We start from the raw sequence: 57,431 nt of genomic DNA on the forward strand, positions 1-57,431 counted from the left end.
ATTTAGGCCATGTTTAGCCTCGCAACCCAATGCCAGACATGGATTTTTTCGGATAGGGACATCGGAACGCTTAAAGCGAGAGCGCATACAGGCAGACCCGAGCGTCAGACTCGAGGCCGCCATAAGGACGGTAATGAAACGAATTTTGATACTGATCGCCATACTCGCCGTCGCGGGCTGCGCGGCGACATCGAAGACCCAGGTCAAACATGGCAAGAAAGGGCTGCACATCAACTGTTCGGGGTTGTCGTCCTCTTGGGACAAGTGCTACACCAGTGCCGCTAACTCTTGCGCTCCGAAAGGCTACAAGGTCATCGCAAAATCAGGCGATACCGTGGAAGAGCCCGGCGACTATCCCTTTGGCCTCAACCCCGCCGGCTATACCAGTCGCAGCATGATCGTCATCTGCAAATAAACAATCGCCGCTACTGCACCCGCGAAGCGGCGAGCTGGTGCCCAATCTCTTCGTGACAGGCGTTCAACACCCGCTGCTGAATCCTGGGCGATGCAAGCATACGCGCCACCACTAGCGCCCCGACGCACTGCGACAGAATGGCCCAGGCCAGGCTGTCGCTTTCCAGAATCTGCGCCCAACTTTCCTGAAGCTTACAAATCCACAACTCAGCCTGTTCCCGCACAACAATGTCCGACCGCGCAATCTCGGCGCCCAGAGCGGGTAATGCGCAGCCCAGTTCAGGCTGCTCGACATGGGCCATGTTCAGATACAGTTTCAGGCACCGCTCCAGCCGTTCACGATCCTGCGGACCCTGCCCGCCCAGCCGCTCCAGACTCTGGCACAACTCCCGCTCGACGATAGCCGCGAACAAAGCGTCCTTGGACGAAAAATGACTGTAGAACGCCGCCCCACTCAGGCCGATCGCCTTCATCAGGCCATCGACGCCCATCGATGAAAACCCGTTTTTTTTCGCAGACAGCGAGCTGCTTTGCAGAAGCTTTTCTTTGGTTTCCAGCTTGTGACCGACGGAGTACCGCATGTATTTGTCCTCAAAATTGAGTGCCTTGACGCTGAGCAAATCCTAGCATAACGTTCGTTCACTTAACGATCGTTTACTAAAGAGATCTACCCATGAATAACAAGAAGGTCGTATTGGTCGTCGGCGCAGGTGATGCCACGGGCGGAGCCATCGCCAAGCGGTTTGCCAAGGAAGGTTTCATCGCATGTGTCACTCGGCGCAGCACCGACAAACTGCAGCCATTGGTGGAAGCCATCCAGGCGGACGGTGGTGAAGCCCACGGCTTTGCCTGCGATGCACGCAAGGAAGAAGACGTAATAGCACTGATCGAAGATATCGAGACCCGCCTCGGGCCGATTGAAACATTCGTTTTCAACATCGGCGCCAACGTGCCCTGCAGCATCCTTGAAGAAACCGCCCGCAAATATTTCAAGATTTGGGAAATGGCCTGTTTCTCCGGTTTTCTCAATGCCCGGGAAGTAGCCAAACGGATGGTGACCCGTAGCCGCGGCACTATCCTGTTCACCGGCGCGACTGCCGGATTGCGCGGGGCCTCAGGTTTTGCCGCATTCGCCGGGGCCAAACATGGCATCCGCGCTCTGGCACAAAGCATGGCCAGAGAGCTTGGCCCGATGAACATCCATGTCGCCCACGTCGTGGTCGATGGCGCCATCGATACCGATTTCATCCGCGACAACTTCCCTGAGAAATATGCCACCAAGGACCAGGACGGTATTCTCAATCCCGACCATATCGCCGAGAACTATTGGTATCTGCATAGTCAGCCACGGGACGCCTGGACGTTCGAGCTGGATCTGCGTCCGTGGAACGAACGCTGGTAATCCCCCCAATAACAAAAACAGAGTGCAGCGAACATGAGCAAAACCGTGGAGTTCTATTTCGATCTCGGCAGCCCCGCCACCTACCTGGCGTATACCCAGCTGCCGAAAATCTGCGCCGAAACCGGCAGCCAGTTGATTTACATTCCGATGTTACTGGGCGGCGTGTTCAAGGCCACCGGCAATGCGTCGCCGGCAATGATCCCGGCCAAAGGTCGCTACATGTTTCAGGACCTGGACCGCTACGCCAAACGCTACGGCGTACCTTTGAAATTCAACCCGCATTTCCCGATCAATACCCTGATATTGATGCGAGCAGTCACCGGCATTCAACTGCGTCATCCCGATCGCTTCCAGGCGTTCATCGATTGCCTGTTCAAAGCGCTGTGGGTTGAAGGCCGTCCCCTCGATGAACCGGCAACAGTCGCCGCCGTGCTGACCGAACATGGCTTCAATCCTGAAGAGGTACTGGCATTGACCAACGATGAAACAGTCAAGGCTGCGCTCAAGGGCAACACCGAAACCGCCGTGAAGCGTGGCGTCTTCGGCGCGCCGAGCATATTCATCGACAACCAGTTGTTCTTCGGTCAGGACCGGCTCGACTTCGTGGTGGAAGCTCTTCGCTAAATCTCCACCACCAAACGCCCCTGAGCTGCTTTCGTCGCCAGCAGCTCATGGGCCTCCCCGGCGGTTTCCAGCGTGAACCGATGCGGATCCAGCAGCGGTCGCAGCTGGCCGGACTCAATCAGGGCGGCAGCCTGTCGCAAAATCTCGCCATGATGCTCGCAGCCCTTGCCGGTCAGTAACGGCAACAAGGTGAACACGCCTGAATACGTCGCCCCACGAAACGATAACGGCGCAAGCCTGTGCTGCCCCCAGCCCAGGCAACTGAGCACATGTCCGCTATAGATCCGTGCGGCTTTGAAGGAGGCATCCAGCGTCTCGCCGCCGACCGTGTCATAGACAATGTCGAACCCCTCCCCCGCCGTGAACTCGGCGACATAGTCCTCCACCGAGTTCTCTCGATAATCAATGAACGTCGCACCGTAACCCTCGATGATCGAGCGTTGTCCCGCAGAACCCGTTGCATACACTTCAGCACCGAATGCACGGGCCAGTTGTACAGCCACATGCCCGACGCCACCCGCACCGCCATGAATCAACACTTTGTGCCCCGCACCCACCCGAGCCCGATCCACCAGGCCTTCCCACGCCGTGATCAGTATCAGCGGCAGGCTCGCGGCCTCACGCTGGCTCAGGTTCAAAGGCTTACGCGCCAACAGTCGTGCGTCCACCACTGCAAACTCGGCCAGCGAACCTTGCGCTCCGCCGATGCCCGTGGCCAACGCAAACACCTCATCGCCCGGCGCCCAATCCTGCACGCCCTCACCCACCGCTTCGATCACACCCGCCAGATCCAGTCCCAACACCGCTGGCAACGGTTGCCGGGCATGGGCGGCCTGCCCTGCACGAATTTTCAGATCCAGCGGATTCACGCCGCTGGCCTTGATCCGCACCAATACCTGCCCGGCCCCAGCTACAGGCCGTTCAAGGGAAACCAAGCGTAACGGCCCATCAGCGGTGTCCACTATCAGGGCTTTCATGTTCAGTGAGTCAGTCATTTCGGTCATTCCTGTGGGAGAAAGTGAAGCCATGTTCCCGCAGCAGATCCATGCCGATAAGACATCAAATGACTATAGTGAGCATGCCAAATCGGCATGAATGAGGCGCTTCATGGACAAGCTCAATGCAATGGCCACCTTCGTCAGGGTGGTCGAACGCGGCAGTTTCTCCGCCGTTGCCCGGGAACTGCACACCACCCAGCCGACCATCAGCAAAGTCCTGCGCGCTCTTGAGAGTCAATTGGGCGGCAAGCTGATTGCCCGCAGTACACGCAAGCTGTCACTGACCGATGAAGGTCAGCGGTACTACAACGAATGTCGAAATATCCTCGCTGCCGTGGATGCCGCCGAGCACAGTTTCCAGTCCGGCAGGGAAACCGTGGCCGGCCCCTTGCGGATAGGCTCCTCCGTCAGTTTCGGCCGTTTGCAGATCGCCTCGCGATTGGCGGAATTTCTGCAGCGCTTTCCGCAGGTGCAGGTCGACCTGCAACTCAGTGATCAGAACCTGGATCTGGTCAGCGAAGGCCTGGATGTCAGCCTGCGCATCGGCGATTTGAATGACAGCGGCATGATCGCCCGACGCATCGGTACCACCCACCGACTCACAGTGGCGACGCCCGATTACCTGCAACGCCACGGACACCCGCAATCACCTCAGGATCTTGCGCAACACAACTGCCTGCAATTCAACCTGCTCAGCACTCAGAACCTGTGGACTTACGAGAAGGATGGCCAACACCACGACGTACGCATCCAGGGCAACGCCCAGAGCAACAACTCCGAAGCGATCCGCGAAATGGTCTTGGGAGGACTGGGAATTTCGCTGTCACCGGTCTGGCTGTTCAGCGAGGATTTGAAGGCCGGTCGAGTGATCGCCCTGTTGCAGGACTACCAGACCCGATCATTGCCGATTCACGCCGTGTCCCCGGCGAACCGTCGCCAGTCCGCCAGGGTCAACGCGTTTGTCGATTTCATGACCCAGGCGCTGGCAGCAGCGCCCGAGCTTCAACCGATCAGATAGCGGCAGTACGCGTGTTCAACCATTCCAGTGCCGCGCCATCAAGCAATGGGCTCAGACGCTCGCGCACCTCGGCGTGATAGGCGTTGAACCACTGCTTTTCTTCCTGTGTCAGCAACGACGGTTCCAGGCAGCGAGTGTCGATCGGGCACAGGGTCAGCGTTTCGAACTTGAGGAACTCGCCGAACTCGCTGCTTCCTGCTTCAACGTTCATGGCCAGGTTCTCGATACGCACGCCCCAACGGCCCGGACGATAAGTACCCGGTTCGATGGAGGTGATCATCCCCGGCTGCATGGCGGTCTGTGGCGCTGGCGCTGCCTGATAGGCAATCACCTGCGGGCCTTCGTGCACATTGAGGAAGTAACCCACGCCGTGACCGGTGCCGTGGCCGTAATCCACGTTCTCGGCCCAGATCGGCGCACGGGCAATCGCGTCCAACAGCGGCGACAGAATGCCTTTCGGGAATCGCGCGCGCGACAGGGCGATCACGCCTTTCAGAACGCGGGTGCAATCGCGCTTCTGCTCATCCGTCGGCGTACCAACCGGCACCATGCGCGTGATGTCGGTAGTGCCGCCTAGATATTGGCCGCCGGAGTCGATCAGGAGCAGGCCATCACCCTCGATCACCGCGTGTTCTTCCGGGGTGGCGTGGTAATGCGGCATCGCGCCGTTGGCGTTGAACGCGGCAATGGTGTTGAAACTCAGCGACACATAATCCGGGCGACGCTCGCGGGCCGCCGTGAGTTTCTCGTCAATGGTCAGCTCGGTAATGCGCTCGCGACCCCAGGCCGATTCCAGCCAGGTGAAAAACTCGCACAACGCCGCGCCGTCCTGTTCCATCGCCTGACGAATGTGACCGGCGTCCGCCAGACTCTTCTGCGATTTGGCCAGGGTGGTCGGGTTCAGACCTTCGACCAGCTTCACGCCAGTGTCGAGGTTGTCCAGTAGACCGCTGGTAACCCGCGCCGGATCCACCAGCAGGCTCGCGCCACTCGGAATCGCACGCAATGCGTCGGCGACTTCGCTGTAATCACGCAAGGTCACGCCGTCTTTTTCCAGTACGGCACGCAACTCTGCATCGACCTTGCTCAGTGCCACAAACAGCGTGGCTTGTTGCTGGCTGATCAGGGCGAAGGAAACGAATACCGGGTTGAACGACACATCGCCGCCGCGCAGGTTGAACAGCCAGGCGATGTCGTCGAGGGTGGCGATGAAATGCCAATCGGCGCCCCGCTCCTGCAAGGTCTCACGCAGCTTGGCGAGTTTCTCGCCACGGCTGACCGTCGCCTGCGGTGGCAGGTGTTGGTAGATCGGCGCATTCGGCAGCGCCGGGCGATCGCTCCAGACTTCTTTCAACAAATCGATGTCGGTACGCAGACTGGCGCCCCGCGCTTCGAGCTTGCTGCCCAGCGTACGCGCCGATGCGACGGCCATCACTGCGCCGTCGACCGCGACCACGCCACCTTCCGGTGTCTGCTCGGCCAGCCAGTCCAGCGGGCTCGGCTGACCCGGTTGCAGTTTCACCAGTTCGATGCCGCTGCCCTTGAGTTCCTTGGTCGCCTGTTCCCAGTAGCGACTGTCGGCCCAGACCCCGGCGAAATCGGTGGTCACAATCAACGTGCCGACCGAGCCATGAAAACCCGACAGCCATTGCCGGCCCTGCCAGTAACCCGGCAAGTATTCCGACAGGTGCGGGTCGGCGGACAGCACCAGCAACGCGTGGATACCTTCGCGACGCATCAGTTCACGGGTGTGCGCGAGGCGCTGGGGAACCGTTCCTTCGGTCAAAGTCTGGGTACTCATCATGTCTCCTGCCAATCACTTCATCGTTATTGTTCGGTGCCGTTCGAAGCCGGCTCGTTAAAGCCCTGTCGCCCAGAATGCCGGAGCACTGGCGCAGGCGGTCTTGATCAGATCTACAGCCTTGTCGATGTCTTCGGCGGTGGTGAAACGGCCGAGACTCAGGCGAATCGTGCGTCCCGCCAAATGGGCGTCGTGCCCCAATGCCAGCAACACGTGGGACGGTGTGTTGCTCGCGGAATTGCAGGCCGAAGTCGCGGAAAACGCGATCGAATGGCTCAGCGCCGCCGGGTTGAACTCGCCTTCGCTGAAGGTCAGGCTCAAGGTGTGCGGGATACGTTGGGTGGAACTGCCGTTGAGGCGCACGCCGGGCAGGCTCAAGAGTTGTTCGAGCAGTCGCTCGCGCAGCGCGACGATGGTTTTCTTCTCGTCATGAAACGCTTCGGCAGCCAGGGCAAACGCCGAGCCCATGGCCGCGATCTGGTGAGTGGCCAGCGTACCGGAACGCAAACCGCCCTCGTGACCGCCTCCGTGAATCTGCGCCTGCAAACGTTGTTGCGCACGCGGGCCGACGTACAACGCACCAATACCTTTGGGACCGTAGAGCTTGTGTGCCGAGAACGACATCAGGTCCACCGGCCACTGCGCCAGATCGATCGCGACCTTGCCGGCGCCCTGGGCCGCATCGACATGGAACAACGCCCCACGCCCACGCACCACTTCGCCGATGGCCGGGATGTCGTTGACGGTGCCGAGTTCATTGTTGACCAGCATCAGCGACACCAGAAAGGTGTCATCGCGCATCGCTTCGCTGACCGCTTGCGGGGTGATCAAACCTTCGGCGTCCGGCACCAGATAGGTCACGGCGACACCGGCGTCCTGCAATTGCCGGGCAGTGTCGAGGATGGCCTTGTGTTCGATCTGACTGGTGATGATGTGGCCGCCGGACACACCACGGGCCTGGGCCACGCCTTTGAGGGCGAGGTTGTTGGATTCAGTTGCGCCGGAGGTCCAGACGATCTGCTGCGCCTGGGCGCCGACCAGTTCGGCGACTTGCCGACGAGCGTTCTCGACCGTTTGCCGGGCCTGCTGGCCGAAGGCGTGGGAACTGGAGGCCGGGTTGCCGAAGTTACCGTTGAAACCCAGACACTCGATCATCACCTGGATGACCCGCTCGTCCACCGGAGTGGTGGCGGCGTAATCGAAATACAGCGGACGTGTGTTCATAAAAAGACTCGCAGAGCGTGTTCCGGGATCAGGAAGCTCGTGTCTACAAACGGCACGACGCAGCCTTGTGAGCTGCGTCCGGGTTCGAGAGCGTCATCAATACCTGATCGGATGCCGTTAAAGAAGAACAACTTCATTTAAAAGTGCGTAGGAACGCTCCTGAACGCGACTTTAACAGGCATCGGGCCGGCGGTTGTAGCACTGCGTCAGCTAAAGCTTTCAAGGAGTAACGGATACAGCGAAATCACCAGCAGCGCCGCCATGCCCCAGTTGAACACCCGCAACCAGCGGCGATCCTTGAGCACGTTGCGCAGCAAGGTCCCGCACGCCGCCCAGACGCCGACGCTCGGCAGGTTGATGATGGCGAACACCGCCGCAATCACGATCACGTTGGTGAAATAACCCTGCATCGGCGTGTATGTGCTGATGGCACCGATGGCCATGATCCACGCCTTGGGATTGACCCACTGGAAAGCCGCCGCGCCGAGATAGCTGATCGGTTTCGCCTCGCCCTGCTCGCTGTCGCCGACCGGGCCGGAATGGGCGATTTTCCACGCCAGGTACAGCAAGTACGCCGCACCGACGTAACGCAGGACCGTATAAAGAATTGGATAAGTCTGGAACACCGCGCCGAGGCCAAAACCCACCGCCACCACCAGCACGAAGAAGCCGCAGGTAATGCCAAGCATATGGGGGATGGTGCGGTTAAAGCCGAAATTCACGCCCGATGCCAGCAACATGGTGTTGTTCGGTCCCGGTGTAATCGAGGTGACAAGGGCAAACAGGGCAAAGCCCAGCAGCAGGTCGAGCGAGAGGGTCATGGCAGGCAGTCCGTCAGGGTCATTCAGGTGTTGACCCTATCCCACGGCGCCGCGCAAACCCACGGACAGTTGGGTAAAACTTCGAGCAGTACAGTTCCGGATCAGCTAGGACGACCGTGCAGCTGTACGGCACGTTCGGCGCTCATTTCACCCTTGTTGTCGAAACCGAATGCCTTCTGCGGCTGGCCGAGCAATTCGGCTTTTTTCGCATGATATTCCTCGAACGAGAGGCTACGACGGTTCAAGGTTTCGAGGGCCAGCTCGCGGGTTTCTTCCGCCGTGTAAGGGCGCAGTTCCGGGGAAACGTGGCTCGCGCAACCGGCGAGAACAGAGACAGCGAGCATCAGGGAAACAGTCAGTAAACGATTCATGGGAGCGTCCTGGCGAGCAGTGTGGGTCGATGGAGAAAGGCTACGCCCGGGCACGCTTTGGCAGAAATCAACGCTCTCAATAGTGGCTATCAGAATTCGGGCAGGATTCACCCTTAATATTCTCAAAAGACCTATCAATATCAATTAACAGTCTTTTACGGAATAAAAGTCAGCCTTTATAAATCCTTCATCGCGTTCGGCACTGTTGCTCCAGCAACTGTTTCCCAGGCAACAGCGGTTCAACAAACCCGCCTGAAAGTCACACGAGCACAGCCACCCTCAACGCTCAAAGCCCCGGAATACGGGCCTTACAGGAATTGGTACAGCGCTTGCTCTGCTCCGGTGACTACTCACTGCTCGCCGAGCAACTGTTGAAAAAGGAACTGACCATGTCGCGTCCATTGAAAGTCGTCGCCCTGTCCGGCGGAACCTGGCGTCCATCGCGCACCCTGGTGCTGACCCAGGCCCTGCTGGCCGAATTGTCCGGGCACCTGCCGGTCGAGAGTCACCTGATCGAACTGGGTGACATCGCCCGCCCGCTGGGCGGCGCACTGTCCCGTCAAGAACTGCCGGCCGAGATCGAAGCCGAGCTGCAAGCCATCGAACAGGCTGATCTGCTGATCGTCGCGGCGCCGGTGTATCGCGGCTCCTATCCGGGACTGCTCAAGCATTTGTTCGACCTGATCGACCTGAATGCGCTGATCGACACGCCTGTGCTGCTCGCCGCCACTGGTGGCAGCGAACGCCATGCGTTGGTCCTCGATCACCAGTTGCGCCCGCTGTTCAGTTTCTTCCAGGCCGTGACACTTCCAATCGGCGTATACGCCACCGAAGCCGATTTCGCCGACTACCAGATCACCAGCGAACCGCTAAAAGCGCGCATCCGTCTGGCCGCCGAACGCGCCGCGCCGCTGTTCGGTACTCACCTCAAACCGTTGCTGAAAATCGCTTAAGGAGCTGTTCATGGATGTTTTCTGGTTCCTGCCGACCCACGGCGACGGTCACTATCTGGGCACCACCCAAGGCGCGCGCCCGGTCACCCTCAATTACCTGAAACAGGTTGCGCAGGCCGCCGACAGCCTCGGCTACCACGGCGTGCTGATTCCCACCGGGCGTTCCTGCGAAGACTCGTGGGTGATCGCCTCGGCGCTGGTACCGCTGACCGAACGCCTGCGTTATCTGGTGGCGATCCGTCCGGGGATCATCTCGCCGACCGTTTCGGCGCGCATGGCCGCCACCCTTGATCGGTTGTCCAACGGTCGTCTGCTGATCAACGTCGTGACCGGCGGCGACCCGGACGAAAACCGTGGTGACGGCAGCTTCCTCAGCCACAGCGAACGCTACGAAGTCACCGACGAATTCCTCAAGATCTGGCGTCGGGTGTTGCAAGGCGAAGCGGTGGATTTCGAAGGCAAACACCTGAAGGTGCAGAACGCCAAGGCGCTGTATCCGCCGGTGCAGAAACCCTATCCGCCGCTGTACTTCGGCGGTTCCTCCGACGCCGCCCACGATCTGGCCGCCGAGCAGGTCGACGTGTACCTGACCTGGGGTGAACCACCGGCCGCCGTCGCCGAGAAACTCGCCGACGTGCGTGAACGCGCAGCCCGTCACGGGCGCAAAGTGAAGTTCGGCATTCGCCTGCACGTGATCGTGCGCGAGACCGCCGAAGAAGCCTGGAACGCCGCCGACAAACTGATCGAGCACATCAGCGACGAAACCATCGAGGCCGCGCAGAAATCCTTTTCCCGCTTCGATTCCGAAGGCCAGCGGCGCATGGCCGCCCTGCACGACGGGCGCCGCGACAATCTGGAAATCGCCCCCAACCTGTGGGCCGGCGTCGGCCTGGTGCGCGGCGGAGCCGGTACTGCGCTGGTGGGCGACCCGCAGCAAGTGGCGGCACGAATCAAGGAATACGCGGATCTGGGCATCGAGAGCTTCATCTTCTCCGGCTACCCGCACCTCGAAGAGGCCTACCGCTTTGCCGAGCTGGTGTTCCCGTTGTTGCCCGAGCCATATGCAAGTCTGGCCGGACGCGGTGTCACCAACCTCACCGGGCCGTTCGGCGAAATGATCGCCAACGATGTACTGCCCGCCAAAGCCAGCGCCTGAGGAAGACCGAGTGACTGCCAAACCGCAAAGCACCCTGCTCTCCCCGTTGCAGACCGCCCGCCAATTGGCCGCCGAATTTGCCCTGACCGCCGTCGAGCGCGACGAACGCGGCGGCACGCCGAAAGCCGAACGTGACGCCCTGCGCGACAGCGGTCTGCTGGCCTTGAGCATTCCCACCCGCTACGGCGGCCTCGGCGCACGCTGGAGTGAAACCCTGAAAGTCGTGCGCGAATTCGCCAAGGTCGACAGCTCGATCGCCCACGTCTTCGGTTTTCATCATTTGATGCTCGCCACCGTCCGGTTGTTTTCCCGCCCGGAACAATGGCAACCGTGGTTCGAACAGACTGCGCGGCAGAACTGGTTCTGGGGCAACGCGCTCAACCCGCTGGACACCCGCACCGTGGTCAAGGATCTCGGCGGCTGGCGCGAGTTTTCCGGCAAGAAGAGCTTCTGCTCCGGCGCCAGCGATTCACAGATGCTGATCGCCTCGGCGGTGGACGAAAGCAACGGCGGCAAACTGCTGATCGCGGCGATCCCCAGCGGCCGCAGCGGCATCACCCTGCACAACGACTGGAACAACATCGGCCAGCGCCAGACCGACAGCGGCAGCGCCACGTTCGAACGGGTGCGGGTCGAAGAATCGGAACTGCTGCTGGATCCGGGCCCGTTGAGCACACCGTTCGCCTGTTTGCGCCCGTTGATCGCACAGCTGACGTTCACCCATATGTTTCTCGGCATCGCCGAAGGGGCCTTTGAAGAAGCGCGGCAATACACCCTGAGTGAAACCCGTGTCTGGCACAAATCTTCGGTGCGCGAGGTGCGTGAAGATCCTTATGTGCTGGCCCATTACGGCGAATTCTGGGTTGCCCTCGAAGGCATCCGCCTGCTGGTGGAACGCGCAGCCACGTTGCTCGACGAGGCGTGGAACAAAGGCCCGAACCTCAGCGCCGAAGAGCGCGGCCATCTGGCCACGGCGATTGCCACGGCCAAGGTCGCCGCCAGTCGCCAGGGCCTGGAGATTTGTAGCCGACTGTTCGAAGTCACCGGCGCCCGTTCGACCCACGCATCGCTGCGCCTCGACCGGCACTGGCGAAACCTGCGCACGCAAACCCTGCACGACCCGCTGGATTACAAACTCCACGAGCTGGGCGACTGGGCGCTGAACCAGTCCCTGCCGGTGCCGACGTTCTATTCCTGATTTCCTTTCGTGGAGCGAGACCCATGCAACTGCTGACCCTGCCGCCCTCACCCGCCCTGGCCACATCAATTCGCGCCACTGCCCAAGTGTTCGAAGACCCGAAATCCCAGGCCCTGCTCGCGCATTTGCAACAGGTCGCGCCGAGCGAAGCCAGTGTGCTGATCATCGGCGAAACCGGCACCGGCAAAGAGTTGGTAGCGCGGCATATCCATAACCTGAGCAACCGGCGCAACCGGCCGTTCATTGCGGTCAACTGCGGGGCGTTTTCCGAATCGCTGGTGGAAGCCGAACTGTTCGGCCACGAAAAAGGCGCCTTCACCGGCGCCCTCAGCGCCAAGGCCGGATGGTTTGAAGAGGCGGATGGCGGCACCTTGTTCCTCGATGAAATCGGCGATCTGCCGATGGCGATCCAGGTCAAATTGCTGCGGGTCTTGCAGGAGCGTGAAGTGGTGCGCCTGGGTTCGCGCAAGAGCATTCCCATCGATGTGCGAGTGCTGGCGGCAACCAACGTGCAACTGGAGAAAGCCATCAACGCCGGGCATTTTCGTGAGGATCTGTATTACCGGCTGAACGTGGTCAATCTGGAACTGAGCCCGTTGCGTGATCGGCCCGGCGACATCCTGCCGCTGACCCGGCACTTCATCGAAGCCTACAGTCAGCGCCTGGGTTACGGACGCATCACCATCAGCCCCGGCGCCGAACACAAACTGCGCGGCTACAGCTGGCCGGGCAACATCCGCGAACTGGAAAACGTCATCCATCACACGCTGTTGATCTGCCGTAACGGCGTGATCGAACGCGATGATCTGCGCCTGTCGAACCTGCGCATTGATCGTCCCGACGATCAGCACGCGACCGCCGACGACTCACCGGAAGCGCTGCTGGAACGCGCCTTCCAGAAACTCTTCGAGCAACAGGCCGGCGCCCTGCATGAGAAGGTCGAAGACGCATTACTGCGCGCGGCCTATCGCTTCTGCCATTACAACCAGGTGCACACCGCGTCTTTGCTCGGCCTGAGCCGCAACGTCACCCGCACGCGGCTGATCAAGATCGGCGAACTGGCGGTGAACAAGCGCCGGCCCACGGAGAACCTGCAGGGCGAGCGCTTGATCCAGCTGTCGATCTAGCCGACCAGTTGGCAGTGCAAGCCGTCGTCATGACTGCGGGCAATGCTGCTCAGCACCTGAAATGAACCGAAGGTCACGGTGCGCGCCTGATGGGTGCGGATCAGTTGCCAGAAATCCTGCTCGCCGGTTTCGAAACTCTGAAACGCCGCCTCCCCCGCCTCGCGGGACTGCCATTGCAGAAAGCTCAACACTCGCCGACCGTCGTCGCTGGCCTGGACGCTGGCGCTGACGAAGCCTGAGTAACGCTGGGCCAGACGTTCGGTCTGCACCGCCAGCGCCGAGACCAGCGCCGGTTGCTGGCCGGGTTCGATTTCAAATTCGATCAATTGGGTAAAGCTGCGGTTTTTCGCTGGTGCTTGCATGACATCCCCACTCTGTCAGACGAATCTTGCGATTCGAAGGCCTGCAGGGTAAAACCTCGACTTAACTAGAGGTCAAGGGGCAATTTGCAAATGATCACTGCGGAAAATGTGCACAAGCAACTGACCGTCGGCGAAGTCGCGGCCCGCAGCGGTGTGGCAGTCACCGCCCTGCACTTTTACGAGTCCAAGGGGTTGATCAAGAGTCAGCGCAATGCCGGCAATCAGCGCCGTTATCCACGGGAAGTGCTGCGGCGGGTGGCGCTGATCAAAGTAGCGCAACGGCTGGGGATTCCGCTGGCGGAGATCGGCGAGGCACTTAAACAGTTGCCGGACAACCGCGCGCCAACGGCGGCGGACTGGAAAGTGTTGTCGGAGCAGTGGCGGCGGGAGCTGGACGAGCGGATCAATCAGTTGATGCTGCTGCGGGACCGGCTGACCGGTTGCATCGGTTGCGGCTGCCTGTCGATGGAAGCCTGCCCGCTGCGCAATCAGGGTGATGTGCTGGGCGAACAAGGGCCGGGGGCGCACTTTCTCGACGTTCCCAAGTGAGGGCTCCCATGCCATGGGAACCCTCAATTCGCTCCATCAGAAGCCCGGCGCAATCTGCCCTTTGTAGCGGGTCAGAATGAACTGACGCACTTCATCGGAATTCAACGCCTTGGCCAGTTTCTGCAGGCCCGGGTCGTTGATGTTGTCGGGACGCGCGACCAGAAACTCGATGTACAGGCTCTTGCCCTTCTCGACGATCAGCGCGCTGTTGGTGTCGATCCCGGCTTCCAGCGCGTAGTTGGCGAACACGAACGCCAGGTCGACCTGACTCACCGAACGCGCCAGCAACGCGCCTTCCAGTTCACGGATTTTCAGGTGCTTGGGGTTTTCGACGATGTCGCGCTGGGTGGCCAGCGTGTTGCTCGGATCCTTGAGCTTGATCAGCCCCGCCTCGTGCAGCAGCACCAGGGCGCGACCGGTGTTTACCGGGTCGTTGGGGATCGAAACGCTGGCGCCGTCCTTCAGCTGCGAGATGTTCTTGATCTTGGTCGAGTAAGCGCCGAAAGGTTCGATGTGCACGCCGACCACCGGCACCAGATCGGTGTGGCGAGTCTTGTTGAAATCATCGAGAAACGGCCGGTACTGGTAGTAATTGGCGTCGAGGTTTTTCAGCGCCAGTTGCTGGTTGGGCTGGATGAAGTCGGTGAAGACCTTGATGTCCAGATCCACCCCTTCCTTGGCCAGGGTCGGTTTGACGAACTCGAGGATTTCCGCGTGCGGCACCGGGGTGGCACCGACGATCAGTTTTTCGTTGGCATGGGCGCCGAACGACAGAACGGCAGCCAGTACGGCCAGGGTCTTTTTCATGCTGTGCTCCAAGGCAGATGTGAGTGGCCGTCGTGGGGTGAACGTGGGGCCTTTTTGGGTTGAATTTTTTTTGTTCAGCGTCGGCTGTAATGCGCCACCAGGCGGTCGCCGGTCATTTGCAGGGCCTGCACCAGAATCAGTAGCAACACCACGGTGACCACCATCACGTCGGTCTGAAAGCGCTGATAGCCGTAGCGGATTGCCAGGTCGCCGAGCCCGCCGCCACCGATCACGCCGGCCATCGCCGTGTAATCCACCAGCACGATGGCGGTGACCGTCACCGCCGCCAGCAACCCGCCACGGGCCTCCGGCAACAGGGTGTGGCGGATGATCTGCCAGGTGTTGGCGCCCATCGCCGGGGTCGCCTCGACCACGCCGCGATCGACTTCGCGCAACGCGGTTTCCACCAGCCGTGCAAAGAACGGAGTGCAACCGACCACCAGCGGCGGAATGGTCCCGGGCACGCCCAGCGAGGTGCCCACCAGCAACGTGGTCAACGGAATCAGCACGATCAGCAAGATGATGAACGGCAGCGAACGCAGCATGTTCACGATCACCGACAGCACCCGGTACAGGCCGACCGTTTCATGCAACTGGCGCTTGCCGGTGAGAAACAGCAGCAGCCCCAGCGGCAGGCCCAGCAACACCGTGAACAGCAGCGCCGCGCCGAGCATGCTCAGGGTGTCGAGACAGGCCTGGGCGATGTCGGCCCAGTAAATATGTTTGAACCACTCGGCCATGATCAGGACCAGTCGTGGCGCGGTGGTTTGACGCCGTTGAGCAGCCAGTTGCCGACCACGTGGTACTTCCAGCGCACCGGATCATGCAGGGTATGGACCCGAGCGTTGCGCCAGTGGCGATCGAAGTTGTGCTTCTTCAGGGTCGAACGGGTGCCACCGAGTTCGAACAGTTTGTTGCTGGCTTCGATAGCGATTTCGGTGGTCAGCACTTTGGCCTTGGCCACGGCCAGGGAGGCCAGCGCGACGTTGTCTTCATCAGGTGTCGGGCGAGCGGCGTCGAGTGCCCAACCGGCGCGTTCGAGCAAGGCTTCGGCGGCTTCCAGACGGATTTCCAGCGCGCCGATCTGAATGATCGTCAGCGGATCTTCGCTGGCCTTTTCCACACCCGCATCGATCCATGGCCGGGCGAACTGGCGGACAAATTCCACGGTATCGCGCAAGGCTGCCCGGGCGATGCCGGCGTCGATGGCAGCGGTGGTCAACTGGGCGAACGGCCCGGCCAGGGTCGGGCTCTCGTAGGAACGGTACGTCGGAAACAGATTGAACGGTGCCACCTGTAAATCCTGCGCCAGCACCGTGCCGCTGGACGTGGTGCGCTGGCCGATGCTGTCCCAGTCATCGACGATCACCAGCCCTTTCGTGCCGCGCTCGACGAACGCCAACTGCCCCTTCTGTTCTTCATCCAGCGCCAGCACCGCCAGCCAGTGGGCGTAGAGCGAGCCGGTGCAGTAACCCTTGCGGCCATTGATCACATAACCGTCGCCATAACGACGGATGGTCGCCTGAATGTCCTGCACATTCTTGCCGCCGGTTTCCGACAGCGCATTGGCAAAGCGATGACCTCGCAGCGCCAGTTCAAAGAAATGCGCCTGCTGCGCCGGGGTGCCTTGCAGGCGGATGTCTTCGAGCAGGCAGTAATGGTTTTGCGGGATTTGTCCGAGGGACGGATCGGCGGTGGAAATGATCGCGATCACCTGCGCCAGCACCGCACAGGACACCTGCGCGCCGCCGTATTCCTTCGGCACGGTGATGCCCCACAGGCCACTGTTGGAATACAGATCGACGATCTCGGCGGGCACTGCGCGGCTGCGGTCACGCTCGGCGGCGTGTTCCTGCAAGACGGCGGCGACCTGTGCGGCCACGCGCAAGGCTTCGGCGTCGTCGGCGATCCGGTGGGCGGCGGGCGGGTTGATCGGATAAACGGCAGATTCAGACATGGATGACTCTCGGTATCGGTGTTGTACCGGGTCATTGCAGCTTCTGTGCCTGACTGACAGGCCTTGTTTTTCGGGGGTTGCAGCGGACTTTCAGGGTTTGCGGCGATGAAAACCCGCGCATTCTGTTGCTTCACTGTCGATGGCTGAACAGTGCGGTGGCTGCTCGTCGGCTACTCGGCCATGGCGGCGGCACGGATCTATAGTTGAGCGACCGGCAACCCCGGCGAAGGCACACCTTCAACCTCTAATAAAAACCAGGCAACAGATAACAGGGAGCACCGCCATGAGCGTCAAACCCATTCCCGAGGGGTATCACAGCATTACCCCGTACCTCGGCATTCACAAAGCTGCCGAAGCCATCGATTTCTATAAAAAAGCGTTCGGTGCTACCGAAGTCATGCGCCTGAGCATGCCCGACGGCGGCATCGGCCACGCCGAACTGCGCATCGGCGACAGCGCGATCATGCTCGGCTCGCCGTGCGATCAAGGGCCGTTGAGCAATCCGGACACAGCCGTGTCGGTCGGTCTGCATCTGTACGTGACCGATGTCGACAAATCCTTCCAGCGTGCGCTGGATGCCGGCGCGACTTCGGTGTCCGAGGTCAAGGATCAGTTCTACGGCGACCGCAGCGGCACGTTGAAGGATCCGTACGGGCATCTGTGGTTCCTGGCCACGCGCAAGGAGGACCTGACCCAGGAGCAGATCGAGCAGCGGGCGAAGGAGATGTTTCAGCAGGGTTAGAAACGCCGAGTGCCCATTCCCGCGCAGCGCGGGAATGGGCAACACGATTCATGAACCGTCGAACCACGCTTCGTGCCTTGTCATGAGCGCCCGGCGATCTCAGGATGCAGGCCACCCGCCTGAATAAAGGATCGTCCGATGTTTGCCGGATTCGTCAAAGACCAGCGCCATGTCAACGGCGTGGACATCAGCTACCGCATCAAAGGCAGCGGCCCGGGCCTGCTGCTGTTGCACGGGCACCCGCAGACCCACGTCATCTGGCACAAGATCGCCGGGCAACTGGCGGAGCACTTCACGGTAGTCGCCGCCGACCTGCGCGGTTATGGCGATAGCAGTCGCCCGCCGGCCGATGAGGCTCACCTCAATTACTCCAAGCGCGAGATGGCCCGCGACGGCGTGGAGTTGATGAAAGCGCTGGGCTTCGAACAGTTCTCGATCCTTGCCCACGACCGTGGCGCCCGGGTCGCCCATCGCCTGGCGCTCGATCATCCCGCCGTCGTGCAGCGCATGGTCCTGCTCGACATCGCGCCGACGCTGGCGATGTACAGCCAGACCAACGAAGCCTTTGCCCGGGCTTACTGGCACTGGTTCTTCCTGATCCGCCCGGCGCCGTTGCCGGAAACCCTGATCGAAGCCGATCCCGAAGGTTATCTGCGCAGTGTCATGGGCAGCCGCAGTGCCGGGCTCGCGCCCTTCACCGAAGAGGCATTCAGCGAATATCGGCGTTGCCTGGAACGTCCCGGCAGTGCTCGGGGGATCTGCGAGGATTACCGCGCCAGTGCCGGCATCGACCTGGAACATGATCGAGCCGATCTCGCGGCCGGTCGTCACCTGAACCTGCCGTTGCTGGTGCTGTGGGGCGCCGAGGGCACCGTCGGTCGGTGCTTCGATCCGCTCAAGGAATGGCAACAGGTGGCCACCGACGTACGGGGCAAGGCCCTGCCAGCCGGGCATTACCTCGCCGAAGAAGTGCCCGAATTGTTGCTGGCCGACGTGCTCGACTTTCTCCGCTGATCTCCCTCCTTCAATCCGGCGGCATGCGCCGTCGGACTGCTTCGCCTCCCCCACAGAATCTGTCTACGCGACAGCAACATGCAATCGCGAAACATTTACTTTCATATCGTTTATCGGGATTTGCTTCGCTCATCCGTCTTATAGAGATGCGGGCCGGTCGCGTAGGCAAAAGCCACGACCGGCCTTTCAGGGACTCCCGTGCTGCGAAGCCCGTAGTACCGCTCCCTCTCACTGAATCAAGACCCGTCATCATGTCGAAGAAATCCCGCTCGAAACTGTGGTTCCTGGTACACAGCTGGCTGGCGTTGCCGATCTGGTTTTTTGTTCTGATCGTCTGCGTCACCGGCACCCTGGCGGTGGTCAGCCAGGAAATCGTCTGGCTGGCCAACCCGCAAATACGCGCCAGCGCGCCGTCGGACGATGCGCCGCTGCTCAGCTACGACCAGATCATCGCGGCCATCAAGAAAGCCGAGCCGCAAACGGTCGTGCAAGAGATCGACCGCCCCGATGAATCGCACTTTGCTCTCGATGTGCGCGTCAGCTATCCCGACGGACGTTCGCTGACGGTCTACGTCAATCCGTACACGGGTGTGATTCAGGGCGAAGCCCCGGCGTTCAATTTCCAGGGTTTCACCCGCGCCCTGCACGGCTGGTGGCTGGTGCCCTTCACCAATGGCTACAGCTGGGGCTGGTACCTGGTGTCGATCCTCGGCCTGCCCATGCTCGCCTCGCTGGTGACCGGTCTGGTGGTGTACAAGCGCTTCTGGAAAGGTTTTTTCAGCCCGACCTTGCGACTCCGCCACGGCGCACGGATTTTCTGGGGCGACTTTCACCGCCTCAGCGGCATCTGGTCGATCTGGTTCATCGCGGTGATTTCCATCACCGGCACCTGGTTCCTGATTCAGGCACTGCTGGCCGACAACCATATTTCCATCTCGAGCGAACCGGTGATCCCGGCCATGTCCCGTGAGAGCGTGCCCCTCTCGGCGGACGGTTCACCAGCCCCGCAGATCAGCCTCGATCGCGCGATCGAGATCGCCCAGCAGAAAATCCCCGGGCTGGAAACCAGCTACGTCAGCCTGCCGGGCAACGCCTACAGCCATCTCGATATCGGGGGGCGCGGCTGGTATCCGCTGATGTATCAACGCGCAACGATCAACCCGTACAACGGCGAAATCGCTGCCTCGCGCCTGCTGTCCGACCGCACGTCGCTGGAGTTCGTCACCGAATCCATGCGGCCGTTGCACACCGGTGACTTCGGCGGGCTGTGGATCAAGCTGATCTGGTTCTTCTTCGGGCTGTTGCTGAGCATGATGGTGCTCAGCGGACTGCTGATCTGGACCAAACGCACCGCACTGGCCACCGCCAACGCCCTCAAGCGCGAGCACAAGAAGCAACGCGTCAAGGCGCAACCGGCCCTGAACCGTGAACCGTCGGAGGTCAACCTGTGAGCCAGTCCAACGTTGCAACCCGCCCTTCACGTCTGAGCCTGTTCTGGCACAAGTGGCGCTTCCACATCAACGTGCTGCTGCTGTTGATCCCGTTGGGCTTCATGCCCCGGTACTTTGCGGACCAGTCGCTGTTTCGCGGCGACACTGGCCTGGGCGAACGCGAAGTCGGCGAAATCCAGGTCGGGCCCTGGAGCCTGCGCATGGCCGAATTCCGTGACGAGGCGCCCCGCCCCGCCGGGCCTGCCGGCCATATGAAAAGCTTCAACGTCGCGTTGTGCGATGCCTGCATCGATCAGGTCAAGGCCACCTACCTGCGCATCGGCAAACCGCGCAGCCTGCGCGCCGCCGGGGTGATCTTCTTCGGCACGCCGTATCGCATGGGCACCCAGTTGCCGATTCCGGAGAAGACCCGAACCGACGCCGAACTGTGGATCACCATGGAAGGCTGGGACGGCAGCATGCATCAGGCCTCGATCCCCCTGAGCCAGGCCTCCCCCGCCACCATCGCCTGGCTGAACAAACAAGGAGCCAAACCATGACGCTCGCCCGACGCTTTTCCCGCCTGCGCCTGAGTAGCCTGATGCTGGTGCTGTGTGCCGGTTTCAGTGCCAACGCCCTGGCCCACAACCCGATGTGCGAGTGCAAGGCCATCGACGCCGAGCAGATCAAATGCACCGGCGGCTTCTCCGACGGCAGCGGCGCACCGGGGGTGACCCTCGACGTGATCGGTTACGACGAAACCATCCTGGTGCCGGGCAAGCTTGGCGCCGATTCGACCCTGACCTTCAAGAAACCCGGCGCCGAGTTCTACGTGTTGTTCGACGCAGGTCCCGGCCACGTGGTCGAAATCGACCAAGCGGATATCGAAGCCCCATGACCACGCCGACCACCCAGGTTGTACGCCCGGCCGGTGCCGGGCACGAAACCCTCAATGTGCTGCTGATGTGCCTGTTGATCCTCGCGGTCGCCGGATCGGTAGTCGCATGGCGCGGCGTCTCCCACGAACCGGAGCCGGTTTCCAGCCATCAACTGGACGCCCGCCGCGATCTCGGCGCCAGCGAGCAAGGCATCTATGCCGACTTGCGGGTGACCCTCGATGAGATCCACCTGCTGCGCGAAGAACAGCAGGCACTGCCCACGCCGCAGAATCTGGCGGACGAAGGCTTCGCCCCGTTTGCCCGGGACGCCAGCTCGGTCAGTCGTGGCGGTCATGCCTGGCAACTGCTGGCCGACCGCGCCTACTTCGGCCACAGCCAGGCACCGGCTGTGGCCGGTTCGTTTCTGATGCGCCTGAACGACGCCGCGCCGGACATCTGGCTCAACCGCGCCACCGACCTGCAAGCGCCGACAGACCTGTCCGACGCAGCGCTGAGCGCCGCCGGCTGGAAACAGATCGTCGCGCAATTCGATGCCGGGGTGACCCGCGAACATCGTCATTGAACCCTCGCCTTCATTCGAGAGAAGACCGCTTGCCCATGCCTAGTTCATCTCAACGCCGTCCTTTCCTGCGCCTGCTGCTGATCGGCCTGTGCGCCTGCCTGCTGAGCCCGCTGGCCAGCGCCGATCAGGCCAAACGCCTGCGCATCGGCATCACCCTGCATCCGTATTACAGCTATGTGGCGAACATCGTCGGTGACAAGGCCGAGGTCGTGCCGCTGATTCCCGCCGGCTTCAACCCGCACGCCTACGAGCCCCGCGCCGAAGACATCAAGCGCATCAGCGGGCTGGATGTGATCGTGCTCAACGGGGTCGGTCATGACGACTTCGCTGACCGCATGATCGCCGCCAGCGAAACGCCGAACATCAAGACCATCGAAGCCAACGAAAACGTACCGCTGCTGGCCGCCACCGGGGTGGCCGCGCGCGGTGCCGGCAAAGTGGTGAACCCGCACACGTTCCTGTCGATCAGCGCCTCGATTGCCCAGGTCAACAACATCGCCCGGGAACTGGGCAAGCTTGACCCGGAGAACGCCAAGACCTACACCCAGAACGCCCGCGCTTATGGCAAACGCCTGCGGCAGATGCGCGCCGACGCCCTGGCCAAGCTGACCCAGGCACCGAACGCCGAACTGCGGGTGGCCACGGTGCACGCCGCTTATGACTACCTGCTGCGCGAATTCGGCCTGGAAGTGACGGCGGTGGTCGAGCCGGCCCACGGCATCGAGCCGAGCCCGAGCCAGTTGAAGAAAACCATCGACCAACTGCGGGAGCTGGACGTGAAGGTGATCTTCTCCGAGATGGACTTCCCGTCCACATACGTCGAAACCATCCAGCGCGAATCCGGCGTGAAGCTGTATCCGCTGTCACACATTTCCTACGGCGAATACACCGCCGACAAATACGAAAAGGAAATGACCGGCAACCTCAATACTGTGGTTCGAGCGATTCAGGAGTCCGGCGCATGACTTCAAAAGAAATCGAACTCCCTGTGGGAGCGAGCCTGCTCGCGAAAGCGTCCATTCAGTCAACGTCGCCGTTGGATGAGAAACCGCATTCGCGAGCAAGCTCGCTCCCACAAGTATCAGGCCCGACCCTGGATTTCGCCGACGTCAGCCTGACCCTCGGCCGCACGACGATTCTGGACAAGGTCGCCTTTCAAGTTCAGCCCGGCAGCGTGCATGCGCTGGTCGGCCCCAACGGCGGCGGCAAGAGTTCGCTGATCAAGACCCTGCTCGGGCAAATGCCCCATCAGGGCCGGCTCAGTCTGCAATGGCCCGGCGAACCCGGCACCATCGGTTACGTGCCGCAGGCGCTGGAGTTCGATCGCGGCCTGCCGATGACCGTCGACGATTTCATGGCCGCCATGTGCCAGCGTCGCCCCGCGTTTCTCGGGCTAAGCAAACACTACGCCGGCGCCATCGGCGAAGCGCTGGAACGGGTCGGCATGCAGGACAAGCGCAAACGCCGGATGGGCGCACTGTCCGGCGGTGAGCGCCAGCGGGTGCTGCTCGCTCAGGGCCTGATTCCGGCCCCGCAATTGCTGGTGCTGGACGAGCCGATGTCAGCCCTCGACGAGGCCGGGATCCAGGTGTTCGAGCGCTTGCTGGGTGATTGGCGCGCGGCGGGCATCACTGTGCTATGGATCGAGCACGATCTGGAAGCGGTCGGGCGCCTGGCCGATCGCGTCACCGGCCTCAACCGCCGGGTGCTGTTCGACGCCACGCCGCAACAGGCCCTGACCCCGGACCGCCTGCTGACCCTGTTCTCGACCCATCCACGGAGCGCTGCCTGATGAGTTACGAAGCCTTTCGTTTGATGGTGCAAGGATGGGCCTCCTCCGGTTACCTGCCGGAAGCCCTGGCCTACGGGTTTGTGGTCAACGCCCTGCTCGCCGGCCTGTTGATCGGCCCGGTACTGGGTGGCCTCGGCACGCTGGTGGTGGTCAAGCGCTTCGCGTTTTTCTCCGAGGCGGTGGGCCACGCGGCGCTGACCGGCGTGGCCATCGGCATCCTGCTCGGCGAACCCTACACCGGGCCTTACGGCAGCCTGTTCGGTTACTGCCTGCTGTTCGGCATACTGCTCAACTACCTGCGCAACCGTACTGGTCTGGCACCCGACACTTTGATCGGCGTGTTCCTGTCGGTGTCCCTCGCTCTGGGCGCCAGCCTGCTGCTGATTCTGGCGGGCAAGATCAACGTGCACATTCTGGAAAACGTGCTGTTCGGCTCGGTACTGACGGTCAACGGTAATGACCTGCTGGTGCTGGCGATTGTCGGCTCACTGGTCATGGCATTGGCCCTGCCGCTGTACAACCGGATCATGCTGGCCAGCTTCAACCCGCAGCTGGCGGCGGTGCGCGGCGTCGCGGTGAAGACCCTGGATTACCTGTTCGTGATTCTGGTGACGCTGATCACCGTCGCGGCAGTGAAAGTCATCGGTGCGATTCTGGTCGGTGCGCTGCTGGTGATTCCGGCGGCGGCAGCACGTCTGCTCAGCCAGTCGCTCAAAGGCTTTTTCTGGTGTTCGGTGCTGATCGCCACGGTCAGCACGCTGTGCGGGATTCTCGCGCCGATCGTGTTCGACCTGCCGATTCCGTCCGGCGCCGCGATCATTCTGGTCGCCGGTATCGCCTTCGCCCTCGCCGCGATTGCCCGGGGCGTCGTCCCCAGTCTGAAAGGGAACCTTGGATAAATGGCTTTTTCACTACGAAAACTGACCCTGGCCATCGCCCTCAGCGGCGCGGTTTCGAGCCCTCTGCTGGCTGCCGAGAAACCGCTGCGAGTGCTGGCCTCGTTGCCGATCACCTACGGTCTGGGCGAAGTCCTGCTCAAGGGGACCGAGATCCACCTCGAACGCGCAGCACCGGCCAACCTGCCGGGCAGTCGCCAGACCGCCTACTTCACCGGTCGCGGCGCCCCTGAGCTGAGCAAACTGGCCACCGGCGCCGATGCGGTGATCGGCGTGCGCTCGCTGTGGGCCGATGATCCGCTGTACCCGATCGCCCGCCGCAGCAACATCCGCATCGTCGAGGTCGACGCGGCTCGTCCGGTGGACGGCGCCCTGCCGGGCATTGCCGTGCAACCGGGGCTCAAGGTCGACGGCCTGAACAGCCAGCCGTGGCTGGCGAGCAACAACATGGGGCGCATGGCCGACGTGATGGCGGCTGATCTGGTGCGTCTGGCACCGAAGGACAAACCGAAAATCGAGGCCAATCTGGCGGCGCTGAAACAACGCCTGCTGAAACTCAGTGCCGACAGCGAGGCGCGTCTGGCCAGTGCCGACAACCTGAGCGTGATGAGCCTGAGCGATCACTTCGGCTACCTGATCGGCAGCCTGAATCTGGAATTGATCGGACAAGACGCGCGACCGGATGCCGAGTGGACGCCGGAGGATCTGAAAAAACTGACCGCGACCCTGAAAGACAATGACGTGGCAGTGGTGCTGCACCATCGGCAGCCGTCGGACGCGGTAAAAGCGGCAATTGTCGAATCGGGCAGTCACCTGCTGGTGCTGAGCACCGATGCAGCGGATCCGGTGGCAGAGCTGGAAGGCAATGTGGATGTGCTGCTCAAGGGCTTGAGTGGCGCGTAACACCAGTCGCCCCCCGTCATGATCGTTCCCACGCTCTGCGTGGGAATGCAGCCCGGGACGCTCCGCGTCCCTTCCGAAGCGGACGCGGAGCGTCCAATGAGGCATTCCCACGCAGAGCGTGGGAACGATCACCGTCTGTGCGGGAACGATCGACATGAAAAAACCCGCTGACTGTTTCCAGTCCAGCGGGTTTCTTTTTGTCCGGCGACTTACTGGGCAGCCGCTTGCGCTTCCATTTTCTGGCGCAGGCTCAGCGGACGCATGTCGGTCCAGACTTCTTCGATGTAGGCCAGGCATTCCTTTTTCAGGCCACTCTTGCCGACGGTGCGCCAGCCTTCCGGCACGGCCTTGTAGTCCGGCCAGATCGAGTACTGCTCTTCGTGGTTGACCACGACTTGAAAGAGGATGTCCTCGCGGTCGAATACTGAAGTCATGCTGTGTCTCCATCGCTGTAGGGGTGGGCTGCACGAGGGGTGCAGCCGGGTATGTAGAAAGAACGTTCGACGCGGCGAAAAATTTACAGGCCGGCGGTCGCGGCGCTCAACGCACGGCCGAAGATCTCGGCGACGCGGTCGATTTCGGCGGCGGTGATGACCAACGGCGGCAGGAATCGCACCACCGCACCATGACGCCCGCCCAGTTCCAGAATCAGCCCGCGCTTGAGGCATTCGCGCTGCACCAGCGGCGCCAGTCGTGCAAACGCCGGCGGATGGCCGAGTGCGTCGGGCGTGCCGTTCGGATCGACCAGCTCGACACCGAGCATCAGGCCACGACCGCGAATGTCGCCCAGTTGCGGGAAGTCGCGCTGCAGGATGTGCAGGTGCTCGCTCAGGCGCTCGCCCATGGCGGCCGCGTGCTCGCAGACCCTGTGCTCGACCAGGTAACGCATCACGGCGGAGCCTGCGGCCATCGCCATCTGGTTGCCACGGAACGTACCGGCGTGCGCGCCCGGCTGCCAGGTGTCGAGCCAGTCGCGATAGACCACCACCGCCAGCGGCAGGCTGCCACCGATGGCTTTGGACAGCACGACCACGTCCGGTGTGATGCCCGCGTGCTCGAAGGCAAACATCTTGCCGGTGCGGGCGAAACCGCTCTGGATTTCGTCGATGATCAATGCGACGCCGGCGCTCTCGGTGATGCGGCGCAGACCGCGCAGCCATTCGATGTCCGCCGGGATCACACCGCCCTCGCCCTGCACCGCTTCAACGATGACGGCGGCCGGCAATTGCACACCGGCCTCGGGATCATTGAGCAGGTTTTCCAGGTAACTCAGGTTGGCCTTGACACCCGCCACGCCACCGAGGCCGAACGGGCAACGGTAATCGTACGGGAACGGCATGAATTGCACGCCGTTGCTGAGCAAAGCACCCAAAGGCTTTTTCGGCCCCAGGCTGCCCATCAGGCTCAAGGCACCCTGGCTCATGCCGTGGTAACCGCCGGAGAACGACAGCACGGTGCTGCGTCCGGTGGCGGTGCGTACCAGTTTCAGCGCAGCTTCCACCGCATCGGTCCCGGTCGGGCCGCAGAACTGGATTTTCGCTTCCTTGGCCAATGCTGGAGGCAACAGGCCGAACAGGTCCTGAACGAATTGATCCTTCACCGGCGTGGTCAGGTCCAGAGTGTGCAGCGGCAACTCATCGGCCAGCACCTGCTGGATTGCCTCGATCACCACCGGATGGTTATGCCCCAGCGCCAAAGTGCCGGCACCCGCCAGGCAATCGATGAAGGTGCGGCCCTCGACGTCTTCGACGTACAGGCCTTTGGCACGCTTCAATGCCAGCGGAATGCGCCGCGGGTAACTGCGGGCATTGGATTCCTGTTGGCTCTGACGAGCGAGCAACGGTGATTCATTGAACTGGTACAGCGTTTCCGCCGGCGCGGAGGCGATCCGGGCCGACGACTCTTCGATAAGGCTGGTGGCGACTGACATCTCTCGACCCCTCAATACGCTATGGATAGTGACCAAAACTGCACACCGGGCAGGTGCGCGTTCCGGTCGCGGGGCGCACATGCAGGTTTTCCTGTTCTGGAAACGCACCAGCGTGTCGAGGATTTACACCCTTGATCGAATGTCAGGCCGACAATGACAGCGGTTTGTGCATCGGCAGGCTCAAAACGCCGTGTTGCATGAAGGCAATCGCTGCTTCGCAATAACCCAGACGGCGGTAGAACGCCTCGCCGGTTCGCGTGCTGGCGAGCGTGACGCAGGGCCTTCCACGAAGCCGCAGCCAACCCTCGAGATCGCCCATCAGCGCGCGGCCCGCACCTCGGCGAAACCACTCCGGCTGCACGTGACAGAGCGTAACCTCGCCATTGGCTGCGGCCATGCCGACGCCGACCGGTTTGTCCTGCAGCAGTGCGATGTTCAGATAGAGATGCGGATCGGCGAGCCAGGCGCTGATGTGTTCCGCCGATTGTCGGCGGACCCAGCGGTCGACCAGTTGTGGATCATTGCGATGATCGAGCGCGCAACCGACGCGGATCGAGCGTTCGAGGATCCGGCTGATGATGCCGGCGTCGGCGGGGGTGGCGGGACAGATGTAAATGGGCGCTTCCATGGCGCTGTTTCCCTCAATCCATTGAGTCAAAGGCTGGGGCGACAATAACGTCGCAGCCGGCGGATGACTAATGGAGAGAGGTTACATTTGATGTGCCGGGCTAACTGTCAGACCGGTTGCAGCGGCATGGTCAGCTCGACCCGCAAACCATCCGGGCGGCTGTCGAAATGCAGGGTGCAGGCGCAGCGCTGAACGATGGCCTGGACAATCGCCAGCCCCAGTCCGCAGCCGGTGCTTTGGCCGTTACGCCAGAAGCGCTGGGTCAGGTGTTGCAGATCGTCCGGGGCAATTCCCGGCCCATGGTCGCGCACCACGAAACGCACTCGATTGCCGGTAGTTTCCAGGCTCAACTCCACCGCGCCCTCGGTCGGCGTATGCCGCAGGGCGTTGTCCAGCAGGTTGCGCAGGGCTGCGATCGACAGCACCGCCGGCATTTGCAGGGGCGCACCGGACAAGCGTTCAGGCAGGTGCAGCCGGATGCGCTGGCGCTGGTCGCTGGCCGAATCCTGAATCGCCAGTTTCGCCACCTGTTCGGCACTGCATTGCACACCGTCGTCGAACGAAAGACTGCCCTCGACCCGCGCCAGCAACAGCAATTGCTCAAGAGTCCGGTGCAGGCGGTCGGCGCCTTCCTCGGCCCGGGCCAGGGACTGATCGCGGGCGTTGCCTTCGGTCATGCGCGCCACTTGCAGGTGGGTCTTGATCGCCGTCAGCGGGCTTCGCAGTTCATGGGCGGCATCGCCGGTCAGGCGACGTTCGCGCTCGATGGTCTTGCCAATGCGCTGGAACAGTTGGTTCTGGGTTTCAAGCAGCGGTTTCAGTTCGCTGGGGAATGACTGCAACTGCAACGGCTCAAGCGAGTCGGCATTGCGGCGCATCAAGGCTTCACGCAAGCGATTGAGCGGCGCCAGGCCTTGGCCGATCCCCAGCCACAACAGGCACAGGCAGCCGAGCAGCGCCACGCCCACCGGCACTGAAGCCGCCAGCAGGATCGACATGTTCAGGGCCTCGCGCTCGATCACCCGGTCAGCGGTAGTGATCCGCACATCGCCCCGGGCCAGGGTGAAGCTGCGCCAGGGCGCGCCATCGATCATCTGATCGTGGAAGCCCATCTTCTGGGCTTCCAGTGCCTGTTCCGGATTGTTGTGGCTGCGGGCGAGAATTTCCCCGCGCAACGAGCTGACCTGGCAGGCCATACCGCCGGGAATGTTCAGTTGCTCGGCGCTGAAGTGAGTGCCCTCGCCTTTGCTCGGGATGGCCGGCAATTGCTCTAGCAACCCGGCGACCATCCGCGCCGACGCCACCAGGCGCTGGTCGAGGGAAAACATCATCTGGTTGCGCAGGTCGCTGAGCATCCAGGCAGCCGCCAGTGCCCAGATCAGCGCGAACGCGGCGCCGAGGGTCAGGCTCAGGCGCAGGCGCAGACTCATCACTTGTCAGGTTCTCCACCATCGGCCGGGCCCAGGCGATAACCGAGGCCACGCACGGTTTCGACGATGCCTTTACCCAGTTTGCTGCGCAGGTGATGGATGTGCACGTTGAGCGCGTTACTCTCCAGCTCATCGTTGAAACCGTAGACGCTGTCCTTCAACTGCTCGGTGGACAGCACCCGGCCACGGTTGTGCAGCAAGGCTTGCAACAGGGATTGTTCGCGACGGGACAGGTCCACGGAACGGCCCGCCAGTGTGGTTTCACGACTGCTCGGGTCGTAGGTCAGCGCACCGTGTTCGATCAGATTGACGCTGCGCCCGGCCACCCGGCGCAACAGGGTTTGCAGACGGGCGAACAATTCACGCAGGTCGAAAGGCTTGAGCAGGTAGTCGTCGGCACCGGACTGCAAACCGTCGACCCGATCCGTGACCGAATCCCGCGCGGTGAGGATCAGCACCGGAATCTCCAGGCCCTGCTGGCGCAATTGCTGAAGCAGCTTGAGGCCATCTTCGTCCGGCAGGCCGAGATCCAGCACCATCACGTCGAATTCGGCCACCTTGAGGATCGCCCGCGCCTTGGAGGCGGTGTTGACGTGCTCGACCGTCAGGCCTTGCGCCGTCAGCCCGGCGACGATCCCGCTGGCGATCAACTCATCGTCTTCGCAAACCAGTACGTGCATGGTGAGTCCCGTAGAAAAGTGCCGATTAGGCCGCTGGCCGATTAAGCCGACATTATGCCCCGAACGCCACCGCGACAAGGCCGTCGCGGTTAATCATCGGTTAATCGCCGCCGCCCATTGTGCCCCTCAATTGCACAGGGACAAGGCTCCTCCATGCGTCATTTTTTTCTGTTTTTTGCACTGCTGTTTTCGAGTCTGGCCCAGGCGGGGAATGATCCCTTTGCGTCAAAACCGGAGTTCCTGCCGGTCGACAAGGCGTTCGTGCTGACCTCGGAGCGTCTGGATTCCGGTGAGACCCAGCTGTTCTGGCAAATCGCCGACGGCTATTACCTGTATCAGAAACGCCTGAAATTCGAAGGACTGACGGCGCAAAACGTCCCGGCCCTGCCCGAAGGCGAATCCCACAGCGACGAGTATTTCGGCGAGCAACCGGTCTACCGCCAGGGACTCGAACTGAAGATCCCTGCAGCGGCCCAAGGCCAGATCAAGGTCAGCTATCAGGGCTGCGCCGACGCCGGTCTTTGCTATCCGCCACAAACCCGAGTGATCGACCTCGGCGGCAAAGCCGCAGCGACGACGGATGAAGCACCGGACCAGGCACTGGCCAGCGGTCTGCAACAGCATTCGCTGGGCTGGAGTCTGCTGGTGTTCTTCGGCCTCGGCCTGCTGCTGGCGTTTGCGCCGTGTTCGTTACCGATGCTGCCGATTCTGGCGGGCCTGGTGGTCGGCAGCGGCGCCACGCCACGTCGCGGTTTCGCGCTGGCCGGCAGTTATGTGGTCTGCATGGCACTGGTGTATGCAGCGATGGGCGTCATCGCCGCACTGCTGGGGGCGAATCTGCAGGCGTGGTTGCAGAACCCGTGGCTGCTCGGGACGTTCGCGGCCGTGTTTGTGGTTCTGGCGCTGCCGATGTTCGGCTTCTTTGAACTGCAATTGCCGGTGGCCCTGCGGGACCGACTGGAACACGCCTCGCGCAGTCAACGCGGTGGCAGTCTGGTCGGCGCCGGCGTATTGGGCGCGCTGTCCGGTCTGCTGGTCGGCCCGTGCATGACCGCACCGCTGGCGGGCGCCCTGCTCTACATCGCGCAAAGCGGCAATGCGCTGCACGGTGGCTTGATCCTGTTTGCGCTGGGCATCGGTATCGGCGTGCCGCTGCTGTTGCTGGTCACCGTCGGCAATCGCTTCCTACCCAAGCCCGGCGCGTGGATGAACCTGCTCAAGGGCGTGTTCGGTTTCCTGTTCCTCGCCACGGCATTGCTGATGCTGCGTCCGGTGATGGAGCCGTCGCTGTGGCTGGGCCTGTGCGGCGCACTGCTGTTGATCGCCGCTTACAGCGCCTGGAAACAATCCGAGGGCTTTGGTCGCGTGGCGCAATTGTTCGGTGCCGGTTCGCTGTTGCTGGGCCTGTGGGGCAGTCTGCTCGTGGTCGGTGCGGCGGGCGGCAGTGACGATCCGTATCAGCCGTTGCAGGTGTACAGCGCCGGCCGCGTCGGATCTGCGTCGGCCAGCGGACACGAAGCCTTCACGACGATCAAGGACCCCGCTGCCCTGCAACGCGAGCTCGACACCGCCAAAGCGCAGGGCCAGTGGGTGCTGCTCGATTACTACGCCGACTGGTGCACGTCGTGCAAAGTCATGGAGAAACAGGTGTTCGGCCAGGCGCGGGTGATGCAGGCCCTGAGCGATGTGCGCTTGCTCCGACTCGACGTCACCGCCGACAATGCCGCCAGCCGCGAACTGCTCGGCCGTTATAAAGTGCCGGGGCCACCGAGTTTCGTGTGGATCGGCGCCGACGGCGAAGAGCGCCGCAGCCAGCGCATCACCGGCGAGGTCGATGCCGATACTTTCCTGCAACGCTGGACCACCACCCGAGACGCCCGTTAATGCTGACCTTCACCCTCGGCACCTTTGCCATCGCACTCAACCACCTGCTGCTGATCAGCGCGCTGGCGCTGGCGACCTTCGTCGGCTGGCGGGTGGCCAAGCGCGGAGGTGACAACCCCGAGTCGGCGCTGTTCAGCCTGTTTCTGCTCGGCATGCTGGCGGCGCGCATTGCGTTTGTCGCGGTGTACTGGGGGCACTATCGCAACGATCTGTGGCAGATCATCGACCTGCGCGACGGTGGTTTTCTCGCCTGGCCTGGGGTGATCGTGCTGTTGCTGGCGGCGTTGTATCGCGGCTGGCGCCGGCCGGGTTTGCGTCGACCGCTGGGTTTCGGTGTGGTCAGCGGCGTGGCGTTCTGGGTATTGGCGACCCTGTCGCTGAACATCTATGAGCAAGGCACGCGCCTGCCGGACATCACCTTGCGCAACGCCGCCGGGGAAACCGTGAAACTCACCGACTATCAGGGCGGGCCGCTGGTGATCAACCTGTGGGCCACCTGGTGCCCACCGTGCCGCCGGGAAATGCCGGTGCTGGAAAACGCCCAGCAACAACGCCCGGACCTGACGTTCCTGTTCGTCAACCAGGCCGAAAGCATGCAAAGCGTCGCCACGTTTCTCGAAACCCAGGGCTTGAGCCTGAACAACGTGCTGTTTGATCGCAGCGGACGCCTCGGCCAGGCCGTGGGTTCCATGGCCCTGCCGACTACGCTGTTCTATAGCCCGGACGGTCGCCTGCTGGGCAGCCATCTGGGCGAGTTGTCGAACGCCAGCCTGGCCCGCGCCCTGGAAAACTTCGACACCAAAGCTTCCAGCCAGAATCCGGCCACCTCTTCTTCAAGGAAACTGCCATGCCCCGCCTCCGCCACCTGCTGACGCTGACCATGAGCGCAGCCCTGCTGCACTTGCCGTCGGTCCAGGCCGCCGAAGAACTGCCTGAAGCGATCAAGAAGATCGAAGCCAAGGGCGCAAAAATCGTCGGCCAGTTCGATGCGCCGGACGGCTTGCGCGGTTACGCCGCGCAATACCAGAACCGCGGCATGGCGCTGTACCTGACGCCAGACGGCAAGCACGTGCTGCTGGGCAATCTGTACGACGCCGACGGCAACGACCTGAGCAGCGCGCCGCTGCAAAAACTGGTCTACGCACCGATGGCCAAGGAAGTCTGGGCCAAGTTCGAGGCCAGCAACTGGATTCAGGACGGCAACAAGGATGCGCCGCGCACCGTGTACCTGTTCAGTGATCCGAACTGCCCGTACTGCAACATGTTCTGGGAACAGGCCCGCCCATGGGTCAAGGCCGGCAAGGTGCAACTGCGGCACATCATGGTCGGCATCATCCGCGAAGACAGCCCGGCCAAATCAGCCGCCCTGCTCGCCGCCAAGGACCCGAGCAAAGCCCTGGAAGATCACGAGAAGGCGGGCAAGGCCAGCACGCTCAAGGCCTTGAAGGACATTCCGGTCGACGTACAGACCAAACTCGCGGCGAACATGCAGTTGATGGAAGACCTGGACTTGCAGGCCACCCCGGCGATCTTCTACATGGACGACAAGGGCGAACTGCAACAACAGCAAGGCGCACCGACGCCGGACAAACTGGCGAAGATTCTCGGCCCGAAATAAAAAACGCCCACGCAATGCGTGGGCGTTTCGTTACTTCAGCCCGGCCAGAAACTTCAGCAGCGTGTCGGTCACAAACGACGGATTCTCCAGATTGGAGATATGCCCCGCCTCCGGCACCAGCACATTTGGGCAGCCAATCAGCTCAGCCATTTCCCGTGCTTCCGACGGCGGGCGTGGCTTGTCCTGATCGCCGCAGACCACCAGCGTGGTGGCCGCATTCAGCTCGCCCAGACGCGGCAACAGATCGTCACGGCCAAAGGTGATGCGCCCCATCGGTACGATGCTTTCGCGCAGGTGTTCAGCTGAATAGCCGGCGAGTTTTGCGCGGAAATCCTGATACAGCGCCGACGCCCGATCGATGCCCGGACGGAAGAAGATCGGCACCACGATATCCAGCAGTTGCTCGGAGATTGCGCCGCTTTCCTCGATCTGTTTGAACAGCGAGAAATAGTACTGGCGAGTCGGCTCCGGCTCGACGCCGACGTAAGTGTCCATCAGCACCAGCCCGTTGAGCCGCTGCGGCGCCGACAACGCCAGACGCACGCCCCACATGCCGCCGACCGACAGCCCGACCAGCGTCACCCGGTCGATGTCCAGATGATCGAGCAAGGCCAGGGCCTGACGGGCGATGTCGTCCAGCGAAGCGGTGCCTTCAGGCAAGCGACCGGATTCACCATGGCCCCACAGATCCAGTGCAATCACCCGATAGTGCGCCGACAGCGCGGCGATCTGCGGTGCCCACATGGCCTGGTCCCACAGGTAGCTGCCGGCCAGCAACACCGCCGGGCCTGAGCCTTGATCAATGTAGTGAAGCGCCTGTCCGTCAACTTCGAAGAAAGCCATCGATCACCCCCGCTACAAAAAAGAGAACCGGCAGACTGGGCTGCCGGTTCGGGATCGTCAACTATACAAACGTACACCAATGCACCGGCTGAATTGCATTGAACGCACCGACGCCATCGCTGGCAAGCCAGCTCCCACAGGTTCCGGCGATGTTCACAGGTTTTGTATACGACGCTAACCCTGTGGGAGCTGCGGTGCGACGACTCGACTTGCCAGCGATGAGGCCGGTACAGACGCTGGAAACTACAAGCCTTCCAGTTCTGCCATCAGGTCATTCAGGCGATCAACCTTCTCCTCGGTAATGTCGCTGGCCGCCAGCCCTTCGATGTACCCCGCCAGTTCCTCCACCGTGCTGCACTCGAACATCGCCCGCAGCGGTACGTCCCGTTGCAGAGCTTTCTGCACCCGCGAGGCAATCTGCGTGGCGAGCAGCGAGTGGCCGCCGAGTTCGAAGAAGTTGTCGCGTACCCCGACCTTCTCGACCTTGAGCACCTCGGCCCAGATATCGGCCAGGGTCTGCTCCAGATCGCTGCGCGGCGCCAGGTAATCCTGGCTCTGCAACTGGCCGATCTCCAGCGCCGGCAAGGCTTTGCGGTCGAGTTTGCCGTTGGCGTTGAGCGGCAACCGGTCGAGCCACAACCAGTGCAGCGGCACCATGTATTCCGGCAGTTCGGCGCGCAGGCGCTGCTTGATCCGCTCCAGACGTTCACTCGGATTCAGCGCTGTATCGGCGGCGACGAGGTATCCGACCAGATGCTTGCCGTTGACGCCTTCCTGCACGCCGACTGCCCCGTCACGAACTTCCGGTTGCTCATGCAGACGCGCCTCGATTTCACCCAGCTCGATCCGGTAACCGCGGATCTTCACCTGATGGTCGACCCGGCCGACGTACTCCAGCACCCCGTCACTGCGGCGGCGCGCCAGATCACCGGTGCGATACAGACGTTCGCCCGGCGCACCGAACGGATTCGGCACGAACACCGGCGCGGTGCGCAGCGGATCGCTGACATAACCACGACCGACACCGGTGCCCGCCACACACAACTCACCCACCGCACCGAGCGGCACCAGATCCAGCGCGCCATCGAGCAGGTACAGCAAGTTGTTGTCAGTCGGCGTACCGATCGGCAGGTAGCTGCCGCGAGTCGAGGCCAGGTCGACGCGGAAGAACGCCACGTCGTCCGAGCACTCCGCCGGGCCATAAGCGTTGACCAGACCGATCTGCGGATAACGCAGCAGCCATTGGTGCGCCAGTTCCGGCGGCATTGCTTCACCGGTCGGCAGCATCCAGCGCAGGCCATCCAGGCTCAGGCGATCCGAAGCGAGCATGCCCTGAATCAGCGACGGCACGCTTTCCAGCACGGTGATGCCCTGCTGTTGCACATGCACCAGCAAACCCTGCGGATCGTGGGCGATGGTGTTCGGCACGATGTCCACTCGCGCCCCGAACAGCGGCGCGGCGAGGAACTGCCAGACCGAAATGTCGAAGCTTTGCGAAGCGGTCTGGGCGATCACATCGGCGTCGCTGAGGTTCAGGTAAGGCACCTTGCTCAACTGGTTGTTGAGCATGCCGCGCTGCTCGACCATCACGCCTTTCGGCAACCCGGTGGAACCGGAGGTGTAGATCACGTAGGCCAGATTGTCCGGGCCGCTGAAGAGGCCCGGATTCGCCGACGACACCGCGCCCGCCTGAACCTCTTCCCACACCAGCAAGCGTGGACGGTTGGCGCAGCTGAACTCGTCCAGCAAGGTCGTCGCCTGTTCATGGCAAGCCTCGGTGCACACCAGCACCGGCGTGCGGCTGAGCTCAATGATGCGTTGCAGGCGCTGGCTCGGCAGACCCGGATCCAGTGGCAGGTAACCGGCACCGGCCTTGAAGCTGCCGATGATCATGCCCAGCAGATCCAGATTACGTTCGCCCAGCAGCGCCACCGGTTGATCCATCTGCACCCCGGCCGCAACCAGCGCATGGCCGAGGCGGTTGGCGTTCTGGTTCAGTTGCTCGTAGCTCAGTTGCTGATCGAGGCAACTGGCGGCGATACGTTGTGGATGTTGCGCGACCTGTGCTTCGAACAGCTCGACGTAGCTCTGCTCCAGCGGATAGTCGTGCTCACTCTGGTTGCAGCCGTGGAGCAGGAAGTCCTGTTCCTCATGGCCCAGCAGCGGCAGATCGGCCATATCGCCATGGAAGCCATCGACCAGCGCCAGCAACAGACGCTTGAACTCGCCGAGCATGCGCTCGATGGTCGACTCGTCAAAGTAACGCTGGTCGTAAGACAGGTGCAGACCGAGGTCGTCGCCCGGATAGCAAACAGCAGTCAACGGGAAGTTGGTGTGGGTACGGCCCGAGTCCGAGGTCGCGTTGAGGCTCTGCGCGCGGTCCAGCACCGAGACTTCCACTGGGGCGTTTTCGAACACGAACAGGCTGTCGAACAGCGGCTGGCCTTTCGGCAGTTCACTCTGCTCCTGGATGTTCACCAGCGGCAGGTATTCGTACTCGCGCAGTTGCATGTTGCTGTCGAGCAGACCGCTCAGCCACTGACGCACACTGGCCCGCTGATCGTCCGCCGGGATCTGCACCCGCAGCGCGATGCTGTTGATGAACAGGCCGACGGTGCGTTGCATCTCCGGCATTTCCACCGGACGCCCGGCCACGGTCACGCCGAACAGCACGTCGCGGTCACCGCTCATGCGGCGCAGCACCAGTGCCCACGCCGCCTGGGCGAAGGTGTTGATGGTCAGTTGATGGGCCTGGGCCAGTTCACGCAGACGGGCGCCGTCCTCGACATTCAATCGGGTGTAGCGGTCGCCGACAATCATGCCGCCGCTTTCGCCGGCGTGTTCACGCAGGAACGGACGGTCGCTCGGGATCGGCGTGGTGCGCTCGAAGCCTTGCAGGTTCTGCTGCCACCACTGACGCGCTTCGGCCAGGCTCTGGCGTTGCAGCCAGCCGATGTAATCGCGGTAGCGCGGCGGCACTGCCAATTGCGCTTCACGCCCTTCGCCCAGAGCGGTGTAGATCTCGAAGAAATCGTTCATCAGCAGCGAGCGGCACCAGGCATCGATCAGGATGTGGTGGTTGCTCATCATGAACCAGTACCGCGCCGCGCCGACCTTGATCAGGCGCAGGTGGAACGGTGCCTGATTGAGCAGATCGAACCCGGCCTCGCGTTCGCTTTTCAGCAGCGCTTGCAGCTTCGGCTCTTGCTCGACTTCGGCGATGGCGCTCCAGTCCAGGTACTCGATCGGCGTGCGACCCGGCGTATGAATCACTTGCAGCATGTCTTCGCCGACGTTCCAGCAGAACGACGCACGCAGCGCTTCGTGACGGGCGACCACCGCTTGCCACGCCTGGGCAAAACGCTCGGGATCGAGCTCGCTGTTGATGCGATAGCGATCCTGCATGTAGTACAGACCGGTGCCCGGTTCGAGCAGGGTGTGCAGCAGCATGCCTTCCTGCATCGGCGTCAGCGGGTACACGTCTTCGATGTGCGCCGCCGGCACCGGCAGTGCGTCAAGTTGCGCCTGGGTCAGTTTCGCCAGCGGGAAGTCCGACGGCGTCAGACCACCGGCCTCGTCCTGCAGGCAATGTTCGATCAGGCTCTGCAATTCGCCGACGTAGGCATCGGCCAAGTCGTTGATGGTCTGGGCTTCGTAGCGTTCGGCGCTGAAGGTCCAGCGCAGCAGCAGTTCCCCGCCGTACACCTGACTGTCGACGCTCAACTCGTTCGGCAGCGGTGCGTGCGGATCGTGGGCCGCACCGACCGATTCATCCAGCGGACGGAACAGTGCATCGCTGCCGAAACTCTGGTCGAACTGGCCGAGGTAGTTGAAGGTGATCGGCGCGTTCGGCAATGCCGCCATGCTCTGACGGCTGGCATCATCGGCGAGATAACGCAGCACGCCATAACCGAGACCTTTGTGCGGCACGGCACGCAGTTGCTCCTTGATCGCCTTGATCGAAGCGCCCTGCCCGGCGGCTTCTTCGATGTTGTGCGGGGTCAGGCGCAGCGGATAAGCGCTGGTGAACCAGCCGACGGTGCGGGTCAGGTCGATCTCGTCGAACAGGGTTTCGCGGCCGTGGCCTTCCAGTTGAATCAGCGCCGACGGCTGACCGCTCCAGCGGCACAGCACGCGGGCCAGCGCGGTCAGCAACAGGTCGTTGACCTGCGTGCGATAGGCGCTCGGCGCCTGTTGCAGCAGTTGCTTGGTGCGTTCGGCATCCAGTCGCACGCTGACGGTTTGCGCGTGACGATTCTGGCGACCGCCCTCTGGACGTTCGCACGGCAAATCAGCAGCCGGACCGGCCAGTTGCGCTTGCCACCAGCTCAGTTCTTCACGCAGGGATTCGCTGCCGGCGTATGCCTGCAAACGCGCCGCCCAGTCCTTGAAGGCGCTGGTTTTTGCCGGCAGTTTCACCGATTGATCGGCGTCGAGCTGGCGATACACGGTCTGCAGATCGTCGAGCAGAACGCGCCACGACACACCGTCGACCACCAGGTGATGGATCGCGATGAACAGCCGTTGCTGAGTGTCCGGCCCATCAACCAGCACGGCACGCAGCAGCGGGCCCTGGGCAAGGTCGAGACTACGCTGGGCATCGGCGAACAGCGCAGCGCACTTGTCCATCGACGGCACGCGGACTTGCCACAGCACAGCGGCGTCGGTCACCGGTTGATGGGTCGCTTGCCATGCGCCTTTGATCTCGCTGAAGCGCAGGCGCAAGGCGTCATGTTGCTCGATCACCGCCAGCAACGCCTGTTCCAGACGATGCGATTCCAGCGCAACCGTCGGCTCCAGCAGCAACGCCTGGTTCCAGTGCTGACGCTCGGGAATCTCGGTATCGAAGAACCAGTGCTGGATCGGGGTCAGACGCGATTCGCCAGTCACCAGACCTTGTTCGGCCGTCACGGCTTCACTGCGGCTGGCAACCGCGGCCAACGTCTGCACGGTCTGGTGCTGGAACAGATCCCGCGGGCTGAAGTGAATGCCCTGCTGACGTGCGCGGCTGACCACTTGAATCGACAGGATCGAGTCGCCGCCCAGTTCGAAGAAGTTGTCGTTCAGACCGACCTGCTCGACATTGAGCACCTCACACCAGATCTGCGCGAGGGCCTGCTCCAGTTCGTTGCTCGGTGCCACGTAATCCTGACGATTGAGCTCCGGGTCTGGTGCCGGCAACGCGCGGCGGTCGAGCTTGCCGTTGGCGGTCAGCGGCATGCTCGCCAGCAGAATCAAATGCGTCGGCACCATGTAGTCCGGCAGTTGCGTCTTCAGATGCGCCTTCAGCGCTTCGCGCAGTTCGGCCTGCTCGGCTTCGCCTTGTTCCGCGACCTCGGTCACAAGATAGCCGACCAGTTGCTTGCCGCTTGGTGCATCCAGCGCCAGCACCACTGCTTCACGGATCGAATCGTGATCGAGCAGTCGGGTTTCGATCTCGCCCAGTTCGATCCGGAAACCACGGATCTTCACCTGATGGTCGATCCGCCCCAGGTATTCCACCAGACCGTCGGCGCGCTGGCGCACCAGGTCGCCGGTGCGATACATGCGCCCGCCATCGGCAGCAAACGGGTCGGCAACGAAACGTTCGGCGGTGATACCCGCACGCTCGTGATACCCCACCGCCAGACCGGCGCCGCCGACGAACAATTCACCGGTCGCGCCTTGCGGCACCAGCGCCAGATCGGCGTCGAGAATGTAGGCCACGCGATCACCGATCACACTACCGATCGGCACACTGCCGGCGCCCTCTTCCAGCACTTCAGGTGCAAGGCTGGCCAGCGGCATGACCACGGTTTCGGTCGGGCCGTAGGCGTTGAAGAACAGGCTCGGTTTGAACGCCGCACGAATCCGTTGCAGGTGTTCGCCGGTCAGCGCTTCGCCGCCGGTGATGATCATGCGCACCGGCAGGATGTCGTTTTGCGTCGCGAGGAACTGCGCCAACTGGCTGCCGTAGCTCGGGGTGAAACCGAGAATATTGATCCGATGTTCGCGGATCAGCCCGCAGATTTCTTCCGCGTCCCACTGACCTTGCGCACGCAGTACAACTTGGGCACCGCTGAGCAGCGGCACCAGCAGACGCTCGGTCGCGGCGTCGAAGTTGATCGAATAGAAATGCAGCTCGCAATCGTCCGGACGCATGCCGAAGCGTTCGATCACAGCCTGGCAGTGCATGGCGATTTCACCGTGGGACACCACCACGCCTTTCGGCTTGCCGGTGGAACCCGAGGTGTAGATCAGGTACGCCTGATGCTGCGGCAGGCTGATAAACGGCAGCTCGGTAGCCGGGTAATCGGCCAGCGCCGAGCTGTCTTCTTCCAGGCACCAGCGCGCTACGTTCGGCGGCAGTTCGCCGAGGGCCTTGAACATTGCGCGGTCGCTGAGCAGCAGGCCGACGCCGCTGTCTTCGATCATGTAATGCAGACGGTCGAGAGGGTATTCCGGGTCCAGCGGCACATAGGCGCCGCCGGCCTTGAGGATCGCCAGCAGGCCGACGACCATTTCCAGCGAACGCTCCAGCGCCAGACCGACCCGCACTTGCGGGCCGACACCGCGTTCACGCAGGGCCCAGGCCAGGCGATTGGCGCGGGCATCGAGTTCAGCGTAGCTCAGGGTCTGCCCGGCGAAGGTCAGGGCCGGCGCATCTTTGCGCGCCAGTGCCTGCTCGGCGAACAGGTGATGGATGCACTGATCGAGACGGCGCTCGCCCGGCTCGACGCCAAGGCTGTCGAGCAACAGCTGTTGTTCAGGCGCATCGAGCAGCGGCAGTTCGCTGAGACGTTGCTGCGGGTCGGCGATCAACGCTTCCAGCAGGTTGCGCCAATGTCTGGCCATGCGCGCAATCGTCGGCTCGTCGAACAGATCGGTGCTGTAGGTCAGGCAGCAACCGAGGCGATGGTCGAGGTCGGTGACTTCCAGGTTGAGGTCGAACTTGGTCGCCCGCGCATCGTTGGCCAGGTACTCGACGGTCATCCCGGCGAGCATGCGGCTCTGCTGGAATTCCCAGCGCTGCACGTTGCACATCACCTGGAACAGAGGGTTATACGCGGCGCTTCGCGGTGGTTGCAGGGCTTCAACCAGATGATCGAACGGCAGGTCCTGATGGGATTGACCTTCGATCACGGTGTGGCGCACCTGCTCGAACAATTCGCCGACCGACATCTGGCCGTCGAGCTGGCAACGCAGCACCTGGGTGTTGAGGAACGCACCGATCAGCCCTTCGCTTTCCGGGCGGATACGGTTGGCCACCGGCGCGCCGATGCGCAGATCGGTCTGGCCGCTGTAGCGGTAGAGCAGGGTCGCGAGTGCGGCGGTCATGGTCATGAACAGGGTCAGACCGTTCTGCGCATTGAAGGCGCGAACCCGTGCGGCGAGATCGTCGCTGAGGTCGAAACGGAACAGCTCACCCTGGTGACTTTGCACCGGCGGACGCGGACGGTCGCCCGGCAATTCCAGCAGTGGATGTTCGCGGCCCAGTTGCGCGGTCCAGTAGTCGAGCTGACGCTGACGCTCGCCGGACTCCAGCCAGTTACGCTGCCACACGCTGTAGTCGAGGTACTGCACCGGCAGCGGTTCCAGCGGCGATTCGCGGTCATCGACGAACGCTTCGTACAGCGCGCTGAGTTCACGGGCGAAGATGTCCATCGCCCAGCCTTCGGTGACGATGTGGTGCAGGGTCAGGACGAAGTAATGCTCCTGCTCGGCGGTCTTGACCAGACAGGCGCGCAGCAGCGGGCCGGTCTCCAGATCGAAGGGCAAATGCGCTTCGTCGTCGGCCAGTTGCTGGACTTTTTGCTCGAGCACATCGGCGGCGAGTGTCGAGAAATCCTTCCAGTCCATGCGCACGCCGGTCTCGGCATGCACTTGCTGACGGGCCACGCCGTCGACGCTCGGGAACGTGGTGCGCAGGGTTTCATGGCGCAGGATCAGCGCTTGCAGCGCCGCCTCGAAACGCCCGACATCCAGCACGCCCCGCAGGCGCGCCATGCCGCCGACGTTGTACGCCGGGCTGTCCGGCTCCATTTGCCAGAGGAACCACATGCGCTGCTGCGAGTAGGACAGCGGCACCGGTTTGCTGCGATCAACCTTGTCGATCGGCGGCTGTTTGTTGGTGCGACCGCTGGCCTGGATCTGGCGGATCTGCTCGGCGAAATCACCGAGTTCGCTGTGTTCGAACAAGGCACGCAGCGGCAGCTCGACGTCGCAGGCCTGACGGGTGCGGGAGATGATTTGCGTGGCCAGCAGCGAGTGACCGCCGAGGGCGAAGAAGTCATCGCGCAGACCGACCTGTTTCAGGCCCAGCACTTCGCGCCAGATCGCGGCGATCTGTTGCTCCAGCTCGGTGACCGGCTCGACGTGTTCGCGCACCTGCCATTGCGGCTCGGGCAAGGCACGGCGGTCGAGTTTGCCGCTCGGGCTCAGGGGCATTGCGTCCAGACGCATCAGTTGTGCCGGGACCATGTATTCCGGCAGCTCGGCAGCCAGTGCGGTTTTCAGGCGAGCGATTTGCCCGTCCTGATCTTCACTGGCATCAGTGGCGGTGAAGTAGCCGATCAGTTGCGGACCGGCGACGGTTTCACGCACCAGCACGGCGGCCTGCGCCACGCCGTCCTGAGCCAGCAGACGCGCTTCGATTTCTTCCGGCTCGACGCGGAAGCCGCGCAATTTGACCTGCTGATCGAGACGGCCGAGGTATTCGATCACGCCATCATTCGTCCAGCGTGCGCGGTCACCGGTGCGGTACAGACGCGCGCCCTGCTCATCCAGCGGATCGACCACGAAACGCTCGGCGGTCAGCGCCGGGCGACCGAGGTAACCACGGGCCAGGCCGATGCCGCTGATGCACAGTTCGCCTGGCACACCGGCCGGCACTGGATTGAGTTCACTGTCGAGCACGCGGCAGACCACGTTGCCCAGCGGACGGCCAATCGGCGAACGCTCGCCATCGGCCACGCTGCAATGCCAGTGGGTGACGTTGATCGCGGTTTCGGTCGGGCCGTAACGGTTGTGCAGTTGCACCGCCGGCAGTTGCGCCAGCACGCGGTTGCGCAGTTCCGCCGGCAGCGCTTCACCGCCGGAGAACACACGGCGCAGGCTGGTGCATTCGGCACTCAACGGTTCGTCGATGAACAGCGAAAGCAGCGGCGGCACGAAGTGCAGCGTGGTTACACCGTACTGCTGAACCAACTGCGCGATGCGATGCGGATCACGGTGTTCGCCCGGGCCGGCGATCAGCAGGCACGCGCCAGTGATCAACGGCCAGAAGCATTCCCACACCGACACGTCGAAACTGATCGGCGCCTTTTGCATCAGCACGTCGGTGTCGTTCAGGCGATAGGTGTTCTGCATCCATTGCAGGCGTTCGGCCAGCGCCGCGTGAGTGTTGCCCACGCCTTTCGGCTGGCCGGTGGAGCCGGAGGTGTAAATCACGTAGGCGAGGTTGTCGCCGTGCAGATGCAGACCCGGTGCCTGGCTCGGCCAGTTCTCCAGGTGCAGGGTGTCCATGGTGATCACGCTGACGCCTTCGCTGGCCGGCAAGCGGTCGAGCAATGCAGTCTGGGTCAGCAAGAGTTCGACGCCGCTGTCGCTGAGCATGTAAGCCAGACGCTCGGCCGGGTAATCCGGGTCCAGCGGCACGTAAGCGCCACCGGCCTTGATGATCGCCAACAGGCCGATCAGCAGTTGCGGCGAACGCTCGGCGGCGATGGCCACGCACACGTCCGGGCCGACGCCTTTGTCGCGCAGGTAATGGGCGAGTCGGTTGGCCTGGGCGTGCAGTTCGGCGAAGTCGAGGCTGCCGCCGTCCCACACCAGCGCGGTGCGATCAGGCGTCTGCCGTGCTTGTTCATTCAGCAGTTCCGGCAGCCATTGTTGCGCCGGTGCGCACGGGGCAATGCTCCACGCGTTTTGCTGAGTGCGTTCGGTAGCGGTCAGCAATTGCAGATCGCCGATGGTTTGTTCCGGGCGTTCGCAAACAGCGCGCAGCAGGTTGCTGAAATGTTCCGCGAGGCGCTCGATGGTCTCGGCGTCGAACAGCTCATCGGCGTAGTCGAAGGACAGCGTCAAGCGGCCGTTGCGGTCTTCTTCACTGTGCAGTTGCAGATCGAACTTGGCTTCGCGGCTGTGCCACGGCAGTTCTTCGGCGAGCACACCCGGCAGACGTTTGAGCGCACTCAGGTCGCGTTGCTGGTGGTTGAACATGACCTGGAACAGGCCTTGTTCGCGGGCCTGCGGGAAGGCTTCGAGCAATTGTTCGAAGGGAAGATCCTGATTCGCCTGGGCACCGAGTGCTGCCTGACGGGTCTGCGCCAGCAGCGCAGTGAACGGCAGACGCGAATCGACGTCGGCGCGCAGCACCTGAGTGTTGATGAAGAAGCCGATCAGGCCCTGGGTTTCCAGGCGCGGACGGTTGGCGTTTGGCACACCGATGCGAATGTCGCGCTGACCGCTGTAGCGATGCAACAGACTCTGGAAGGCCGAGAGCAGCAGCATGAACGGCGTGGATTGATAGGCCTGGGCGGTCTGGCGAATGGCATCGCTGAGGCCGGTCCCCAGGCGAACGCTGTGGCGTGCGGCGCTGTGTTTTTGCCTGGCGGAGCGTGGATGGTCGGTCGCCAGTTCCAGGGTCGGATGCTCGTCGCCCAACTGCGCTTTCCAGTACGCCAGTTGCCGCTCGCCCTCGCCTTGCGCCAGCCACTGGCGCTGCCAGCTGCCGTAGTCGGCGTATTGGGTTGGCAGCGGGGACAGTTCCGCGCGCTGTCCTTGGGACGCGGCGGCGTACAGACGCGAGAACTCGTCGATCAGCACGTTCAGCGACCAGCCGTCGGCGATGATGTGGTGCATGGTCACCAGCAACTGGTGATCCTCGTCATCGAGGCGCACCAGCGTCACCCACAACAGCGGGCCTTTCTCCAGATCGAACTGGGTGCGGGCTTCGTCTTCGCGGATCTGTTGTGCGCGGGTTTCACGTTCGCTGGCCGGCAGGTCGCTGATGTCGATCAGTTGCAGGTTGAACTCACCCGCCGCTTCGACCTGTTGCAGAGCCACGCCATCGCGCTCGAAGAAGCGCGTACGCAGGGATTCATGGCGTTCGATCAGTTGCTGGAAACTGGCGCGCAGGGCGTCTTCGTCCAGTTCGCCACGCAGGCGCAAGGCACCGGGAATGTTGTAGGCGCTGCTGTGCGGGTCGAGTTGCCAGGTGATCCACAGACGGTTTTGTGCCAGGGATTGCGGCAGTGCTTCGTTGCGTGACAACGCGGTGATTTCGCCTTGGGCGCTGCCGCCGTCCTGTTGCTGTTGCGCCACGGCGGCGGCGAATGCGGACAGGGTCGGGGCTTCGAACAGCAGGCGCAGGTTCAGTTCCAGGCTCAGCTCTTCGCGAACCTTGGCGATCACTTGGGCGGCGGCAATCGAGTTGCCACCGAGCAGGAAGAAGTGGTCGTCGGCGTTGACCTGTTTGACGTTGAGTTGCTCGGCCCAGATCTTGCCGATCAAACCTTCCAGTTCGGAGCCGGACGCGGTCGACTCATGAGCGGTTTCAGCGGTAGCCGACGGGAATACCGCGTAGCTGTCGAGACTGCCGTCGGCCAGACGATTGCGGCAGGCCGAACGTTGCAACTTGCCGCTGGAGGTCTTCGGCAGCGCGCCCGGATTGAGCAGCACCACCACGCTCGGCGCTTCCTGATAGGCTTCGGCCACGGCTTGGCGAATGGCTTTGATCAGCGCTTCAGGCGGGAGGACTTTCTGCACGCTGCGGCTGATTTCCGCCGCGATGCCGATGCCTTCTTCGCCATTCTGATTGACCGCGAATGCTGCGACGCGGCCCTTGCGCACCACTTCCACTTCGTTCTCGACCGTCTTTTCGAGATCCTGCGGATAGAGGTTGTGACCGCGCACGATCAGCATGTCTTTCAGGCGCCCGGTGATGAACAGTTCACCGTCGCGAATGAAGCCCAGGTCACCGGTGCGCAGCCAGGTCTGGCCGGCGTGCTGGACGAAGGTCTTGGCGCTGGCCTCGGGATTGCGCCAGTAGCCGTGGGCGATGCTCGGGCCGGTTGCCCAGACTTCACCGACGGCGTTGTCGGCGAGCTCTTCAAGCGTGTTCGGTTCGACGATCAGCACCGCATGGTCGGGCTGGCTGATGCCGCAGCTCATGATCGGGCTGCCTTCGCCCGGCTCGGCACGATTTTGCGCCAGGGCCAGATCGTCCACGCGCAGTGCAGGAATTCCTTTGCCACGCGGTGTACCGGCGACGAACAGGGTCGCTTCGGCCAGACCGTAGGACGCCATGAAACTGTCTTCGCTGAAACCGCACGCGGTGAATTTCTCGGCGAAGCGCTCGAGGGTGTCGAGACGGATCGGCTCGGAGCCCGAATAGGCGACGCGCCAGTGGCTCAGGTCGAGTCGCTCCAGCGCCGATTCGCTGACCCGCTCGCTGCACAGACGGTAGGCGAAGTCTGGCCCGCCGCTGATGGTGCCGCGGTATTGGCTGATCGCTTCGAGCCAGCGCAACGGCCGGCCGAGGAAGTACGCCGGCGACATCAGGATGCACGGCACGCCGCTGAAGATCGGTTGCAGCAGACCGCCGATCAGGCCCATGTCGTGGTACAGCGGCAGCCAGCTGACGATCACGTCGTCCGGGTTCACGTCGATGCCGAAGCCGTGGCGGATCAGCAGTTCGTTGGCCACCAGGTTGCCGTGGCTGACCTGCACGCCCTTGGGCAGCGCGGTGGAGCCGGAGGTGTATTGCAGGAAGGCGATGTGGTCTTGCGGCAGGGTCGGCTCTACCCAGCGTTCGGCCAGTGCAGTGTCGAGGGTGTCGACGCATAACAGCGGCGGCGCGCCTTCGATTTGCTGCAAGGCGTCGCGCAGGTCAGCGCTGGTCAGCAGCAGACGCGGCCCGGCGTCGGCAATGATCGACAGCAGGCGTTCCTGATGGTGACGCTTGGCCGATTCCGGCGGATAGGCCGGCACCGCGATCACACCCGCGTACAGGCAACCAAAGAATGCCGCCACGTAATCCGGGCCGCTCGGGAACAGCAACACCGCGCGATCACCGAATCCGGCCTCGGCCTGCAACGCTGCCGCGATGGTCCGCGCGCGCTGATCGAGTTCGCGATAACTGAGCACCACAGCCTGTTCCTCGGTTTCGGCAAGAAAGCGCAAGGCCAGCCGATCCGGCGTCAGGGCCGCGCGGCGCTGGAGGGCTTGGACCAGAGTGCTGGGGAGTTCGAACGCGTCGGTCATGAGGTTTCCTGCCTGAATTCGGCTTGCTGGTGGAATCGGGTTGGCTGCGGCATGCCCGTACAAGGCATGCGGGACACGGTCTTCGCCGACCGTGCAAGGCATTGGAATGCGGTAGGTCCGGGGCTGCGTACCCGGATCCATTCACCAATGAGAACGGATGACGTCTTGAAATAATTAGTCGGCAGGCTGGATCGCCAACGGGGCTGGGCGCTTGGGCGAGTGCGGCGGCGTGTCGCAGTTCTCAGATCGCACTGTTATGGATCATTAGTTCTCTTTCTCAATTGACAATCATTATCATTCAACATAATTTGTCGCTCGATGTGTAGGACGGCCCCGTCCCCCAGGCGTCCCACTAACCTATTGGCAGCAAGGTGATTTCCATGACGGAACAAGTATCCACAAGCAGGTGCGATTCACCGCTACTTCAGGCATTCGTCGACAATCGACTGATTCTGGTCAAGATTGCAGCCCGCATTACCGGCTGCCGGTCACGCGCCGAAGATGTGGTGCAGGATGCGTTCTTCCGACTGCAATCGGCCCCGCCGATCACGTCGTCGATCAAGGCCCAGCTGAGTTATCTGTTCCAGATCGTGCGCAATCTGGCGATCGATCACTACCGCAAACAGGCGCTGGAGCAGAAGTACGCCGGCCCCGAGGAGGAAGGGTTGAACGTGGTCATTCAGGGCGCTTCGCCGGAAACCTCGCACATCAACTTCTCGACCCTGGAACACATCGCCGACGCGCTGACCGAGCTGCCGGTCCGCACCCGCTATGCGTTCGAGATGTACCGTCTGCACGGCGTGCCGCAGAAGGACATCGCCAAGGAACTCGGCGTTTCGCCGACCCTGGTCAACTTCATGATTCGCGATGCGCTGGTGCACTGCCGCAAGGTATCGGGCAGCCGCGCTGATGCAGTGACCGCGAACCGTCGCTGAACCAAAGCAGAGCCCAAAAAAAGATCGCAGCCTTCGTTGAAGGGCTGCGATCTTTTTTGTTTTCAGCGCAATGTCACACCAGCGTGCAACGGTCGAAGAACCGCTCGCGCCCGAGAATCATCAGCGCCGCGCGCTTGTGCGGGAAGTCGAATTCTTTCTCGCAGTGGAAGCACTGGTTGTGCATGTGGCCGATCATCTTCGCGTTGTCGGCGCGCGGTTCGGCGACCACCCGCTGCGTGCGCGGATCATCCAGGAACAGGTAGTGCACCAGCGCTGATAGCCAGCTCGCCACTTTATGCGGGCCGCGATGATCTTCTTCACCGACCAGCATGTGAATGCCGCGATCGTAATTGTCGGCATCGTAGAACGGCGCGATGCGATCTTCCTTGGCCCAGTAGGCTTCGAAATAGGCAAACGGCTGATCATCGAAACAACCGATCAGGGTCAGCGTATGCGGATCCGCGTCGAGCTTGCTCAGGTACTCGCGATGCTGTTCGAGGCTGCCCTCTTCCTGCCAGAAACTGGCGACTCGCGGGCTGTTCTGCCAGCGATTGAAACGCGCAAGATCCTGCTCGATCTCCACCGTTCGCAGAGAAATCCAGGCACCGAGACGTGTATCGAAACGCCGATAAACCTCACCGCGCGGCTTCACCGGGCGCAGCGGATGACGCTTGCCGTTGCTGATGACCATTTGCTGCGGATAACTGCCCGTCAGCGAGTTGCCCAGCCACGGTTGCGGCAGTTGCCAGAACAGCGTGCGCTCACAGCGATACTCGCCCGCCACTTCAGTGCCCACCAGCAAACCGCTGAGCAAGGCTTCGGTTGGCGCCTGATCCAGTTGCCAGATCAGTTGCTGACGCGCCGGATCCCGGGCAAACAGCCAATAACACGCGGCCCACAGCGCCTGGCCGGGTGGCAGCGCATAACGTTCATCGATCTGGATCGGCCCCTGGCCTTCGCGATCAAGACGCAGGCGAATCAGCGGTTGCCCGTCCAGGCTCAGGCTCAGACGGCTTTCGGTGGCATCGGCTACCAGCTGGCTGCCCGAAGGCAGGGCCAGGGCAGTCAGGTCATTCAGATTGGACATGGGTCGGGCTCACGATAATCGTCGACAGTTCAACGATGGGACGTGAGCCGGGGCGGGAAATTTAGGCCGTTCGCCAAAAACTGCAGGTCATTGATGCAGTACCGGCACCACGGCAATCTTGTAAGGATCGAAGATCTTCAGCATCTGCCCGTTGTCGCGCAGACCTTGCAGCAGTTTGCCGAACGCCTCACCGGTGATCGGCGCCTTCGGACTGAGAATCGCGTAATGGTGGTAGATCTGGTCGATGCGCTGGGACACCAGCAACTCGTCACGCACCTTTTCATTGCGCAGCAGGTAATCGAACAGATACGAGCGGGTCACCAACGCGATGTCCGCGCGCCCGCGCAAGACCATCAACAGGTTGCTGTCGTGGGAATAAGTCAGCGTAGCGCTGTAGGTTTCAGCGAGGTATTTGGGATCGGCGTTGAAATTGGCGAATTCGTAGTGATAGCCGCTGTACAGCGCCAGGCGTTTGCCCTTGAGGTCGGCGAAGTAATTCTGCTGGCGACCGGGCTTGTTCTGCGCGACAAAAATCTCCGCGTCCTCAAGTCCCATGTCGACGGTGGTGTGGGGAATATCTTTCCAGCCCCACTCCGGGTTTTCGAAGATCGCCATGTCGGTGCGACCATCCTTGAAATCGCCGAACCGGCGAGGAATCGAGGTGGGCACCAGTTCGAAACGATAGTCGCTCTGAGCGCTGTTCAAGGCAGCGACCAGCTCCGGCAGCAGGCCGGTGTCAGCGCCGTTCTCCGGGCGAATGGTGTACGGCGGAAAATGCGCCGCGCCTACCCGAACCACCTGCGCCGCCGGAACAGGTAATACCCATAATGCAGCCAGCGCTGCGAGCATGAGCCCGGCGGCCGTCCGAATTGGCGAAGACTTCAAAACACCCCACTCCCCGAAAAAGTACCGATCATTGCATTCAAGCTAGGCGGTTTCGCCCAGTTAGCCAGTTTCCCGGCCCGATAGAAAGCGCCTAGCGCTCTTCGAGTACCAGAATCAGCGCTTCTTCGGCCAGTTGATCCAGGCTCAGGCTGCCGCCGGCACGGAACCAGGTGGTGGTCCAGGACAGCGCGCCCGTCAGAAAACGCCGGGTAATGAACACGTCGCCACGGATGAACCCCGCCTCCTTGGCCTCCCCCAGCACTTGCAGCCAGAGGTCTTCGTAGATATCCCGCAGCGCCAGCACTTTGGCCTGGCCGTCTTCGGACAGCGAGCGCCACTCATACACCAGCACCGCCATCGCCTCGCCGCTACCGCCCATGATCGACTGCAATTCGCAGCGGATCAGCGCCAGCACCCGCTCACGCACATCGGCCGCATCAGCCAGGGCCGCACGCATCAGGGCGGTGTTGTAGCGGATGGTTTCCTCCATCACCGCCCGCAGGATTTCATCCTTGCTCTTGAAGTGATGAAAGATGCTGCCCGACTGAATCCCCACGGCACCGGCCAGATCGCGCACCGTGGTGCGCTCGTAGCCTTTGTTGCGGAACAGGTGGGCCGCCACTTGCAGCAGTTTGCCGCGAGCGCTGTCCGGATCGGTCAGTTGGCCGGCATCGACCAGTTCACGCATGACCCTCAGGGCTTTTTGCTCGTCCACCCGTTCTCTCCTACAGTCGATCAGTCAAATGCGCCGTACGCCGCAGAAACGGCGGGGTTGCGCGGGCAATTTAAGCCGCCGGCGGTGACCAAGCAAGCGCTTGGGCAGAAGATAATTACAGGTGTTTACAAACCAAGCGCTTGCTTGGTAGCCTCGATGCACTTCTGTCACAGGTTCCTGAGTCGGAGATCAAAATGCCCACCACGGTTCGCATCGGATGCGCCAGCGCATTCTGGGGAGATACTTCAACCGCTGCCGCGCAGCTCGTGGCCGCAGGACGCCTGGATTATCTGGTCTTCGACTATCTGGCCGAAATCACCATGTCGATCATGGCCGGCGCGCGCATGAAGGATCCGCAGGCCGGGTTCGCCGGCGATTTCATCGAAGTCCTCTCGCCGCTGTTGCCACAACTGGCCGAGCAGAAAGTTCGCGTCATCAGCAATGCCGGCGGGGTCAATCCAAAGGCCTGCGCCGCCGCGCTGCAAGCGGCCTGCGACAAGGCCGGCGTGGCGCTGAAAATCGCCGTGCTGTCGGGCGATGACCTGCAACCCCACTTCAAACAACTCGCCTCCCAAGGCATTACGGAAATGTTCAGCGGCGCCCCGCTGCCGCCGATGTGCGTGTCGACCAACGCCTACCTCGGTGCACCGGGCATTGTCGAAGCGCTGCGTCTGGGCGCGGATATCGTGATCACCGGCCGGGTGGTCGACAGCGCAGTGGTCAGCGCTGCGCTGGTGCACGAATTCAGCTGGTCATGGCACGACTACGACAAACTTGCGCAGGCTGCATTGGCCGGGCACATCATCGAATGTGGCGCGCAGTGCACCGGCGGCAATTTCACCGACTGGCGCGATGTGCCGGATTACGAGCACATCGGTTTTCCCATCGTCGAAGTCAGCGCAGACGGCCAGTTCATCGTCAGCAAACCCGAAGGCTCCGGCGGGCTGGTTACGCCGCTGACCGTCGGCGAGCAGATGCTCTACGAAATCGGTGACCCTCAGGCCTATCTGTTGCCCGATGTGGTCTGCGATTTCAGCCAGGTCAAACTCCAGCAACAAGGCAAAAACGCCGTCCGGGTCCATGGCGCCAAAGGCCTGCCGCCCAGCGACCAATACAAGGTCAGCGCGACTTATCCGGACGGTTTCCGCTGCACCGCCAGTTGTCTGATCGCCGGTATCGATGCGGTGGAAAAAGCCCGACGCGTCAGTCAGGCAATCATCGACAAGACCTCGGGAATGCTCGAACAACGAGGCTGGGGGCCCTACACCGAAACCCACATCGAACTGCTCGGCAGCGAAGCCACCTACGGCCCTCACGGCCAGCGCCGGGACAGCCGCGAAGTGGTGATCAAACTCGCCGTGCGCCACCCGAACAAACAGGCGCTGGTCCTGTTCTCCCGGGAAATCGCCCAGGCCGCGACCGGCATGGCGCCGGGGCTGACCGGTATCGTCGGCGGGCGGCCGACGGTGTATCCGCTGATCCGGCTGTTCTCGTTCCTGATCGACAAAAGTGCCTGCACATTGCAGATCGACATCGCCGGCGAATCTCACCCTTTCGCCCTGCCCGCCCCCGCCACCCTCGACAGCCAGGATCTGCCCCTGCCCCACGAAACGCCCAAACCCCAGGGCCGCGCCGACGCGAGTGTGCCGTTGATGAAGCTGGCGGTGGCGCGCTCGGGCGACAAGGGCAACCACAGCAACATCGGCGTCATGCCGCGCCGTCCGGAATACTTGCCGTGGATCGCCGAAGCGCTGACCCCGGCGGTGGTCGTGGACTGGATGAGCCATGTCCTCGACCCGATTCACGGCCGTGTCGAGCGCTGGTATCTGCCGGGCACCCACAGCCTCAACTTCCTGCTGGAAAACGCACTTGGCGGCGGTGGCGTGGCAAGCCTGCGCATCGATCCGCAAGGCAAAGCCTTCGCCCAACAACTGTTGGAAATCCAGATCCCGGTGCCGCAGAGCATCGCCGAACAATTCGACTAGAGGATTGGCACCATGGCGTTCGAATCGATTTTCAGGGCTGATCTGTTCAGCGGCCAGACCGTCATCGTCACCGGCGGCGGCAGTGGCATCGGGCGTTGCACCGCCCATGAACTGGCAGCGCTCGGGGCCAACGTTGTACTGGTCGGACGCAAACCGGAAAAGCTTCAAACCGTCGCTGCCGAAATTGCCGAAGACGGCGGTCGGGCACACTGGAAGGCTTGCGATATCCGTGACGAAGAAGCGGTGAAGGCGTTGGTCAGCGAATTGATCCGTGAACACGGGCCGATCCACGGGCTGGTCAACAATGCAGGCGGCCAATACCCGTCGCCCCTTGCCTCGATCAACCAGAAAGGTTTCGAAACCGTGCTGCGCACCAATCTGGTCGGCGGTTTTTTGATGGCGCGAGAAGTGTTCAACCAGTCGATGAGCAAACACGGCGGCAGCATCGTCAACATGCTCGCCGATATGTGGGGCGGCATGCCCGGCATGGGCCACTCCGGCGCCGCACGTTCGGGCATGGACAACTTCACCAAGACCGCGGCATTCGAATGGGGTTATGCCGGCGTTCGGGTGAATGCGGTAGCGCCGGGCTGGATCGCGTCCAGCGGCATGGACACTTACGAAGGCGCGTTCAAGGCCGTGATCCCGACCTTGCGCGAACACGTGCCGCTCAAGCGCATCGGCACCGAATCGGAGGTCAGCGCAGCGATCGTGTTTCTGCTCAGCCCGGCTGCCGCGTTCATCAGCGGCAGCACCTTGCGCATCGACGGCGCGGCCAGCCTGGGCAGTCGCGCATGGCCATTGCACAAGGCGACCCACAGCGAATCCTTCAACGGTTTTCACCGGGCCTACATGCCGGACGTATTGAAGGACAAGGAGTAAGCCATGCCGCAGATCCAGTCCCAGCTCGACCCGCACAGCGAAGCCTTCGCCCGCAACCGCGCAGCGATGCTCGCCGCCATCGAGCAAGTCCAGCATCTCGAACAAAACCTGCTGAACAAGGCCGCCGAAGCCAAACCGAAATTCGACAAGCGCGGACAATTGCTGCCCCGTGAGCGCCTGAATCTTCTGCTCGACCCCGGCGCGCCATTCCTCGAACTGGCGAGCCTGGCCGGCTACAAACTCCACGACGACAAGGACGGCAGCTCGGCCGGTGGCGGCTTGATCGCCGGCATTGGTTACGTGTCCGGCGTGCGCGCCTTGATCGTGGCGAATAACAGCGCGATCAAGGGCGGGACGATTTCCCCGTCGGGTCTGAAAAAATCCCTGCGCCTGCAACAGATCGCCCAGGAAAACAAACTGCCGGTGATCACCCTCGCCGAAAGCGGCGGTGCCAACCTCAACTATGCGGCGGAGATTTTCGTCGAGGGCGCGCGCAGTTTTGCCAATCAGGCGCGGATGTCGGCCATGGGTTTGCCGCAGATCACCGTGGTGCACGGCTCGGCCACCGCCGGCGGCGCCTATCAGCCGGGGCTGTCGGATTACGTGGTGGTGGTGCGCGGCAAGGCCAAGCTGTTTCTCGCAGGTCCCCCTTTGCTCAAGGCGGCGACCGGTGAAGTCGCCACCGACGAAGATCTGGGCGGCGCCGAGATGCACGCGCAAGTCGCCGGCACCGCCGAATACCTGGCCGAAAACGATGCCGACGGCGTGCGTCAGGTGCGGGAAATCGTCAGCCTGCTGAACTGGAACGAGCAAATACCGTGGTTGCCTGAGCCGCAATTCAAGGAGCCGTTGTACCCCATCGACGAACTGCTCGGTCTGATCCCGGACGACCCGAAAAAACCCTACGACGTGCGCGAAATCATTGCGCGGATCGCCGACGAATCGCGCTTCCTGGAGTTCAAGGGCGAGTTCGATCAGCAGACCGTTTGTGGCCACCTGAAAATTCAGGGCCGCGCCTGTGGTTTCATCGGCAACAACGGCCCGATCACGCCCAACGGCGCGAGCAAGGCGGCGCAGTTCATTCAACTGTGCGACCAGAGCCAGACGCCGCTGCTGTTTTTCCACAACACCACCGGGTTCATGGTCGGCACCGAATCGGAACAGCACGGCGTGATCAAGCACGGCTCGAAACTGATCCAGGCCGTGGCCAATGCGCGGGTGCCGAAATTGACGATCGTGGTCGGCGGCTCCTATGGCGCGGGCAACTACGCGATGTGCGGGCGCGGGCTCGATCCACGTTTCATCTTCGCCTGGCCCAACAGCCGCACCGCCGTGATGGGCGGCGCCCAGGCCGGCAAGGTGCTGCGCATCGTCACCGAAGCCAAACAGCTCAAGGACGGCCTGGTGCCCGACCCGAAAATGCTCGACATGCTGGAGCAGGTCACCGCGCAGAAACTCGACAGCCAGTCCACCGCTCTCTACGGCAGCGCCAACCTGTGGGACGACGGGCTGATCGATCCGCGCGACACCCGCACCCTGCTCGGTTACCTGCTGGACATCTGCCACGAAGCCGACGTGCGCACGTTGCAACCCAACAGCTTCGGCGTCAGCCGGTTCTGATCGCCACGGATTAAAGGAGAACAATAAAAATGATCTTCACCCCGGAACACGAAGCACTGCGCCGCACCGTCCGCCAGTTCGTCGAGCACGAGATCAACCCGCACGTCGATGAGTGGGAAAAGGCCGGGCGTTTTCCGATCCACGAGATTTTCCGCAAGGCCGGCGACCTTGGTTTGCTGGGGATTTCCAAGCCGGAAAAATTCGGCGGCATGGGCCTGGATTACAGCTATTCGATCGTCGCCGCCGAAGAGTTCGGCACCATCCACTGCGGCGGTATTCCGATGTCGATCGGCGTGCAGACCGACATGTGCACCCCGGCCCTCGCCCGCTTCGGTTCCGATGAATTGCGCGAAGAATTCCTGCGCCCGGCCATCACCGGCGAGCAGGTCGGTTGCATCGGGGTTTCCGAAGTCGGTGCTGGCTCGGACGTCGCCGGGCTCAAGACCACCGCGCGCAAGGACGGCGACGACTATGTGATCAACGGCAGCAAGATGTGGATCACCAACTCGCCGAGCGCCGACTTCATCTGCCTGCTGGCCAACACCTCGGACGACAAGCCGCACGTCAACAAGTCGCTGATCATGGTGCCGATGAACACACCGGGCATCAGCCTCAGTTCGCACCTCGACAAGCTCGGCATGCGCAGTTCGGAAACCGCCCAGGTGTTTTTCGACAACGTGCGCGTGCCCCAGCGCAATCGCATCGGCCACGAAGGCGCCGGGTTCATGATGCAGATGCTGCAATTCCAGGAGGAACGCCTGTTCGGCGCGGCCAACATGATCAAGGGCCTGGAATACTGCGTCGACAGCACCATCGAGTACTGCAAGGAACGCAAGACCTTCGGCAACGCGCTGATCGACAATCAGGTGATCCACTTCCGCCTCGCCGAACTGCAGACCGAAATCGAATGCCTGCGGGCGTTGGTCTATCAGGCCACCGAGCAATACGTGAAAGGCCAGGACGTCACCCGATTGGCCTCGATGGCCAAGCTCAAGGCCGGGCGTCTCGGTCGCGAAGTCAGCGACAGTTGCCTGCAATACTGGGGCGGCATGGGCTTCATGTGGGACAACCCGGTAGCCCGCGCCTATCGCGACGTGCGGTTGGTGTCGATTGGCGGCGGCGCCGACGAAATCATGCTGGGGATCATCTGCAAACTGATGGGCATCCTGCCGGGGAAAAAGAAATGAGCGCCCTGCCCGATTGCCAGACGCTGTTGCTGGAACGGCACAACGGCGTGCTGCACATCACCCTCAATCGGCCGGAAAGCCGCAACGCCATGAGCCTGCAAATGGTCGCCGAGTTGCGCGCCGTGCTGGCAGAGGTGCGCGATGACCGCAGCGTTCGCGCGCTGGTGCTCAGCGGTGCCGGCGGGCATTTCTGCGCCGGCGGCGACATCAAGGACATGGCCAACGCCCGCGCCCAGGGCAGCGATGCCTATCGTGAGTTGAATCGTGCTTTCGGATCGTTGCTGGAAGAAGCGCAGCACACACCGCAAGTGCTGATCACGGTGTTGCAAGGCGCGGTGCTCGGAGGTGGCTTCGGCCTGGCTTGTGTGAGCGATATCGCCATCGCCGATCATCAGGCGCAGTTCGGCTTGCCGGAAACCAGTCTCGGCCTGTTGCCGGCGCAGATCACGCCGTTTGTGGTGCAGCGCATCGGCCTGACCGAGGCCCGCCACCTGGCCCTGACCGCCGCCCGCTTCGATGGCCATCATGCCCGGCGCCTGGGGCTGGTGCATTTTGTCGAGCAGGATCCACAGGCGCTCGCCGAGCGACTGGATGAAGTGCTCGATCACGTCTTGTGTTGTGCCCCCGAGGCGAATGCGGTGACGAAAAAACTGCTGCTGGCCAGCGCTGGCCAGCCGTCGAGTGAATTGCTGGACGAAGCGGCACAGTGGTTCAGCGCAGCGGTGACCGGTGCCGAAGGGATCGAAGGCACGATGGCGTTTGTGCAAAAGCGCAAACCGAGGTGGGCCCCTTAAAAGCATCGCGGGCAAGCCCGCTCCCACAGTTTTTGTGAGCACCACTGAATCCTGTGGGAGCGG

Annotated in this window: 48 protein-coding genes; 28 read left to right on the plus strand and 20 right to left on the minus strand. The window is 62.4% G+C overall.

All coding sequences use genetic code 11. From position 1 onward, the window contains the following. The first annotated feature begins 133 nt into the window (after positions 1-133). Positions 134-415, plus strand: a complete 282-nt coding sequence (locus IHQ43_RS20030) for a hypothetical protein (protein ID WP_085683360.1) — start codon at positions 134-136, stop codon at positions 413-415. Positions 416-425: 10 nt separating this feature from the next. On the opposite strand, the gene IHQ43_RS20035 is transcribed toward IHQ43_RS20030, so the two are convergent. Next, the gene (locus IHQ43_RS20035; protein WP_192565034.1) at positions 426-995 is read right to left on the minus strand and encodes a TetR/AcrR family transcriptional regulator; all 570 of its coding nucleotides are present in this window, start codon (positions 993-995) and stop codon (positions 426-428) included. 92 nt (positions 996-1,087) lie between these two features. On the opposite strand from IHQ43_RS20035, the gene IHQ43_RS20040 reads away from it, so the two are divergent. Together IHQ43_RS20040 and IHQ43_RS20045 are read left to right on the plus strand one after the other, a co-directional pair. Continuing rightward, a complete protein-coding gene (locus IHQ43_RS20040; RefSeq protein WP_192561843.1) occupies positions 1,088-1,816 on the plus strand; it encodes an SDR family oxidoreductase in 729 nt (242 codons plus the stop codon). Between the two features lie 33 nt (positions 1,817-1,849). Further along, a complete protein-coding gene (locus tag IHQ43_RS20045; protein WP_192561844.1) occupies positions 1,850-2,440 on the plus strand; it encodes a 2-hydroxychromene-2-carboxylate isomerase in 591 nt (196 codons plus the stop codon). On the opposite strand, the gene IHQ43_RS20050 is transcribed toward IHQ43_RS20045, so the two are convergent. Further along, on the minus strand, positions 2,437-3,435 hold the full coding sequence (locus tag IHQ43_RS20050) for a zinc-dependent alcohol dehydrogenase family protein (protein WP_192561845.1): 999 nt from the start codon (positions 3,433-3,435) through the stop codon (positions 2,437-2,439). The genes IHQ43_RS20045 and IHQ43_RS20050 overlap by 4 nt on opposite strands. Positions 3,436-3,547: 112 nt before the next feature. Here IHQ43_RS20050 and IHQ43_RS20055 point away from each other — a divergent pair, with 112 nt between their 5' ends. Then, entirely contained in the window at positions 3,548-4,456 is a 909-nt protein-coding gene (locus tag IHQ43_RS20055) for a LysR family transcriptional regulator (RefSeq protein WP_192561846.1), read from the plus strand. Here the strand turns inward: IHQ43_RS20055 and IHQ43_RS20060 are convergent. The 4 genes from IHQ43_RS20060 to IHQ43_RS20075 form a co-directional block, all read right to left on the minus strand. Beyond that, on the minus strand, positions 4,449-6,257 hold the full coding sequence (locus IHQ43_RS20060) for an aminopeptidase P family protein (RefSeq protein ID WP_192561847.1): 1,809 nt from the start codon (positions 6,255-6,257) through the stop codon (positions 4,449-4,451). The two genes, IHQ43_RS20055 and IHQ43_RS20060, sit on opposite strands and share 8 nt — an antisense overlap. Positions 6,258-6,314: 57 nt before the next feature. Then, positions 6,315-7,481: an aminotransferase class V-fold PLP-dependent enzyme gene (locus tag IHQ43_RS20065; protein ID WP_192561848.1), complete on the minus strand. Its 1,167-nt coding sequence runs from the start codon at positions 7,479-7,481 to the stop codon at positions 6,315-6,317. A 206-nt stretch (positions 7,482-7,687) separates the two neighbouring features. Then, positions 7,688-8,302 (minus strand): LysE family translocator, encoded by a 615-nt coding sequence (locus IHQ43_RS20070; protein WP_192561849.1) that lies wholly within the window; start codon positions 8,300-8,302, stop codon positions 7,688-7,690. 101 nt (positions 8,303-8,403) lie between these two features. Further along, positions 8,404-8,673 (minus strand): hypothetical protein, encoded by a 270-nt coding sequence (locus IHQ43_RS20075; protein WP_192561850.1) that lies wholly within the window; start codon positions 8,671-8,673, stop codon positions 8,404-8,406. A 389-nt stretch (positions 8,674-9,062) separates the two neighbouring features. Here IHQ43_RS20075 and msuE point away from each other — a divergent pair, with 389 nt between their 5' ends. From msuE to IHQ43_RS20095, 4 genes are read left to right on the plus strand one after another with little or no spacing between them, the layout of a single operon-like run. Next, the gene (msuE, locus tag IHQ43_RS20080) at positions 9,063-9,626 is read left to right on the plus strand and encodes an FMN reductase (RefSeq protein WP_192561851.1); all 564 of its coding nucleotides are present in this window, start codon (positions 9,063-9,065) and stop codon (positions 9,624-9,626) included. A gap of 10 nt (positions 9,627-9,636) precedes the next feature. Further along, on the plus strand, positions 9,637-10,782 hold the full coding sequence (gene ssuD, locus IHQ43_RS20085) for an FMNH2-dependent alkanesulfonate monooxygenase (protein WP_192561852.1): 1,146 nt from the start codon (positions 9,637-9,639) through the stop codon (positions 10,780-10,782). 10 nt (positions 10,783-10,792) lie between these two features. Continuing rightward, positions 10,793-11,980, plus strand: coding sequence for an acyl-CoA dehydrogenase family protein (locus tag IHQ43_RS20090; protein WP_192561853.1), 1,188 nt, complete (start codon positions 10,793-10,795; stop codon positions 11,978-11,980). A 23-nt stretch (positions 11,981-12,003) separates the two neighbouring features. Continuing rightward, positions 12,004-13,107 (plus strand): sigma-54 interaction domain-containing protein, encoded by a 1,104-nt coding sequence (locus IHQ43_RS20095; RefSeq protein WP_007955824.1) that lies wholly within the window; start codon positions 12,004-12,006, stop codon positions 13,105-13,107. Here the strand turns inward: IHQ43_RS20095 and IHQ43_RS20100 are convergent. Continuing rightward, positions 13,104-13,469: an antibiotic biosynthesis monooxygenase gene (locus tag IHQ43_RS20100; protein ID WP_192561854.1), complete on the minus strand. Its 366-nt coding sequence runs from the start codon at positions 13,467-13,469 to the stop codon at positions 13,104-13,106. The genes IHQ43_RS20095 and IHQ43_RS20100 overlap by 4 nt on opposite strands. 90 nt (positions 13,470-13,559) lie before the next feature. Here IHQ43_RS20100 and soxR point away from each other — a divergent pair, with 90 nt between their 5' ends. Next, positions 13,560-14,018, plus strand: a complete 459-nt coding sequence (gene soxR, locus IHQ43_RS20105) for a redox-sensitive transcriptional activator SoxR (RefSeq protein WP_007955822.1) — start codon at positions 13,560-13,562, stop codon at positions 14,016-14,018. Between the two features lie 36 nt (positions 14,019-14,054). Here the strand turns inward: soxR and IHQ43_RS20110 are convergent, their stop codons facing one another. The 3 genes from IHQ43_RS20110 to IHQ43_RS20120 form a co-directional block, all read right to left on the minus strand. Next, positions 14,055-14,825, minus strand: coding sequence for a MetQ/NlpA family ABC transporter substrate-binding protein (locus IHQ43_RS20110; protein ID WP_192561855.1), 771 nt, complete (start codon positions 14,823-14,825; stop codon positions 14,055-14,057). 74 nt (positions 14,826-14,899) lie between these two features. Further along, positions 14,900-15,565, minus strand: a complete 666-nt coding sequence (locus IHQ43_RS20115) for a methionine ABC transporter permease (protein ID WP_192561856.1) — start codon at positions 15,563-15,565, stop codon at positions 14,900-14,902. Positions 15,566-15,567: 2 nt separating this feature from the next. Then, the gene (locus IHQ43_RS20120; RefSeq protein WP_192561857.1) at positions 15,568-16,782 is read right to left on the minus strand and encodes an SfnB family sulfur acquisition oxidoreductase; all 1,215 of its coding nucleotides are present in this window, start codon (positions 16,780-16,782) and stop codon (positions 15,568-15,570) included. A 283-nt stretch (positions 16,783-17,065) separates the two neighbouring features. Between IHQ43_RS20120 and IHQ43_RS20125 the strand changes: the two genes are divergently transcribed. The 10 genes from IHQ43_RS20125 (at position 17,066) to IHQ43_RS20170 (ending at position 25,020) form a co-directional block, all read left to right on the plus strand. Next, complete coding sequence (locus IHQ43_RS20125) at positions 17,066-17,524, plus strand: VOC family protein (RefSeq protein WP_192561858.1); 459 nt, start codon at positions 17,066-17,068, stop codon at positions 17,522-17,524. 138 nt (positions 17,525-17,662) lie between these two features. After that, positions 17,663-18,538, plus strand: a complete 876-nt coding sequence (locus IHQ43_RS20130) for an alpha/beta fold hydrolase (protein WP_192561859.1) — start codon at positions 17,663-17,665, stop codon at positions 18,536-18,538. A 251-nt stretch (positions 18,539-18,789) separates the two neighbouring features. After that, a complete protein-coding gene (locus IHQ43_RS20135; RefSeq protein WP_192561860.1) occupies positions 18,790-19,989 on the plus strand; it encodes a PepSY-associated TM helix domain-containing protein in 1,200 nt (399 codons plus the stop codon). Next, on the plus strand, positions 19,986-20,528 hold the full coding sequence (locus IHQ43_RS20140; RefSeq protein WP_192561861.1) for a thiamine pyrophosphate-binding protein: 543 nt from the start codon (positions 19,986-19,988) through the stop codon (positions 20,526-20,528). The genes IHQ43_RS20135 and IHQ43_RS20140 overlap by 4 nt, the downstream gene beginning before the upstream one ends. After that, positions 20,525-20,866 carry a hypothetical protein gene (locus IHQ43_RS20145; protein WP_192561862.1) on the plus strand — a complete coding sequence of 114 codons (342 nt, stop codon included), beginning with the start codon at positions 20,525-20,527 and terminating at the stop codon, positions 20,864-20,866. Before IHQ43_RS20140 ends, IHQ43_RS20145 begins: the two co-directional genes overlap by 4 nt. Then, entirely contained in the window at positions 20,863-21,429 is a 567-nt protein-coding gene (locus IHQ43_RS20150; RefSeq protein ID WP_192561863.1) for a DUF6162 family protein, read from the plus strand. Before IHQ43_RS20145 ends, IHQ43_RS20150 begins: the two co-directional genes overlap by 4 nt. 35 nt (positions 21,430-21,464) lie before the next feature. Next, complete coding sequence (locus tag IHQ43_RS20155; protein ID WP_192561864.1) at positions 21,465-22,394, plus strand: metal ABC transporter substrate-binding protein; 930 nt, start codon at positions 21,465-21,467, stop codon at positions 22,392-22,394. After that, on the plus strand, positions 22,391-23,221 hold the full coding sequence (locus IHQ43_RS20160; protein WP_244142221.1) for a metal ABC transporter ATP-binding protein: 831 nt from the start codon (positions 22,391-22,393) through the stop codon (positions 23,219-23,221). Before IHQ43_RS20155 ends, IHQ43_RS20160 begins: the two co-directional genes overlap by 4 nt. Continuing rightward, on the plus strand, positions 23,221-24,120 hold the full coding sequence (locus IHQ43_RS20165) for a metal ABC transporter permease (RefSeq protein WP_003226663.1): 900 nt from the start codon (positions 23,221-23,223) through the stop codon (positions 24,118-24,120). The genes IHQ43_RS20160 and IHQ43_RS20165 overlap by 1 nt, the downstream gene beginning before the upstream one ends. After that, positions 24,121-25,020, plus strand: a complete 900-nt coding sequence (locus IHQ43_RS20170) for a metal ABC transporter substrate-binding protein (protein WP_192561865.1) — start codon at positions 24,121-24,123, stop codon at positions 25,018-25,020. A gap of 209 nt (positions 25,021-25,229) precedes the next feature. Here the strand turns inward: IHQ43_RS20170 and IHQ43_RS20175 are convergent, their stop codons facing one another. The 5 genes from IHQ43_RS20175 to IHQ43_RS20195 all read right to left on the minus strand — a co-directional run bounded on the left by IHQ43_RS20175 (position 25,230) and on the right by IHQ43_RS20195 (position 29,688). After that, complete coding sequence (locus IHQ43_RS20175) at positions 25,230-25,454, minus strand: MbtH family protein (protein ID WP_007917715.1); 225 nt, start codon at positions 25,452-25,454, stop codon at positions 25,230-25,232. Between the two features lie 83 nt (positions 25,455-25,537). Beyond that, positions 25,538-26,950 carry an aspartate aminotransferase family protein gene (locus IHQ43_RS20180; RefSeq protein ID WP_192561866.1) on the minus strand — a complete coding sequence of 471 codons (1,413 nt, stop codon included), beginning with the start codon at positions 26,948-26,950 and terminating at the stop codon, positions 25,538-25,540. A 142-nt stretch (positions 26,951-27,092) separates the two neighbouring features. Further along, a complete protein-coding gene (locus tag IHQ43_RS20185; protein ID WP_192561867.1) occupies positions 27,093-27,578 on the minus strand; it encodes a GNAT family N-acetyltransferase in 486 nt (161 codons plus the stop codon). Between the two features lie 107 nt (positions 27,579-27,685). After that, positions 27,686-29,008, minus strand: a complete 1,323-nt coding sequence (locus tag IHQ43_RS20190) for an ATP-binding protein (RefSeq protein ID WP_192561868.1) — start codon at positions 29,006-29,008, stop codon at positions 27,686-27,688. After that, complete coding sequence (locus IHQ43_RS20195) at positions 29,008-29,688, minus strand: response regulator (protein WP_085607085.1); 681 nt, start codon at positions 29,686-29,688, stop codon at positions 29,008-29,010. The genes IHQ43_RS20190 and IHQ43_RS20195 overlap by 1 nt, the downstream gene beginning before the upstream one ends. A 153-nt stretch (positions 29,689-29,841) precedes the next feature. Between IHQ43_RS20195 and dsbD the strand changes: the two genes are divergently transcribed. From dsbD to dsbG, 3 genes are read left to right on the plus strand one after another with little or no spacing between them, the layout of a single operon-like run. Beyond that, positions 29,842-31,572, plus strand: a complete 1,731-nt coding sequence (gene dsbD, locus IHQ43_RS20200) for a protein-disulfide reductase DsbD (RefSeq protein WP_192561869.1) — start codon at positions 29,842-29,844, stop codon at positions 31,570-31,572. Further along, entirely contained in the window at positions 31,572-32,444 is an 873-nt protein-coding gene (locus tag IHQ43_RS20205) for a TlpA disulfide reductase family protein (protein WP_192561870.1), read from the plus strand. Before dsbD ends, IHQ43_RS20205 begins: the two co-directional genes overlap by 1 nt. Then, positions 32,420-33,190 (plus strand): thiol:disulfide interchange protein DsbG, encoded by a 771-nt coding sequence (gene dsbG, locus IHQ43_RS20210; RefSeq protein WP_192561871.1) that lies wholly within the window; start codon positions 32,420-32,422, stop codon positions 33,188-33,190. The genes IHQ43_RS20205 and dsbG overlap by 25 nt, the downstream gene beginning before the upstream one ends. 30 nt (positions 33,191-33,220) lie before the next feature. Here dsbG and IHQ43_RS20215 read toward each other — a convergent pair whose 3' ends face one another. Both IHQ43_RS20215 and IHQ43_RS20220 read right to left on the minus strand, forming a co-directional pair. Continuing rightward, the gene (locus IHQ43_RS20215) at positions 33,221-34,033 is read right to left on the minus strand and encodes an alpha/beta fold hydrolase (RefSeq protein ID WP_192561872.1); all 813 of its coding nucleotides are present in this window, start codon (positions 34,031-34,033) and stop codon (positions 33,221-33,223) included. Positions 34,034-34,276: 243 nt separating this feature from the next. Beyond that, the gene (locus tag IHQ43_RS20220; RefSeq protein ID WP_192561873.1) at positions 34,277-47,278 is read right to left on the minus strand and encodes a non-ribosomal peptide synthetase; all 13,002 of its coding nucleotides are present in this window, start codon (positions 47,276-47,278) and stop codon (positions 34,277-34,279) included. Between the two features lie 380 nt (positions 47,279-47,658). Here IHQ43_RS20220 and IHQ43_RS20225 point away from each other — a divergent pair, with 380 nt between their 5' ends. Then, on the plus strand, positions 47,659-48,213 hold the full coding sequence (locus tag IHQ43_RS20225) for an RNA polymerase factor sigma-70 (protein ID WP_096821112.1): 555 nt from the start codon (positions 47,659-47,661) through the stop codon (positions 48,211-48,213). Positions 48,214-48,286: 73 nt separating this feature from the next. Here IHQ43_RS20225 and IHQ43_RS20230 read toward each other — a convergent pair whose 3' ends face one another. The 3 genes from IHQ43_RS20230 to IHQ43_RS20240 all read right to left on the minus strand — a co-directional run bounded on the left by IHQ43_RS20230 (position 48,287) and on the right by IHQ43_RS20240 (position 50,900). Beyond that, positions 48,287-49,300, minus strand: coding sequence for a GNAT family N-acetyltransferase (locus IHQ43_RS20230; protein ID WP_192561874.1), 1,014 nt, complete (start codon positions 49,298-49,300; stop codon positions 48,287-48,289). 87 nt (positions 49,301-49,387) lie between these two features. After that, on the minus strand, positions 49,388-50,185 hold the full coding sequence (locus tag IHQ43_RS20235) for a substrate-binding periplasmic protein (RefSeq protein ID WP_192561875.1): 798 nt from the start codon (positions 50,183-50,185) through the stop codon (positions 49,388-49,390). A gap of 91 nt (positions 50,186-50,276) precedes the next feature. Beyond that, positions 50,277-50,900, minus strand: a complete 624-nt coding sequence (locus tag IHQ43_RS20240) for a TetR/AcrR family transcriptional regulator (protein WP_007955773.1) — start codon at positions 50,898-50,900, stop codon at positions 50,277-50,279. A 194-nt stretch (positions 50,901-51,094) separates the two neighbouring features. On the opposite strand from IHQ43_RS20240, the gene IHQ43_RS20245 reads away from it, so the two are divergent. The 5 genes from IHQ43_RS20245 to IHQ43_RS20265 are packed head-to-tail and all read left to right on the plus strand — an operon-like array spanning position 51,095 to position 57,368. Further along, entirely contained in the window at positions 51,095-52,885 is a 1,791-nt protein-coding gene (locus tag IHQ43_RS20245) for an acyclic terpene utilization AtuA family protein (protein ID WP_192561876.1), read from the plus strand. Between the two features lie 12 nt (positions 52,886-52,897). Beyond that, entirely contained in the window at positions 52,898-53,767 is an 870-nt protein-coding gene (locus IHQ43_RS20250) for an SDR family oxidoreductase (RefSeq protein WP_192561877.1), read from the plus strand. Positions 53,768-53,770: 3 nt separating this feature from the next. After that, positions 53,771-55,387 carry a geranyl-CoA carboxylase subunit beta gene (gene atuC / locus IHQ43_RS20255; RefSeq protein WP_192561878.1) on the plus strand — a complete coding sequence of 539 codons (1,617 nt, stop codon included), beginning with the start codon at positions 53,771-53,773 and terminating at the stop codon, positions 55,385-55,387. Between the two features lie 29 nt (positions 55,388-55,416). Then, positions 55,417-56,574, plus strand: a complete 1,158-nt coding sequence (gene atuD / locus IHQ43_RS20260) for a citronellyl-CoA dehydrogenase (RefSeq protein WP_085700109.1) — start codon at positions 55,417-55,419, stop codon at positions 56,572-56,574. After that, positions 56,571-57,368: an enoyl-CoA hydratase/isomerase family protein gene (locus IHQ43_RS20265; RefSeq protein WP_192561879.1), complete on the plus strand. Its 798-nt coding sequence runs from the start codon at positions 56,571-56,573 to the stop codon at positions 57,366-57,368. Before atuD ends, IHQ43_RS20265 begins: the two co-directional genes overlap by 4 nt. Positions 57,369-57,431 lie beyond the last annotated feature (63 nt).

Source organism: Pseudomonas gozinkensis, from assembly GCF_014863585.1.
GTDB lineage: Bacteria > Pseudomonadota > Gammaproteobacteria > Pseudomonadales > Pseudomonadaceae > Aquipseudomonas > Aquipseudomonas gozinkensis.

Coding starts and splice junctions, on each gene's coding strand:
- IHQ43_RS20045 (WP_192561844.1), top strand. CDS start 1,850: ATGAGCAAAACCGTGGAGTTCTATTTCGATCTCGGCAGCCCCGCCACC.
- IHQ43_RS20165 (WP_003226663.1), top strand. CDS start 23,221: ATGAGTTACGAAGCCTTTCGTTTGATGGTGCAAGGATGGGCCTCCTCC.
- IHQ43_RS20245 (WP_192561876.1), top strand. CDS start 51,095: ATGCCCACCACGGTTCGCATCGGATGCGCCAGCGCATTCTGGGGAGAT.
- atuD (WP_085700109.1), top strand. CDS start 55,417: ATGATCTTCACCCCGGAACACGAAGCACTGCGCCGCACCGTCCGCCAG.
- IHQ43_RS20265 (WP_192561879.1), top strand. CDS start 56,571: ATGAGCGCCCTGCCCGATTGCCAGACGCTGTTGCTGGAACGGCACAAC.
- IHQ43_RS20175 (WP_007917715.1), bottom strand. CDS start 25,454: ATGACTTCAGTATTCGACCGCGAGGACATCCTCTTTCAAGTCGTGGTC.
- IHQ43_RS20110 (WP_192561855.1), bottom strand. CDS start 14,825: ATGAAAAAGACCCTGGCCGTACTGGCTGCCGTTCTGTCGTTCGGCGCC.
- IHQ43_RS20030 (WP_085683360.1), top strand. CDS start 134: ATGAAACGAATTTTGATACTGATCGCCATACTCGCCGTCGCGGGCTGC.
- IHQ43_RS20120 (WP_192561857.1), bottom strand. CDS start 16,782: ATGTCTGAATCTGCCGTTTATCCGATCAACCCGCCCGCCGCCCACCGG.
- IHQ43_RS20135 (WP_192561860.1), top strand. CDS start 18,790: ATGTCGAAGAAATCCCGCTCGAAACTGTGGTTCCTGGTACACAGCTGG.
- IHQ43_RS20060 (WP_192561847.1), bottom strand. CDS start 6,257: ATGAGTACCCAGACTTTGACCGAAGGAACGGTTCCCCAGCGCCTCGCG.
- IHQ43_RS20225 (WP_096821112.1), top strand. CDS start 47,659: ATGACGGAACAAGTATCCACAAGCAGGTGCGATTCACCGCTACTTCAG.
- IHQ43_RS20220 (WP_192561873.1), bottom strand. CDS start 47,278: ATGACCGACGCGTTCGAACTCCCCAGCACTCTGGTCCAAGCCCTCCAG.
- IHQ43_RS20055 (WP_192561846.1), top strand. CDS start 3,548: ATGGACAAGCTCAATGCAATGGCCACCTTCGTCAGGGTGGTCGAACGC.
- msuE (WP_192561851.1), top strand. CDS start 9,063: ATGTCGCGTCCATTGAAAGTCGTCGCCCTGTCCGGCGGAACCTGGCGT.
- IHQ43_RS20100 (WP_192561854.1), bottom strand. CDS start 13,469: ATGCAAGCACCAGCGAAAAACCGCAGCTTTACCCAATTGATCGAATTT.
- IHQ43_RS20050 (WP_192561845.1), bottom strand. CDS start 3,435: ATGACTGACTCACTGAACATGAAAGCCCTGATAGTGGACACCGCTGAT.
- IHQ43_RS20205 (WP_192561870.1), top strand. CDS start 31,572: ATGCTGACCTTCACCCTCGGCACCTTTGCCATCGCACTCAACCACCTG.
- IHQ43_RS20035 (WP_192565034.1), bottom strand. CDS start 995: ATGCGGTACTCCGTCGGTCACAAGCTGGAAACCAAAGAAAAGCTTCTG.
- IHQ43_RS20040 (WP_192561843.1), top strand. CDS start 1,088: ATGAATAACAAGAAGGTCGTATTGGTCGTCGGCGCAGGTGATGCCACG.
- IHQ43_RS20190 (WP_192561868.1), bottom strand. CDS start 29,008: ATGAGTCTGCGCCTGCGCCTGAGCCTGACCCTCGGCGCCGCGTTCGCG.
- IHQ43_RS20130 (WP_192561859.1), top strand. CDS start 17,663: ATGTTTGCCGGATTCGTCAAAGACCAGCGCCATGTCAACGGCGTGGAC.
- IHQ43_RS20230 (WP_192561874.1), bottom strand. CDS start 49,300: ATGTCCAATCTGAATGACCTGACTGCCCTGGCCCTGCCTTCGGGCAGC.
- IHQ43_RS20115 (WP_192561856.1), bottom strand. CDS start 15,565: ATGGCCGAGTGGTTCAAACATATTTACTGGGCCGACATCGCCCAGGCC.
- IHQ43_RS20075 (WP_192561850.1), bottom strand. CDS start 8,673: ATGAATCGTTTACTGACTGTTTCCCTGATGCTCGCTGTCTCTGTTCTC.
- IHQ43_RS20170 (WP_192561865.1), top strand. CDS start 24,121: ATGGCTTTTTCACTACGAAAACTGACCCTGGCCATCGCCCTCAGCGGC.
- atuC (WP_192561878.1), top strand. CDS start 53,771: ATGCCGCAGATCCAGTCCCAGCTCGACCCGCACAGCGAAGCCTTCGCC.
- IHQ43_RS20160 (WP_244142221.1), top strand. CDS start 22,391: ATGACTTCAAAAGAAATCGAACTCCCTGTGGGAGCGAGCCTGCTCGCG.
- IHQ43_RS20125 (WP_192561858.1), top strand. CDS start 17,066: ATGAGCGTCAAACCCATTCCCGAGGGGTATCACAGCATTACCCCGTAC.
- ssuD (WP_192561852.1), top strand. CDS start 9,637: ATGGATGTTTTCTGGTTCCTGCCGACCCACGGCGACGGTCACTATCTG.
- IHQ43_RS20145 (WP_192561862.1), top strand. CDS start 20,525: ATGACGCTCGCCCGACGCTTTTCCCGCCTGCGCCTGAGTAGCCTGATG.
- soxR (WP_007955822.1), top strand. CDS start 13,560: ATGATCACTGCGGAAAATGTGCACAAGCAACTGACCGTCGGCGAAGTC.
- IHQ43_RS20095 (WP_007955824.1), top strand. CDS start 12,004: ATGCAACTGCTGACCCTGCCGCCCTCACCCGCCCTGGCCACATCAATT.
- IHQ43_RS20195 (WP_085607085.1), bottom strand. CDS start 29,688: ATGCACGTACTGGTTTGCGAAGACGATGAGTTGATCGCCAGCGGGATC.
- IHQ43_RS20185 (WP_192561867.1), bottom strand. CDS start 27,578: ATGGAAGCGCCCATTTACATCTGTCCCGCCACCCCCGCCGACGCCGGC.
- IHQ43_RS20070 (WP_192561849.1), bottom strand. CDS start 8,302: ATGACCCTCTCGCTCGACCTGCTGCTGGGCTTTGCCCTGTTTGCCCTT.
- IHQ43_RS20250 (WP_192561877.1), top strand. CDS start 52,898: ATGGCGTTCGAATCGATTTTCAGGGCTGATCTGTTCAGCGGCCAGACC.
- IHQ43_RS20180 (WP_192561866.1), bottom strand. CDS start 26,950: ATGTCAGTCGCCACCAGCCTTATCGAAGAGTCGTCGGCCCGGATCGCC.
- IHQ43_RS20155 (WP_192561864.1), top strand. CDS start 21,465: ATGCCTAGTTCATCTCAACGCCGTCCTTTCCTGCGCCTGCTGCTGATC.
- dsbD (WP_192561869.1), top strand. CDS start 29,842: ATGCGTCATTTTTTTCTGTTTTTTGCACTGCTGTTTTCGAGTCTGGCC.
- IHQ43_RS20150 (WP_192561863.1), top strand. CDS start 20,863: ATGACCACGCCGACCACCCAGGTTGTACGCCCGGCCGGTGCCGGGCAC.
- IHQ43_RS20215 (WP_192561872.1), bottom strand. CDS start 34,033: ATGGCTTTCTTCGAAGTTGACGGACAGGCGCTTCACTACATTGATCAA.
- dsbG (WP_192561871.1), top strand. CDS start 32,420: ATGCCCCGCCTCCGCCACCTGCTGACGCTGACCATGAGCGCAGCCCTG.
- IHQ43_RS20065 (WP_192561848.1), bottom strand. CDS start 7,481: ATGAACACACGTCCGCTGTATTTCGATTACGCCGCCACCACTCCGGTG.